68 protein-coding genes (1 of these 68 only partly in view) are annotated in these 55,140 nt (G+C 47.9%); 22 read left to right on the top strand and 46 right to left on the bottom strand.

Annotation, left to right across the window (positions count from 1 at the left end):
- From resB to DRW41_RS20560, 9 genes are all read right to left on the bottom strand, one after another.
- Nucleotides 1-585, bottom strand: the 5' portion of a protein-coding gene (gene resB / locus DRW41_RS20600; RefSeq protein ID WP_115453917.1) for a cytochrome c biogenesis protein ResB. 1,071 nt of this gene lie to the left of the window's left edge; only the first 585 of its 1,656 coding nucleotides appear in the window; it begins with the start codon at nt 583-585; its stop codon lies off the left edge, out of view.
- Nucleotides 586-605: 20 nt separating this feature from the next.
- Nucleotides 606-1,130, bottom strand: a complete 525-nt coding sequence (gene resA / locus DRW41_RS20595; RefSeq protein ID WP_115453916.1) for a thiol-disulfide oxidoreductase ResA — start codon at nt 1,128-1,130, stop codon at nt 606-608.
- Between the two features lie 89 nt (nt 1,131-1,219).
- Entirely contained in the window at nt 1,220-1,957 is a 738-nt protein-coding gene (gene rluB, locus DRW41_RS20590; protein WP_115453915.1) for a 23S rRNA pseudouridine(2605) synthase RluB, read from the bottom strand.
- A 336-nt stretch (nt 1,958-2,293) separates the two neighbouring features.
- On the bottom strand, nt 2,294-2,821 hold the full coding sequence (locus tag DRW41_RS20585; protein ID WP_115453914.1) for a spore maturation protein: 528 nt from the start codon (nt 2,819-2,821) through the stop codon (nt 2,294-2,296).
- 4 nt (nt 2,822-2,825) lie between these two features.
- A complete protein-coding gene (locus DRW41_RS20580) occupies nt 2,826-3,413 on the bottom strand; it encodes a nucleoside recognition domain-containing protein (RefSeq protein ID WP_115453913.1) in 588 nt (195 codons plus the stop codon).
- Entirely contained in the window at nt 3,406-4,557 is a 1,152-nt protein-coding gene (locus tag DRW41_RS20575) for a D-alanyl-D-alanine carboxypeptidase family protein (protein WP_115453912.1), read from the bottom strand. The genes DRW41_RS20580 and DRW41_RS20575 overlap by 8 nt, the downstream gene beginning before the upstream one ends.
- A gap of 163 nt (nt 4,558-4,720) precedes the next feature.
- Nucleotides 4,721-5,140, bottom strand: coding sequence for a hypothetical protein (locus DRW41_RS20570; RefSeq protein ID WP_115453934.1), 420 nt, complete (start codon nt 5,138-5,140; stop codon nt 4,721-4,723).
- Nucleotides 5,141-5,253: 113 nt separating this feature from the next.
- Entirely contained in the window at nt 5,254-5,835 is a 582-nt protein-coding gene (scpB, locus tag DRW41_RS20565; RefSeq protein WP_115453911.1) for an SMC-Scp complex subunit ScpB, read from the bottom strand.
- Nucleotides 5,822-6,595, bottom strand: a complete 774-nt coding sequence (locus tag DRW41_RS20560; RefSeq protein WP_115453910.1) for a segregation/condensation protein A — start codon at nt 6,593-6,595, stop codon at nt 5,822-5,824. Before DRW41_RS20560 ends, scpB begins: the two co-directional genes overlap by 14 nt.
- Nucleotides 6,596-6,918: 323 nt before the next feature.
- Between DRW41_RS20560 and DRW41_RS20555 the strand changes: the two genes are divergently transcribed.
- Nucleotides 6,919-7,014 (top strand): YjcZ family sporulation protein, encoded by a 96-nt coding sequence (locus DRW41_RS20555; RefSeq protein ID WP_082306903.1) that lies wholly within the window; start codon nt 6,919-6,921, stop codon nt 7,012-7,014.
- Nucleotides 7,015-7,122: 108 nt separating this feature from the next.
- The gene (locus DRW41_RS20550) at nt 7,123-7,653 is read left to right on the top strand and encodes a DUF309 domain-containing protein (protein ID WP_115453909.1); all 531 of its coding nucleotides are present in this window, start codon (nt 7,123-7,125) and stop codon (nt 7,651-7,653) included.
- Here the strand turns inward: DRW41_RS20550 and DRW41_RS20545 are convergent.
- Nucleotides 7,650-8,018: a GNAT family N-acetyltransferase gene (locus DRW41_RS20545; protein WP_115453908.1), complete on the bottom strand. Its 369-nt coding sequence runs from the start codon at nt 8,016-8,018 to the stop codon at nt 7,650-7,652. The genes DRW41_RS20550 and DRW41_RS20545 overlap by 4 nt on opposite strands.
- Before the next feature lie 427 nt (nt 8,019-8,445).
- On the opposite strand from DRW41_RS20545, the gene DRW41_RS20540 reads away from it, so the two are divergent.
- Nucleotides 8,446-9,309 (top strand): DUF1002 domain-containing protein, encoded by an 864-nt coding sequence (locus DRW41_RS20540; RefSeq protein WP_115453907.1) that lies wholly within the window; start codon nt 8,446-8,448, stop codon nt 9,307-9,309.
- A 77-nt stretch (nt 9,310-9,386) separates the two neighbouring features.
- On the opposite strand, the gene lysA is transcribed toward DRW41_RS20540, so the two are convergent.
- The 17 genes from lysA to DRW41_RS20450 form a co-directional block, all read right to left on the bottom strand.
- Nucleotides 9,387-10,721: a diaminopimelate decarboxylase gene (gene lysA / locus DRW41_RS20535; RefSeq protein ID WP_115453906.1), complete on the bottom strand. Its 1,335-nt coding sequence runs from the start codon at nt 10,719-10,721 to the stop codon at nt 9,387-9,389.
- Between the two features lie 166 nt (nt 10,722-10,887).
- Nucleotides 10,888-12,366 carry a spore germination protein gene (locus DRW41_RS20530; RefSeq protein ID WP_115453905.1) on the bottom strand — a complete coding sequence of 493 codons (1,479 nt, stop codon included), beginning with the start codon at nt 12,364-12,366 and terminating at the stop codon, nt 10,888-10,890.
- Nucleotides 12,350-12,922 carry a stage V sporulation protein SpoVABEA gene (gene spoVAEA / locus DRW41_RS20525; protein ID WP_115453904.1) on the bottom strand — a complete coding sequence of 191 codons (573 nt, stop codon included), beginning with the start codon at nt 12,920-12,922 and terminating at the stop codon, nt 12,350-12,352. The genes DRW41_RS20530 and spoVAEA overlap by 17 nt, the downstream gene beginning before the upstream one ends.
- Nucleotides 12,923-12,948: 26 nt before the next feature.
- The gene (locus tag DRW41_RS20520; RefSeq protein WP_115453903.1) at nt 12,949-13,374 is read right to left on the bottom strand and encodes a stage V sporulation protein AB; all 426 of its coding nucleotides are present in this window, start codon (nt 13,372-13,374) and stop codon (nt 12,949-12,951) included.
- Nucleotides 13,361-13,993 carry a stage V sporulation protein AA gene (locus tag DRW41_RS20515; RefSeq protein ID WP_342772008.1) on the bottom strand — a complete coding sequence of 211 codons (633 nt, stop codon included), beginning with the start codon at nt 13,991-13,993 and terminating at the stop codon, nt 13,361-13,363. Before DRW41_RS20515 ends, DRW41_RS20520 begins: the two co-directional genes overlap by 14 nt.
- Nucleotides 13,994-14,499: 506 nt before the next feature.
- Nucleotides 14,500-15,258, bottom strand: a complete 759-nt coding sequence (sigF, locus tag DRW41_RS20505; protein WP_115453900.1) for an RNA polymerase sporulation sigma factor SigF — start codon at nt 15,256-15,258, stop codon at nt 14,500-14,502.
- A gap of 11 nt (nt 15,259-15,269) precedes the next feature.
- Entirely contained in the window at nt 15,270-15,710 is a 441-nt protein-coding gene (gene spoIIAB, locus DRW41_RS20500; RefSeq protein WP_115453899.1) for an anti-sigma F factor, read from the bottom strand.
- The gene (gene spoIIAA, locus DRW41_RS20495) at nt 15,710-16,060 is read right to left on the bottom strand and encodes an anti-sigma F factor antagonist (RefSeq protein WP_115453898.1); all 351 of its coding nucleotides are present in this window, start codon (nt 16,058-16,060) and stop codon (nt 15,710-15,712) included. The genes spoIIAB and spoIIAA overlap by 1 nt, the downstream gene beginning before the upstream one ends.
- A 190-nt stretch (nt 16,061-16,250) precedes the next feature.
- Nucleotides 16,251-17,420, bottom strand: a complete 1,170-nt coding sequence (locus DRW41_RS20490; protein WP_115453897.1) for a D-alanyl-D-alanine carboxypeptidase family protein — start codon at nt 17,418-17,420, stop codon at nt 16,251-16,253.
- Between the two features lie 110 nt (nt 17,421-17,530).
- Nucleotides 17,531-18,835: a pyrimidine-nucleoside phosphorylase gene (locus DRW41_RS20485; protein ID WP_115453896.1), complete on the bottom strand. Its 1,305-nt coding sequence runs from the start codon at nt 18,833-18,835 to the stop codon at nt 17,531-17,533.
- 101 nt (nt 18,836-18,936) lie between these two features.
- Nucleotides 18,937-20,124 carry a phosphopentomutase gene (deoB, locus tag DRW41_RS20480; RefSeq protein WP_115453895.1) on the bottom strand — a complete coding sequence of 396 codons (1,188 nt, stop codon included), beginning with the start codon at nt 20,122-20,124 and terminating at the stop codon, nt 18,937-18,939.
- A gap of 207 nt (nt 20,125-20,331) precedes the next feature.
- A complete protein-coding gene (xerD, locus tag DRW41_RS20475) occupies nt 20,332-21,225 on the bottom strand; it encodes a site-specific tyrosine recombinase XerD (protein ID WP_115453933.1) in 894 nt (297 codons plus the stop codon).
- Between the two features lie 9 nt (nt 21,226-21,234).
- The gene (locus DRW41_RS20470; protein ID WP_115453894.1) at nt 21,235-21,462 is read right to left on the bottom strand and encodes a YqzK family protein; all 228 of its coding nucleotides are present in this window, start codon (nt 21,460-21,462) and stop codon (nt 21,235-21,237) included.
- 458 nt (nt 21,463-21,920) lie between these two features.
- Nucleotides 21,921-22,379, bottom strand: coding sequence for a ferric iron uptake transcriptional regulator (gene fur, locus DRW41_RS20465; RefSeq protein ID WP_053367020.1), 459 nt, complete (start codon nt 22,377-22,379; stop codon nt 21,921-21,923).
- A 113-nt stretch (nt 22,380-22,492) separates the two neighbouring features.
- Nucleotides 22,493-23,134 carry a stage II sporulation protein M gene (gene spoIIM / locus DRW41_RS20460; protein WP_115453893.1) on the bottom strand — a complete coding sequence of 214 codons (642 nt, stop codon included), beginning with the start codon at nt 23,132-23,134 and terminating at the stop codon, nt 22,493-22,495.
- A gap of 85 nt (nt 23,135-23,219) precedes the next feature.
- A complete protein-coding gene (locus DRW41_RS20455) occupies nt 23,220-24,383 on the bottom strand; it encodes an endonuclease Q family protein (RefSeq protein ID WP_115453892.1) in 1,164 nt (387 codons plus the stop codon).
- Entirely contained in the window at nt 24,383-24,934 is a 552-nt protein-coding gene (locus DRW41_RS20450; protein ID WP_115453891.1) for an NUDIX hydrolase, read from the bottom strand. Before DRW41_RS20450 ends, DRW41_RS20455 begins: the two co-directional genes overlap by 1 nt.
- Nucleotides 24,935-25,007: 73 nt before the next feature.
- Between DRW41_RS20450 and mciZ the strand changes: the two genes are divergently transcribed.
- Together mciZ and DRW41_RS20440 are read left to right on the top strand one after the other, a co-directional pair.
- Nucleotides 25,008-25,154 carry a Z-ring formation inhibitor MciZ gene (gene mciZ, locus DRW41_RS20445; RefSeq protein WP_115453890.1) on the top strand — a complete coding sequence of 49 codons (147 nt, stop codon included), beginning with the start codon at nt 25,008-25,010 and terminating at the stop codon, nt 25,152-25,154.
- 84 nt (nt 25,155-25,238) lie between these two features.
- Nucleotides 25,239-26,147 (top strand): aldo/keto reductase, encoded by a 909-nt coding sequence (locus DRW41_RS20440; RefSeq protein ID WP_115453889.1) that lies wholly within the window; start codon nt 25,239-25,241, stop codon nt 26,145-26,147.
- Between the two features lie 18 nt (nt 26,148-26,165).
- Here DRW41_RS20440 and DRW41_RS20435 read toward each other — a convergent pair whose 3' ends face one another.
- The 5 genes from DRW41_RS20435 to DRW41_RS20415 form a co-directional block, all read right to left on the bottom strand.
- Nucleotides 26,166-26,699 carry a GrpB family protein gene (locus DRW41_RS20435; protein ID WP_115453888.1) on the bottom strand — a complete coding sequence of 178 codons (534 nt, stop codon included), beginning with the start codon at nt 26,697-26,699 and terminating at the stop codon, nt 26,166-26,168.
- On the bottom strand, nt 26,699-26,950 hold the full coding sequence (locus DRW41_RS20430) for a YqkE family protein (RefSeq protein ID WP_115453887.1): 252 nt from the start codon (nt 26,948-26,950) through the stop codon (nt 26,699-26,701). Before DRW41_RS20430 ends, DRW41_RS20435 begins: the two co-directional genes overlap by 1 nt.
- Before the next feature lie 137 nt (nt 26,951-27,087).
- Nucleotides 27,088-27,756, bottom strand: coding sequence for a CoA transferase subunit B (locus DRW41_RS20425; RefSeq protein WP_115453886.1), 669 nt, complete (start codon nt 27,754-27,756; stop codon nt 27,088-27,090).
- An 18-nt stretch (nt 27,757-27,774) separates the two neighbouring features.
- On the bottom strand, nt 27,775-28,464 hold the full coding sequence (locus DRW41_RS20420; protein ID WP_115453885.1) for a CoA transferase subunit A: 690 nt from the start codon (nt 28,462-28,464) through the stop codon (nt 27,775-27,777).
- A 26-nt stretch (nt 28,465-28,490) separates the two neighbouring features.
- On the bottom strand, nt 28,491-29,678 hold the full coding sequence (locus DRW41_RS20415; protein WP_115453884.1) for an acetyl-CoA C-acetyltransferase: 1,188 nt from the start codon (nt 29,676-29,678) through the stop codon (nt 28,491-28,493).
- Between the two features lie 143 nt (nt 29,679-29,821).
- Between DRW41_RS20415 and DRW41_RS20410 the strand changes: the two genes are divergently transcribed.
- The 5 genes from DRW41_RS20410 to DRW41_RS20395 all read left to right on the top strand — a co-directional run bounded on the left by DRW41_RS20410 (nt 29,822) and on the right by DRW41_RS20395 (nt 32,872).
- Entirely contained in the window at nt 29,822-30,730 is a 909-nt protein-coding gene (locus DRW41_RS20410) for a hydroxymethylglutaryl-CoA lyase (protein ID WP_115453883.1), read from the top strand.
- 54 nt (nt 30,731-30,784) lie between these two features.
- Nucleotides 30,785-30,916: a hypothetical protein gene (locus tag DRW41_RS23685; RefSeq protein ID WP_281272342.1), complete on the top strand. Its 132-nt coding sequence runs from the start codon at nt 30,785-30,787 to the stop codon at nt 30,914-30,916.
- A gap of 106 nt (nt 30,917-31,022) precedes the next feature.
- The gene (locus DRW41_RS20405) at nt 31,023-31,961 is read left to right on the top strand and encodes an alpha/beta hydrolase (RefSeq protein ID WP_115453882.1); all 939 of its coding nucleotides are present in this window, start codon (nt 31,023-31,025) and stop codon (nt 31,959-31,961) included.
- Nucleotides 31,962-32,038: 77 nt separating this feature from the next.
- Nucleotides 32,039-32,254, top strand: coding sequence for a CDGSH iron-sulfur domain-containing protein (locus DRW41_RS20400; protein ID WP_115453881.1), 216 nt, complete (start codon nt 32,039-32,041; stop codon nt 32,252-32,254).
- 138 nt (nt 32,255-32,392) lie between these two features.
- The gene (locus tag DRW41_RS20395; protein ID WP_115453880.1) at nt 32,393-32,872 is read left to right on the top strand and encodes a hypothetical protein; all 480 of its coding nucleotides are present in this window, start codon (nt 32,393-32,395) and stop codon (nt 32,870-32,872) included.
- 117 nt (nt 32,873-32,989) lie between these two features.
- Here the strand turns inward: DRW41_RS20395 and DRW41_RS20390 are convergent, their stop codons facing one another.
- The 5 genes from DRW41_RS20390 to DRW41_RS20370 form a co-directional block, all read right to left on the bottom strand.
- The gene (locus DRW41_RS20390) at nt 32,990-33,244 is read right to left on the bottom strand and encodes a hypothetical protein (protein ID WP_115453879.1); all 255 of its coding nucleotides are present in this window, start codon (nt 33,242-33,244) and stop codon (nt 32,990-32,992) included.
- Nucleotides 33,225-33,716, bottom strand: a complete 492-nt coding sequence (locus DRW41_RS20385; protein WP_115453878.1) for a GNAT family N-acetyltransferase — start codon at nt 33,714-33,716, stop codon at nt 33,225-33,227. Before DRW41_RS20385 ends, DRW41_RS20390 begins: the two co-directional genes overlap by 20 nt.
- A 14-nt stretch (nt 33,717-33,730) precedes the next feature.
- Nucleotides 33,731-34,324 carry a GNAT family N-acetyltransferase gene (locus tag DRW41_RS20380; RefSeq protein ID WP_115453877.1) on the bottom strand — a complete coding sequence of 198 codons (594 nt, stop codon included), beginning with the start codon at nt 34,322-34,324 and terminating at the stop codon, nt 33,731-33,733.
- Nucleotides 34,325-34,721: 397 nt separating this feature from the next.
- Nucleotides 34,722-35,057 carry a YolD-like family protein gene (locus DRW41_RS20375; protein WP_115453876.1) on the bottom strand — a complete coding sequence of 112 codons (336 nt, stop codon included), beginning with the start codon at nt 35,055-35,057 and terminating at the stop codon, nt 34,722-34,724.
- A 21-nt stretch (nt 35,058-35,078) separates the two neighbouring features.
- Nucleotides 35,079-36,338 carry a Y-family DNA polymerase gene (locus tag DRW41_RS20370; RefSeq protein ID WP_115453875.1) on the bottom strand — a complete coding sequence of 420 codons (1,260 nt, stop codon included), beginning with the start codon at nt 36,336-36,338 and terminating at the stop codon, nt 35,079-35,081.
- Between the two features lie 181 nt (nt 36,339-36,519).
- Here DRW41_RS20370 and DRW41_RS20365 point away from each other — a divergent pair, with 181 nt between their 5' ends.
- The 3 genes from DRW41_RS20365 to DRW41_RS20355 are packed head-to-tail and all read left to right on the top strand — an operon-like array spanning nt 36,520 to nt 38,090.
- Complete coding sequence (locus DRW41_RS20365) at nt 36,520-36,711, top strand: YqzH family protein (RefSeq protein WP_115453874.1); 192 nt, start codon at nt 36,520-36,522, stop codon at nt 36,709-36,711.
- Between the two features lie 22 nt (nt 36,712-36,733).
- Nucleotides 36,734-37,180, top strand: coding sequence for an SgcJ/EcaC family oxidoreductase (locus DRW41_RS20360; protein ID WP_245959513.1), 447 nt, complete (start codon nt 36,734-36,736; stop codon nt 37,178-37,180).
- A 22-nt stretch (nt 37,181-37,202) separates the two neighbouring features.
- Entirely contained in the window at nt 37,203-38,090 is an 888-nt protein-coding gene (locus tag DRW41_RS20355) for a proline iminopeptidase-family hydrolase (protein WP_115453872.1), read from the top strand.
- A gap of 88 nt (nt 38,091-38,178) precedes the next feature.
- On the opposite strand, the gene DRW41_RS20350 is transcribed toward DRW41_RS20355, so the two are convergent.
- Nucleotides 38,179-38,880: a VanW family protein gene (locus DRW41_RS20350; RefSeq protein ID WP_245959512.1), complete on the bottom strand. Its 702-nt coding sequence runs from the start codon at nt 38,878-38,880 to the stop codon at nt 38,179-38,181.
- A 190-nt stretch (nt 38,881-39,070) separates the two neighbouring features.
- Between DRW41_RS20350 and DRW41_RS23175 the strand changes: the two genes are divergently transcribed.
- Entirely contained in the window at nt 39,071-39,235 is a 165-nt protein-coding gene (locus DRW41_RS23175) for a hypothetical protein (RefSeq protein ID WP_181884658.1), read from the top strand.
- Nucleotides 39,236-39,363: 128 nt separating this feature from the next.
- Entirely contained in the window at nt 39,364-40,419 is a 1,056-nt protein-coding gene (locus DRW41_RS20345; protein ID WP_115453871.1) for a DUF2332 domain-containing protein, read from the top strand.
- 81 nt (nt 40,420-40,500) lie between these two features.
- On the opposite strand, the gene DRW41_RS20340 is transcribed toward DRW41_RS20345, so the two are convergent.
- Together DRW41_RS20340 and DRW41_RS20335 are read right to left on the bottom strand one after the other, a co-directional pair.
- Nucleotides 40,501-41,292 carry an SDR family NAD(P)-dependent oxidoreductase gene (locus DRW41_RS20340; protein WP_115453870.1) on the bottom strand — a complete coding sequence of 264 codons (792 nt, stop codon included), beginning with the start codon at nt 41,290-41,292 and terminating at the stop codon, nt 40,501-40,503.
- Nucleotides 41,293-41,303: 11 nt separating this feature from the next.
- Nucleotides 41,304-42,266 carry an MBL fold metallo-hydrolase gene (locus DRW41_RS20335; protein WP_115453869.1) on the bottom strand — a complete coding sequence of 321 codons (963 nt, stop codon included), beginning with the start codon at nt 42,264-42,266 and terminating at the stop codon, nt 41,304-41,306.
- A 256-nt stretch (nt 42,267-42,522) separates the two neighbouring features.
- On the opposite strand from DRW41_RS20335, the gene DRW41_RS20330 reads away from it, so the two are divergent.
- Both DRW41_RS20330 and namA read left to right on the top strand, forming a co-directional pair.
- Nucleotides 42,523-43,659 (top strand): glycosyltransferase family 2 protein, encoded by a 1,137-nt coding sequence (locus DRW41_RS20330; protein ID WP_115453868.1) that lies wholly within the window; start codon nt 42,523-42,525, stop codon nt 43,657-43,659.
- 119 nt (nt 43,660-43,778) lie between these two features.
- On the top strand, nt 43,779-44,798 hold the full coding sequence (namA, locus tag DRW41_RS20325) for an NADPH dehydrogenase NamA (RefSeq protein ID WP_115453867.1): 1,020 nt from the start codon (nt 43,779-43,781) through the stop codon (nt 44,796-44,798).
- A gap of 50 nt (nt 44,799-44,848) precedes the next feature.
- Here the strand turns inward: namA and DRW41_RS20320 are convergent, their stop codons facing one another.
- A complete protein-coding gene (locus DRW41_RS20320; protein WP_115453866.1) occupies nt 44,849-45,136 on the bottom strand; it encodes a hypothetical protein in 288 nt (95 codons plus the stop codon).
- 189 nt (nt 45,137-45,325) lie between these two features.
- Here DRW41_RS20320 and DRW41_RS20315 point away from each other — a divergent pair, with 189 nt between their 5' ends.
- On the top strand, nt 45,326-45,598 hold the full coding sequence (locus DRW41_RS20315) for a hypothetical protein (RefSeq protein ID WP_115453865.1): 273 nt from the start codon (nt 45,326-45,328) through the stop codon (nt 45,596-45,598).
- A gap of 129 nt (nt 45,599-45,727) precedes the next feature.
- Here DRW41_RS20315 and rnz read toward each other — a convergent pair whose 3' ends face one another.
- A complete protein-coding gene (gene rnz / locus DRW41_RS20310) occupies nt 45,728-46,657 on the bottom strand; it encodes a ribonuclease Z (RefSeq protein WP_115453931.1) in 930 nt (309 codons plus the stop codon).
- 254 nt (nt 46,658-46,911) lie between these two features.
- Between rnz and zwf the strand changes: the two genes are divergently transcribed.
- Together zwf and DRW41_RS20300 are read left to right on the top strand one after the other, a co-directional pair.
- Nucleotides 46,912-48,414, top strand: a complete 1,503-nt coding sequence (gene zwf / locus DRW41_RS20305; RefSeq protein WP_115453864.1) for a glucose-6-phosphate dehydrogenase — start codon at nt 46,912-46,914, stop codon at nt 48,412-48,414.
- 16 nt (nt 48,415-48,430) lie between these two features.
- Nucleotides 48,431-48,991, top strand: a complete 561-nt coding sequence (locus DRW41_RS20300; protein WP_115453863.1) for a cyclase family protein — start codon at nt 48,431-48,433, stop codon at nt 48,989-48,991.
- A gap of 219 nt (nt 48,992-49,210) precedes the next feature.
- On the opposite strand, the gene DRW41_RS20295 is transcribed toward DRW41_RS20300, so the two are convergent.
- Entirely contained in the window at nt 49,211-50,491 is a 1,281-nt protein-coding gene (locus tag DRW41_RS20295; protein ID WP_115453930.1) for a DNA polymerase IV, read from the bottom strand.
- Nucleotides 50,492-50,673: 182 nt separating this feature from the next.
- Here DRW41_RS20295 and DRW41_RS20290 point away from each other — a divergent pair, with 182 nt between their 5' ends.
- Nucleotides 50,674-51,429, top strand: coding sequence for a hypothetical protein (locus DRW41_RS20290; protein WP_115453862.1), 756 nt, complete (start codon nt 50,674-50,676; stop codon nt 51,427-51,429).
- Between the two features lie 150 nt (nt 51,430-51,579).
- On the opposite strand, the gene DRW41_RS20285 is transcribed toward DRW41_RS20290, so the two are convergent.
- From DRW41_RS20285 to mce, 3 genes are all read right to left on the bottom strand, one after another.
- Nucleotides 51,580-52,701 (bottom strand): M20/M25/M40 family metallo-hydrolase, encoded by a 1,122-nt coding sequence (locus DRW41_RS20285; RefSeq protein ID WP_115453861.1) that lies wholly within the window; start codon nt 52,699-52,701, stop codon nt 51,580-51,582.
- A 79-nt stretch (nt 52,702-52,780) separates the two neighbouring features.
- Nucleotides 52,781-54,334, bottom strand: coding sequence for an acyl-CoA carboxylase subunit beta (locus tag DRW41_RS20280; RefSeq protein WP_115453860.1), 1,554 nt, complete (start codon nt 54,332-54,334; stop codon nt 52,781-52,783).
- Nucleotides 54,335-54,748: a methylmalonyl-CoA epimerase gene (gene mce / locus DRW41_RS20275; RefSeq protein WP_115453859.1), complete on the bottom strand. Its 414-nt coding sequence runs from the start codon at nt 54,746-54,748 to the stop codon at nt 54,335-54,337.
- Between the two features lie 189 nt (nt 54,749-54,937).
- Between mce and prli42 the strand changes: the two genes are divergently transcribed.
- Entirely contained in the window at nt 54,938-55,033 is a 96-nt protein-coding gene (prli42, locus tag DRW41_RS23170; RefSeq protein ID WP_156129718.1) for a stressosome-associated protein Prli42, read from the top strand.
- Nucleotides 55,034-55,140: the final 107 nt, after the last annotated feature.

The following is a 55,140-nucleotide window of genomic DNA, read 5'->3' as shown; positions in this document are numbered from 1 at the left end:
CTTATAATTTTTTGATTCCAGGTTCTTTTTCACTTTCCCAACAGTCGAATCGCTGGCTGCGTTTTCAGTAATCCCGAATACCCGCTGCTTTTTTAAAAATCCGTCATTCCGGATTACCCGCTGCGCCTTTAGCGCCCTGTACAGTGGGATGACCCGGTCAAGGCTGCAAATGACAAGCGAGATGCCGATCATCGCAATTAGGATTAGGTACCACCAGGAACTGTACATATTATGGAAGCCAAGTGCATAATAGACTTTCCCCAGCCACCCATACTGGTCCGCATAATACTCATCCGGCGGCATGATTGGCGGTATGTACATTTCCTGGGGCAGAATCGTTCCGATAGCAGATGCGACTAAGGTGATGACGATGAGCCATACCCCTACCTTTACGGAAGAAAAAAAGTTCCAGATCTTATCAATTATGGTTTTGTTATAAGTCTGCGAACGCCGGGAGCTTCCTTCGTAGCGCATGTCATGCAGCTTTTCAGCAGCGGCCGTTTCGTCGAGCCCCTTTCCGCAAGCCTCGCACAGCACCGTGCCATGTGGATTCACATGGCCGCACTCACACTTAACATCCATCATTTTAAAAACTCCCTATTTCTTTAAGGTTCGATGCTTTCCATGAATTGCTTAATCGTTTGCTCCGTCAGCTGGCCAGTATGGTATTTAATTATTTTCCCGTCCTTGTCCACAAGGAAGGTCGCTGGAAGCTGGCCGACGCCGTATGCGTTCATAACCTGGCTTTCCTTATCCAGCAAAATTGGGAACTTAAGCCCATACTTCTCCGAAAAACTGCTTACGGCCACATTCGATTCGTTTATATTGACAGCAAGCACCTGTACCCCTCTGTCTTTAAACTGCAAATATTGATTATTGATAAATGGCATTTCCTTTTCACATGGTTTGCACCACGTACCCCAAAAATTAAGGAACACTCCCTGGCCTCTATAATCCGATAGCCTATGTTTGTTTCCCTCAAGATCTGTAAGGACAAAATCAGGCGCCATATCGCCGGCTGCGGCCCTCGTGCGTTCTTCTTTAGTGAAATTCGCGTAAAGGGTATAGACTACGGCTGCGACCAAAAGCACCAGAATGGCTGTCCTCATTGCCAACCGCCGTTTTTTCATTGCTGTTCCCCCAAATATATTGATGTCTGATAAATTATAACACTTTTCAACATGGCCACTGTGCAAACGTTTTGGAAATTGTGACAGATTTATGAATTCTTCTTCTCCGTTTTCATTGCGAGGGCCCTTAGCTGCTTTACCTCATGGGGCGTCAGTTCCCGCATTTCGCCGGCTTTCAATCCGCCAAGAGTCAAGAAACCATAACGTTCACGCTTCAGCTTGGATACGGGGTGTCCAATTGCCTCGAACATGCGCCTTACCTGCCTGTTCCTGCCTTCATGAATGGCAATCTCGATGATGGCGGTTTGCTTCTTTTTATCACCAGAAAGCATTTTCACCTTGGCTGGCGCCGTTTTCCCATCCTCCAGTTTAATCCCCTTTTCCAGCTTCCTTAGGGCTTCCCTTTGAGGAATCCCTTCTGTCTTTGCCACGTACACCTTGTCAATTTCACTCCTCGGATGCATAAGCAAATTCGCGAAATCCCCATCGTTCGTCAGAAGCAGAAGGCCAGAAGTATCATAATCCAGCCGCCCTATCGGAAAAATCCTTTCCTTAATATCCGGGAAGAAATCCGTGACAGCTTTCCTGCCCTTTTCATCCTTGACCGTCGAGATGACTCCACGAGGTTTATAAAATAGGAAATAAACCGGTTCCTCCCGTTCAATCTGGACTTCTTCCACTTCCACGCGGTCCGAAGGAGACACCTTTACCCCCAGCTCCGTAATGACCTTGCCATTCACCTTGACTTTTCCTTCCTTTATCAGGTCTTCAGCTTTCCTTCTTGATGCGATCCCCGCCCGGGCGATCACCTTTTGCAACCGTTCCATCTATGCCACCTCAATAATTTCCTGTTTGTTATAGTGAAATTGTTTTCTAATGAATTATGACACAATTCCGCCTGATTTCAAAGTTTCAGAACCTATTTCCAAAAGCCCTGACCCTAAAGGCGAACTACAAAAACCCGCCATTCGTATGAAAGGCGGGTTCTGTAAACTTTTTTGGTAAAGTGAACCTTCCATCAGAGGTGGTTTTTCCTCTGATGGTTAGGTGAACTTATCGGACCTTTAGGGACAGTTGCCCTTTTGGGCTTACTGTCCCTTAAGTGTGGGGCAAAGTGAACCTTCCATCAGCGATGGTTTTCCGAAAGGCGTGCAGCCATAAAATCAAAAGACAAGGAGGGCGACAAAAATTGCGATGAAGATTCCAACTATATCCGCAAGAAGGCCGACTTTCAACGCATCGCCCATTTTTCGGATTCCGACGGAACCGAAATAAACAGTAAGGACATAGAAGGTGGTATCAGTGCTTCCCTGGAGGATTGATGCGAGGCGTCCCGGGAATGAATCCGGCCCGTACGTGGCAATGAGGTCGCTCGTCATGCCGAGTGCCGCGGTACCTGAAATTGGCCGGATTAAGGCGAGCGGGACAATTTCAGGTGGCAGCCCCAAATTCGTTAACCCTGGCCTTATCCAGCCTGTCAATGCATCGAGTGCCCCTGAAGCCCTGAAAATGGAGACGGCAACCAGCATGCCGACCAGGAAAGGAATAATTGATACAGCGATTTTTATGCCTTCCTTCCCACCCTCTACAAAGCTTTCATACGTTGGAACGCGCTTCAGTGTTCCAACTATTAGGATGGAGGCAATTATTAAAGGGATAAACCAAAGTGAAATTGCTGCGATTGTTCCCATCTCATCATCCTTTACGGCTTCTTCGCCAATAAAAATACCGGTCTATCATGATAGCGGCGATCGCCGATAGTGCTGTAGTAATCAAGGTAGGAACAACGATTTCCGCTGGCGAAGCAGAATTGTAATTTAAACGGATTGCGATTACGGTCGTTGGCAATATGGTCACACTCGCTGTATTGATCGCTAGGAAGGTAACCATAGAGCGGCTCGCCATATCTTTTTTATTGTTCAGTGACTGCAATTGTTCCATCGCTTTTAAACCTAAAGGAGTGGCCGCATTGCCGAGGCCGAACATATTGGCGATAATATTGGACATGATGTATCCCATGGCGGGATGGTTGGCTGGTACTTCTGGAAAAAGGGGCCTGATAATCGGTTTGAAAAGTTTGGCCAGCATTTTCAAAATGCCGGATTCTTCGGCGATTTTCATCATTCCGAGCCAAAAAACCAGGATGCTCACCAATCCTATGCAAAGTGTTACGGCGTCTTTCGCACCTTGAAATATGGCCTGGTTCACCTCATGCATCGTACCGTTGAACATGGCAAAAACAATCCCAATAAGGGTGAGGATGACCCATATATAATTAACCATTGCTTTTTAAACCAATCGCTTTTGATATTAACCGTTTGAAGCTGCCAAGATATCCGGTCTTCTTTTTTTCGTGCGGCTTAAAAAGGATTGGAACAGATTTGACAGCCCTGCCATCAAGATAAATGACGGCTTTCCCGGCTGCAGCCCGCCCGTTGACAACCTCTCCCGAAAACTTGCCTCCCTTCGGATTTTTCAGCTTGTAATCAACAGAAAACTTGCCGATTTCACTCTCGGTCGCGGGGAATAAAACGGGATTTGTAATATAGAGGCTGCCATTCCGGTAAGGCTCTCTATCAAGCTTGATTGTTCCTTTTGGGATTATTTCCGCCATATCAAAAGTCCCAAAACCTGATTCGAACATGCCGATATGGTCCTTCCAGTCACTCGGAGCGTTAAGGGTAACGGCAATCAGTTCCATATCCCCCTTTTTCGCTGTGGTCACGAGTGTCCTTTTCGCGCGCTTAGTATAGCCAGTCTTGCCCCCGGTACAAAAAGGGTACATCGAAAGGAGGCGGTTTTTATTCCTCCATTCCCTGTCCCAAACTTCCTCCGGGTTCGGCGCACGATGGATTTTTGTCCCGGAAATCTTTCTAAATACCTCATTGTTCATGGCATACCTGGTCAGCAGCGCCATATCATATGCCGTTGAAAAATGGTTTTCTTTGTTATCAAGCCCGTGCGGATTGGAAAACACAGTATTGTACATACCAATTTCCGATGCTTTCTGATTCATCAAGAAAGCGAAACCCTCTTCACTTCCCCCAACAAATTCGGCAATCGCGGCGGCCGCGTCATTTCCTGAGCGCAGCATAAGGCCATAAACAAGATCCTTAAGGGTGATTCGTTCCCCGGGCTTCAAATAAATCGACGACCCCTCTGTCCGGACCGCGCGCTCGCTTACCTTGACATAACGGTCCATCTTTCCGGATTCAATGGCGAGAATCGCGGTCATGATTTTCGTTATGCTTGCGATCCGCATCTTGGTATGAGGGCTTTTTTCAAATAAAACACGCCCTGTTTTTTGCTCCATTAATACCGCCGCTTGCCCGCTTACCGAGAATGCTGCAGCGGGACGTGCCGGGACAACGCCAAACATTAGGAAAATAATAAGAATGGTGGTGGCTGGTCGTCTGAATATTTTCATTGCGGGTTCGCTCTCCTACTTGTATTTGTACAAGTTTATGCCGGGACCCGTCCAATATGACCTAAACAACAAAGGGGGATTTCAAAAACCCAGCGGCGGGGAAAGTAAAAAATAAAACAGGGTTGCCCCTGTTTCAGTTTGATAGATATTGAATTTTTTATGCTTAATTGTTCTGGAGTACAAATTCGAGCGGGGAATTCAGTTCAAAGCTCCCCTTTGATTCAAGCGATTCATAGATTCCCTGAACCTTCGAATAATCGATATCTTTGAAATAGGAGGCGAACTCCTTTTGTGTGTGAAGGTAAAGCCTTTTTCGGCTGCGCAATCCGGGGTTTTTTATCATGCAGGCAAGTGCCACCAAATCCTTAAAGTAGACGTCTTTGCCACCAGCGCTGAATAACGGATCATTATCGAATGGAACAAATTCAGAGAATATTTCATCAAAAAAACGGAGATACAGCACATGGAGCGTTTTTTCCTGGCCCCCGTCAATATATGTAAGTTCACTCCTGTTAAAAAAGTCTTCGGATGTATTCGACTTTTCCTTTTCAAGTTCGTATCCAATGCTCTTTTTAATGATCATGCCGGCTTCCCTCTCCTTATCATCATTCATATTTCCATTTTAACACATTACTGGGGCTTACGGACTTTCCTGCTTCATGGAATGCAAGTGGGAATAATAGGACTACGCCCGCTTCACTCCTGTCCCTGGAATTTTCCAAAAAACAGGTCGGCTTCTTCCTGGATGAATTCTTCTTCGTTCTTTTCAGGAAGCGGCGGCAGCTCTTCCAGGCTTTTTAGCCCAAAGTAATCAAGAAATTCTTTTGTAGTCCCATACAGGTATGCCCTCCCCGATCCTTCTGCCCGGCCAGCTTCTTTGATAAGTGCTTTTGACATTAATGTCTGCAGTGGCCTCTCCGTTTTTACGCCCCTTATCTCCTCAATTTCCGCTCTGGTGATGGGCTGTTTGTAGGCGATTATAGCTAGTGTTTCCAGCGCCGCCTGTGAAAGGCTGGCGGTGCCTGGCGATTCAAGTAGTTTTTGCAGATATGGCGCATTGTCTTTCTTTGTGCCCAGCTGTACCGTTCCCGCCAATAGTATGACGATCAGGCCGCGTGAAGGGTCGTTCTCGAGCTTGTCTTTTAATTCCCCGACCAATTCCGATGCCCTTGGCTCGTCCACCTCCATGGCTTCGGCGATTTGCTTGATGGTTAGACCTTCATCCCCCGCGGCGAATAATAGGCTTTCAAGAATGCTATGGTAATTAATAATATCCAACTGCGGCCGCTCCTTTCCTTGCGGGAATGATTTGAATCCCGCCGAAATTCTCCATTTGTTCCGCGATAATCTCATTCCGTTTCATTAGCTCGAGGACCGCCAGGAACGTAACGACTATATATTCTTTTTCCGGAACAGGGAACAAATCAAAGAAATCGGTCGGAACTGCCTTATCTCTCAATAGGACAAGGATTTCATCCATCCTTTTTTCAATCGAGATTTCCTGGCGGGCAATTTTTGTGGCAAGTGGTTTTTGCAGGCGCTTTCTCCTCATTAGCTTTTGGAGCGCGCCTAGCATATCATAAAGCGATACTGAGGGAGCGAGCGCTCTCTGCGTGATTGCTTCTTTCTGGAACTCGGATAGGTCGCTTGGCGCTTTCGTATAAATCAAGCTCCGTTCTTCCTCGAATCCCTTTAAATCCAGCGCCGCTTCCTTAAACTTTTTATACTCGATTAGCCTTTCGACGAGTTCGTTGCGCGGATCCTCTTCAAAGCCGGTTTCAAAACCCTCTTCAAACAACTCCTCTTCCTGCTTGGGCAGGAGCATCTTGCTTTTAATTGCTAAAAGGGTCGCAGCCATAACAAGGTATTCACTAGCCAGGTCGAGTTCCAGTTCTTTCATGGTATGGATATATAGAAGGTATTGCTCTGTTATCTGAGCGACCGGAATGTCATAAATATCAATCTCGAGAGAATTGATTAAGTGGAGCAGCAGATCAAGCGGCCCCTCGAATGTATCGAGCTTCACATTATAATGCATAAATTTTTCACCAAAATTTCTTTTGTATTTTCATATGACTGAACGGGTACAAACAGCCGCACATGGCCATCAGGACGAACCGGGTCTCTTTTTCATCCAAAACCTCTAATCCGGACCCATTCCTCCCCGTTTAGCGTTGATAAACTATTACTAGTATAGAGGATTGAAAAAGGTTATTCCAACAAGAATTTTTCAAACGGATCCCGATAGGATGATTTTGGCAGAACAAGAAAAACAGATAAAAAGGATATTCGCCCAGACATAATGCACGGCTCCTTCATAGCATGTATGGAAAAGATACCTAACCAATAGGAGGTTATAGTATGGGAGATGGAGTACGCTGCGGTTTTGGAGCAGGTTTTGCTTTAATCGTTGTCCTATTCATTCTGCTGGTCATTGTTGGTGCCGCCTGGTACTAATCAAAGGCCTGAAACAAGCGCGAAGGAGCCCGCAATTGCCTTGCGGGCTCTTTGGCGTCCCTTTGTGGTAAACTGTGTTTAGACCAACCAAACTGCGGGAGGATTGGCATGTATCCTGATGCATTTATCAACTATCTGGCTCATTTCCATGGCGACAGGGATTACTTTGAATGCCATGAAATACTGGAGGAATATTGGAAAGAAATTGACAAAGGAAATAGGGATTCCATATGGGTTGGTTTCATCCAACTGGCGGTTGGCTGTTACCATTATCGGAGACAAAATATAGCCGGTGCGACTAAAACCCTTGCAAAAGCCAGGTCCATTTTTTCCGGCGGGGAGAAGGCCCTTATTTCTCTTGGAATTGATGAAAAAAAATTATTATCACGATTAGATGGGCTCATTTCGAGGGTAAAGGAAGAAAAAGAATATACAGGATTCACTATTCCAATCAAGGATAGCAAACTTGAAGAGCTTTGCATCCAGGCATGCCGCGTAAAAGGGGCTGTATGGTGCGATGACTCTTGCCATCCGCCAGCCAGCATTATCGACCGCCACAAAATCCGTGATCGGTCCATGGTTATTTCTGAAAGGGTAGAGGCCCTTGAGCGGAAAAAACAAAACGCGGGAAGTGATTAAACCTCACTTCCCGCGCTTTCATCATGTGAACACTTTTCCAAAAACGGAGCGGTCAATTCATTCGCTTCGATCTTTTTTTCCGGAAACAACTCCCGGATGCCGGCAATCATCGCCCGCCCAATTCCTTGGGAACGATGGGATGGATTTACGGAAATATGCTGGATTTCTGCTGTTTCGTCGCTTGTATGGACAATGCCTATCAAACCGGTAATGTCTTCTTCCTTCCAAAGGAAAAGCTGCCACCCTTCAGCAGTTTCGTATTGTTTCATCGATTGCTGCAATTTCTTAATATCTTTTTCGCCGGGCATAAAAGACAAAAGCCCCATAGCGATTTTTTCAAATTGTTTTTTATAGCGAATTAACATTTTGATCCCTCATTATAGTTATAGGCCCATTCCTGCACCATATTATTTGGATTGAATGGTTTTGATTAGTATATGTATATTGTCCCCCGAAGTTACGCTATCGTTAATCATACATAATTTTGCTCACCGGGGCAACCGCAACAGGGAAGGATGGCGGCAGGCAATGTTTTATTCCAACAGTCACGCGATAAACGCCCAGTAAATGATGCCCCAAATCATCGCGAAGGCCAATAGCCCCAACAGGAGCACAAGGTTGTTTTTATTCGGCATTTGGTCCCACCTCCACTAAAATGGATGCCAATGCCAACAATTCTACACTATTATCTAACTTTTATCCATACCCCCTGCCCACCGGGATTTCAAGGGTTGGCAAATTAGACCCAAAGGGTTGCCTATTGGAAAATTAAACGATACTACGGAGGATACTATGAAAAAGTTTCTTTGTTGTTTTGCTGCTGCTTTCGTTTTTACAATGCCTTTTGCTGTTTCCGCGGATTTGGCCGAGGGTGACATGATTGTGACATTGGGCGAAAACCTGTCCGAAGCGCAAAAAGAGGCACTATTAAAAGAAATGGGCGCTCCCTCTGGCGTAGAGGTAATAACTGTGTCAAATGAGGAAGAGCATCAATATTTGGGGAAATACGTACCAAAAACGATGATCGGCACGAGGGCGATTTCTTCTTCCGCCACAACGGTTAATAAGAAGGATACTGGCCTTACAGTCAAAACAAAAAACATTACCTGGGTAACGGATGAAATGTATCTGAATGCCCTCATGACAGCCGGGGTGAAAGATGCCAGCATTTACATCACCGCGCCGGTTGCCGTTTCGGGGACTGCTGCACTTACAGGGATTATTAAAGCCTATGAAATTTCAGCCAATGAAACGATACCCGAGAATATAAAACAGGCTGCGAACGAGGAAATGGTCGAAACCGCGAAACTTGGCGATTCAATTGGCAAGGAAAACGCGTCAGCCTTAATTGCGAAGGTAAAGGAAGAAATCGCAAAGGATAAACCGAAGGACGAAGCGGAACTTAAAGCTCTGATTGAAGAGCAGGCCAAGGAGCTCAAGGTTGAGTTAAGCAGTGAAGAACTCAATTCACTGACAGCCCTCTTTAAAAAACTCCAGGATTTGAATATCGACTGGGGCCAGGTCGGGGACCAGCTCGACAAGGCGAAGGACCAATTTACAAAATTCCTTGATTCAGAAGAAGGACATGGAATATTGGCGAGCCTGAAAAAGTTCTTCAAAAGCATCGCCGATGTCATCCGCTCATTTTTCGAATAGGATAATAGAGTACGATAATGATTGAATCAAAGACATACTTGAACTTGTTTTTTAAAAATTCCAACAAAAAAACTGCCCTATTTGCGGGCAGTTTCTTTCTTAACGGAAGATAGATATGGGAGATCATGCTGAAGGAGGTCTTCATAGGTCTCCCTTTTGACAACGAGCGCGGCCTCGCCATTTTCGGCAAACACTACCGCTGGGCGAGGCAGCCTGTTATAATTGTTCGCCATTGAGTATCCGTATGCACCTGTGCAAAATACCGCTAGAATTTCTTGTTTCCCGGAATCCGGCAGCGGCAGATCCCAAATGAGCATATCTCCGGACTCGCAGCATTTACCGGCGATCGAGACTGTTTCTTTAGCCTCAGCGAGCGGCCTTGATGCGAGAACGGCCTCATATTTTGCCTGGTAGAGGGCAGGCCTGATGTTATCGCTCATGCCCCCGTCGACAGCAAGGTACTTCCTGACCCCGGGAACTTCCTTGGTCGAACCTGTTTTGTACAAGGTTATTCCCGCATCGCCCACAAGCGAGCGGCCAGGCTCGATCCATATTTCAGGCATTTCCATTGAATGTGAAGCTGCCAGGCTTTTTACCTCGGTTATGATTTCACTCACGTAGGCCGATGGCGGAAGGGGCCTGTCTTCGTCTGTGTACCTGATTCCAAAGCCTCCGCCAAGATTTAGGACCTTTGTTTTAAAAGAATAGGAATTTTTCCAATACGCCAGTTTTTCGACAATTTTCTTGGCAGCCAGGATAAAGCCTGTTGTTTCAAATATTTGAGAACCAATGTGGCAATGCACGCCAAGAACTTCAAAATGTGAATCATCCAGCGCGGTTTTCAAAGCAAGTTCCGCCTGCCCATTCTGCAAATCAAAGCCGAATTTTGAATCTTCCTGCCCGGTAAGGATGTAGTCATGGGTGTGGGCTTCAATTCCGGGAGTAACCCGGAGAAGGATAGAAGCCTTTGCCTGCTTTTCGGCGCAAATGTCCTTCAGGAGGGCGAGTTCATGGAAATTATCGACTACAACGCAGCCAATTCCAACATCAATAGCCATTTCCAGTTCTTCCCTGCTCTTGTTGTTCCCATGAAAATGAATCTTCTCAACGGGGAATCCGGCTGCCCGGGCGGTATAAAGCTCCCCACCTGAAACAACATCAAGAGACAGCCCTTCCTCTGCGGCCAGCTGGGTCATTGCAATTGTTGAAAACGCCTTGCTTGCATAAGCAACCTGCGCCTTTACTCCATGCTTTTCGAATTCCCGCTTAAATCCCCTTGCCCGTTCCCTTATCAGTGCGACATCATATACATAAAGCGGGGTGCCATAACGGTTCGCCAATTCAATGGCGTCCACCCCCCCAATTTCCAGGTTCCCCGCTTGATTTACTCCAATAGTCCCATGAAAATGCATGAAATCCCTCTCTCTGTAAAAAATGGCGTCAAATCATGTCTGTTTTGGGCATTCGGGTAAAGAAAAGGACAGGCCCTTGGCTGGTACTGTCCAAAAACGAATAAGCCCGTCCTTTTTATTAAAAATTACTTTAGCATATCCATCTCCTTTCCGCAATGCATTTCCACTACTTCGATGATTGGCGGGAACGATTGTCTGCATGCATGATTTTAGGGCGTAGAATGGCGCCCGGAACGGCCCTTCGAATCAATATTTGTATGCACGCTTTCGGATCGAAAGGGATAAATGGCCACATATACGGAATGCCGAATGATTTAATCCGGATTAAGAGCAGCAGGTAAACCGTTATTCCAATGATAAAACCAGGTGTATGGAAAAGAGCGACGATAATCAGCAACATGAACCTGGCAATTTTATTCGCGACGCTCAGCTCGTAACTTGGCGTGGCAAAAGTGCCAATTCCCGAGACTGCTACATATAGGATAACCTCCGGCAAAAATAGGCCGACATCAACCGCAATCTGTCCGATGAGCACAGCCGCGATTAAGCCCATTGCCGTGGATAACGGAGTAGGAGTATGGATGGCGGCGATGCGGAGGAATTCGATGCCAAGGTCCGCAAGAAGCAGCTGGATGAAAACCGGAATGCTGCTTTTTTCGTTCGGCCCTATATAAGCTAATTTTTCCGGGAGCAGCCCTGGCTCCAAAACAAATAAATACCAGAGCGGAAGAAGCAAGATGGAAGAAAGGATTCCTAAAAACCTTGTCCAGCGAACGAAAGTTCCCACCGCCGGTGATTGCCGGTATTCCTCGGCATGCTGGACATGATGGAAATAGGTTGCAGGGGCAATGATGACGCTTGGTGAAGTGTCGACATAAATAAGGACATGCCCCTCCAGCAAGTGGACGGAAGCAACATCCGCCCTTTCCGTATATCGAACAAGCGGATACGGATTAAACCCTTGTTTCACGATGAACTCCTCGACTGTCTTATCCGCCATTGGAAGGCCGTCAACTTCGATTGCCTTAAGCTCTTTCCTAACCTTGTCCACAAGCCCCGGATTAGCCACATTTTCGATATAGCCAATCGCGACATCGGTTTTTGACCTTAAGCCGATGTGCATAAGTTCAAAGCGGAGCCGCTCATCACGTATTCTCCTTCTCGTCAGTGCGGTGTTCAGGACGATATTTTCGACAAAGCCATCCCTTGAACCCCTGACAACTTTTTCAGTATCCGGCTCTTGCGGCTGCCTGCCGGGGTAACCTCTCGTATCGACGGACAAGCCGACCCCTTCACCTTCCATTACGAATACAATCAGGCCGGAAAGGACCGCGGTTACAAAATCCTCGATCGAATAAACCCTTGAAACCGATTGATGGACGATATTTTGCTCCAGGTATTGGACAATGCCAGACACCATTTTTTTACTATCATTGAGTTCATCAAGTGTTTCAATAATCTCGATGATAAAAGCTGTATCACACAGGCCGTTTACATAATAAAAATGAACGCCCTTCCTGAGCACCTTGAGTTTCCGGACGCCAAGGTCAAAGCTTTTGCCCAATCCTGCATGTTCCTTCATATAGGTTTCGATTTCCTCAAGGGATTTTGGCAGCAGCGTTTTCTCCTCATTCTTGCTGATCATAGCAACCGCTCCTTTCGAGAATAATCTCAACCGCTTTTTTCGTAATCGGTGCGCCCAAAGCATAATGATCCCTGCGCGCCATTTTTCCGATGTCCCCTATTCCAACAACGATTGGCGCATTCAGGCTATCAAGGCAATAAACCGTGTCCCCGTATATTCTCCCGAATTCCATTTCCTGAACGCCGAATTTATCAACCCCTTTGGGCGTTAATTCCCCAAAACGGTCTATGCAGACGTCAACACGCGTCCATTCGGCCATATGCGTGTTGGAGGCAACCGCCACAATGCCCAACACCTCTATTTCAGGGTGGGTCGCGACATATTTCAAAGCCGCCTCGCCCGGGCCTTCCCCTATTAATCCGCTATCGTCAAACATGACTAAAACCGGATCCTTTTCAGCTTTCTTGATAAGGCTGACAATATCCGGCCCTCCAAGCGAGGAAGGGTTCCCCGAAGACAGGGAAATGCATCGGCCTCCAATTTCCGCCGCTACGTGTTCGACAGCCTTTCTAGCATACTCATCGCCATCGGTAATCAAAATTACCTTCCTTGGCATTCAGCCCCCCCTCCTTTCCTGCACGATTAGCGTTTAACAAAATATAGCCATTGAAAGAGTGAACCAAAAATCTTCCCAAAAACAACAGCCATAAGCAATGTAATGATTTTCCCATCAATGTTGAGTCTTTTGGCTAGGATTGGAATTACATTAAGGACCTCAGCCAGGGCGCCGGCGATCATGCCTACAAAAAGCCCCCCTGCAAGGCCCATTGGAATAAGGAATAACGGGGAAATTCCCACCACCGGGTCCCGAAGGCCGCCGTAGATTCCAGCCATAGTGCCAATGATAATGGCCGCTTCATACAAGACTGCCTTGTCTGTGGTTTTTGATATTTGGGCAAGGCGCGGTATGATGCCAAGTACAGTCAAAAATGCCACGAATCCGGAACCCACCGCTAGCCCGCCGCTAACGGCAATAAATATTGTTATAATGACCTCAATCGTCGTCAAGGCGCTTCATACTCTCCTGGTTTTCGTGAATCATAACGTAATTATCCATTGACTGCTGGTAATTGAACATTTCGACCTCCAGTGGGCTGGGTTCCTCATTGATCCGCTTCTTAAATATGTGATTGAAAAACAAGACCATTCCCATCCCCAACCCAAGGGAATAAGGGATTTGGAATAACAGGGGGGATTCGTCAACTTCCCCTGTAATAATAGTGTACAGCTTGGCCTGAACGTCCTTCATGCTGACATCATCATGGAAATTCATGATGGCCATCGCCGACCCGAAAAACAGCAATAACCATATTAGGATGAAAAAAGGCAATGAAAGCACACGCCTTTTTTCAATATTTACTTCAATCAGGGTCTGGGCCGGCCCGATGGCCTGGATATCGGCTCCTTGAAACAAACCAGTTATTTTTTTTATTACCTTCATGGCATCGATGACAACGAAATTACTATCCCTTTTCGTAATTTGGTGGATGGACAATTCCTTAATCGCCCGCTCCATGCCTTCGGGGGCGAGAACCTGCGCGATATCCCCAATTCTGATTTCCTGTCCCTGGCTTGCAAATATCCTGTTCCTCATGCGGATATAGACTGTTTTTTCCAAAACACTCACTTCCAGACATAGATTTCCTTGTATTGCTAGTATGGTTGAATCCCGCTCCCTTAATGAAAGGCAATAATTGCCTCGGCATGGGAAAAACATGTACTTTTGGGAATAAAAATGGTTCTTCACCATAAGTGCTTGTTTAGGATAAAATGCCAGATGTAAATGTTGATTGGAGCGAAAGGCGCGCAGACTCCTGCGGGAAAAGCTGGCCAGGGGAGACCCCGCAGGCATGGGTTTCGCCGAGGAGGCTCCATTGTGCTCCTGCGCCAAAGATTATTCAAGGATGCTTAACTTCAGCTCGTCGCAAAGCTACACGAAGCTTATCCAAGATGCTTTTCTTGGAGTTACTTTCGTAGCTGCTTGACTGCCCGCGGAAAGCGAAGCGCCTCGCGACAGACAAAAACCGCCTGTCCCTGCGATGATTATTCTTGGAAGCTTTCCTTTGTGTAGCTTAAATCAACATTTGCGAAACCACTTTTTGTGGTGAAGAACCATAAAAAAAACCACACGGATTAAATATCCATATGGTTTTTCATTTGCTGCAATATTTTCTTTTCCAGGCGGGATACCTGCACTTGGGATATCCCTAGGCGCTGGGCTACTTCTGATTGCGTCTGGTCTTTGTAATACCGTAAATAAACAATCAGTTTCTCCCTTTCATCCAGTTCCTCAATCGCCTCTTTCAATGCGATTTTATCAAACCATTTTCCGTCGTTTCCATCATCGATTTGGTCCAGGAGAGTAATCGGGTCACCGTCGTTTTCATACACTGTTTCATGAATTGAAGCCGGTGCGCGTGAAGCCTCCTGGGCAAGGATGATTTCTTCCGGCATAATCCCCAGGTGGGCGGATAATTCATTGACAGTCGGAACCCGGCCGAGCGTTTTGGATAGCTCATCTTTCGCCCTGCGTATTTTATTTCCGGTCTCCTTTAGGGAGCGGCTTACTTTTACTGTTCCATCGTCCCGGATGAACCTTTGTATCTCCCCGATAATCATCGGAACCGCATAAGTGGAGAATTTAACATCATAGGACAAATCGAATTTGTCCACAGATTTTAAAAGGCCGATACAGCCGATCTGGAAAAGATCGTCTGGGTCATAGCCCCGGTTCAAAAACCGCTGGACAACCGACCATACAAGCCTCATGTTCTTTTCAACGATCGTATCGCGTGCCTGTTCATCGCCATCATGGCTTCTCTTAATTAATTCCTTTACCTCATGGTCTTTTAGAAACGGCTGGGTGCTTTCTTTTTTGACCTCTACGTCCATAGGCGGTCTCCTTAATTGCAAAGCATCTTGCTTCGGGATAAATTCTTCCGTAACCTGATTTCCGTGCCTTTTCCCTGCTCGGAATGAATGTCAACCTCGTCCATGAAGTTTTCCATAATCGTAAAGCCCATACCCGATCTCTCGAGCTCCGGCTTTGTTGTAAATAGCGGCTGGCGCGCCTCTTCGATATCCGCGATCCCATTCCCTTTATCTTTAATGGTGATTTCCACCGATTCAGCTTCAATCGCTACATCAATATAAACGATACCATTCGGATCATTGTCATAACCATGGATAATCGCGTTCGTAACAGCTTCAGAAACAACCGTTTTAATTTCTGTCAACTGATCCATCGTCGGATCAAGCTGGGCGATGAACGCGGCAACAGTTACCCTTGCGAAAGATTCATTTTGGCTAAGCGCCATGAATTTAAGGTTCATTTCGTTCCTCATCAGGCAACCCCCAATCTCTGAAGCGCGTTGGCTTCCGTTGGTTCCATCCTGATAATTTTGAATAAACCCGACATGTCCAGCAATCTTTCCACCGCCGCGGTGGCGGAGCAAACGACCAGTTCCCCGTGAAGCTGCTTGAGCTGTTTATATCTTCCCAAAATGACACCCAGACCGGAACTATCCATGAATGTCAGCCCTTCGAGGTTCATGACAATATGGCGGATGCCTTGCCTTTCAATAGCCTCCGTTGCCTGGGATCGCAGCCCGTCAGCGGTATGGTGGTCAAGTTCACCGCTTAACCGGATGCATAATACTTCGCTTATAACTTCCATTTCGATGTTCAGACTCACTGTCTCCGGCCTCCTAATTTGTTTCTCCGGCAATTGTCCGGAATACCGGCCAATTTAGCCCGCCATGAATTGAGCGAGCCGCCTTACAGTGAGTTCAATTCGATATTCACACTGGCAAATCCTTCAACATAGACAAAACTAGTGGCAATTCGCTAAAGGTAGTGGAAAACATTTTGGATTCGACAGAGCTTCACTTCCCTGCTTTTGTGAACATTCCCATCGATCTTTTGTAAAGCGTCCACCAGCCAGCTTCGCCAACATTCCTGCTTGCGACCAAATCCCTTTCCTGCAGAACCCTGCCATCTTTCATCAACCTGATTGTGCCTACTTTCTCCCCTTTTTGGAGTGGGGCTTTCAGGTTTTTACTGATTTTGATGACCTTTTTGATGTCATCTATTTTTTCTCCCTTTTTGGTCAGGACTGAAATAGGCTCGCTCGTTACCGCTTCGATTTTTTTAATGCTGCCCTTGCTTACCTTCGCTTCCCCAACAGCGATATTCCTTTGGTATAGCGGATGGGTCTCATAATGTCCGAAGGCATAATCAAACATTTTTGAAACCTGGGCGTTTCTCGCCTTTGAGGTCGGAGCACCAAAGACAACGGCGATGACCCTCATTCCGTTCTTTTGGGCAGTTGCAGTCAAGCAATATTTTGCTTCCGATGTAAAACCTGTTTTCAGGCCATCTACTCCCGGATAGAAACGGACCAATTTATTCGTATTGACCAGCCAGAATTTTTTGTCCGTATTCTCACGCAGATACGCTTCATACATGCCCGTATACTTTGTTATATCCTCGTATTTTAGTAGTTCTTTCGCCATGACTGCCATATCGGCGGCCGTGCTTATATGGCCTTCTGCCGGCAGCCCGGTCGTATTTTTGAAAAGCGTATTCTTCAGGCCAAGTTCCTTCGCCTTCTTATTCATCCTGTCCACAAATGCTTCTTCGGAACCCGCGATCCTTTCCGCCATGGCGACGGATGCATCATTGCCCGAACCAATGGCTATCCCCTTCAGCAATTCACGCGTCGTCATTTCTTCGCCCGCTTCAAGGAAAATTTGGGAACCACCCATCGAAGCGGCATACTCGCTTGCACGTATTTTTTCATTAATGCCAAGCTTTCCCTCATCCAGGGCTTCCATAATCAGCAGCATGGTCATAACCTTTGTCATGCTGGCAGGCGGAAGGGGTTCGCGGCTGTTTTTTTCATATAGGACCGTCCCTGTGTCCCTCTCGATCAGAATGGCCGATTTAACCTCCTGGGCGAGATCGGCGGTCTTAGTTTCTTGTGCGGATGCCTCCGGTGAAACCAGTGTTATGGCTAACAGTCCAGCAAGAAGCAGTGAACTCAATCGTTTCATATGCATAACCCTCCATTCTTTATAGCCTCCATCATTTCCATAAATGGTCGTTTTATACAAAAATGCACAAAAAAAGAGGCGCCCATCTGGAGCGCCTCTTGAATGTTTTCTTATTCTGTTATTTCACCGTATATCAGAGTCGGCTTCTCTTTCGCAGTGTCTGAAAGCTTAATGCTGCGGTAAAGCATTTCCTTCACTTCCTCGACATTTTCGAAGTTGCTGTGGATTGCTGCGAGTGATTCTCCTTTTTGAACCTTATCGCCAATTTTTTTCTTTAAAATGATTCCGACAGCCAAATCGATCTCGGATTCTTTTGTCGCGCGGCCGGCTCCAAGGACCATTGCGGCAGTCCCCACCTCATCGGCGACAATTTCCGATACGAAGCCGTCTTCTTTCGCCTCAAGTTCATGAATATAGCTGGCCTTTGGAAGGCGGTCAGGATTATCCACGATAGAGGCATCTCCACCCTGCGCGCTTAGGAATACTTTCATTTTTTCTAGCGCGCTTCCATCCTTAATTGCTCTTTCAAGCTTCTCGCGTGCTTCTGAAAGGGATTCAGCCTTACCGGCAAGGTAAACCATATGGCTTCCCAGGGTTAGGCTTAATTCGGTCAAATCCTTTGGCCCTTCCCCTTTTAATGTATCGATTGCTTCCCTGACTTCAAGAGCATTGCCGATTGCGTATCCAAGCGGCTGGCTCATATCGGAAATGACGGCCATCGTTTTCCGGCCGACATTGTTTCCGATGCGGACCATTGCCTTAGCGAGTTCTTTCGAGTCTTCAAGTGTCTTCATAAAAGCCCCGGCGCCGGTTTTTACGTCAAGGACTATGGCATCGGCCCCAGCAGCGATTTTTTTGCTCATGATCGAGCTTGCAATTAAAGGAATGCTATCGACAGTAGCGGTTACATCCCGAAGCGCGTAAAGCTTTTTGTCTGCTGGAGTCAAATTGCCGCTTTGGCCGATGACAGCTATTTTGTTCCTGTTTACAAGGTCGATAAATTCTAAATTTTCAATCTCAACATGAAAGCCTTCGACCGATTCCAGCTTATCGACTGTTCCGCCGGTATGTCCAAGCCCCCGCCCAGACATTTTTGCGACCGGAACTCCCACAGCGGCGACAAGTGGGCCAACCACAAGTGTGGTTGTATCGCCGACACCGCCGGTCGAATGCTTATCGACTTTAATCCCTTCAATTTCTGATAGGTCAATTTGGTCACCTGACTCAGCCATCGCCATCGTCAAATCGGCTCGTTCTTTTTCAGTCATACCTTTATAAAAAATCGCCATTGTTAGCGCACTCATTTGATAATCAGGTATGGAGCCGTTTGTATAGCCTTCAATAATATAGTTTATTTCCTCCGTTGACAGTTCCAGACCGTCACGCTTTTTCTCGATTAAATCTACCATTCTCATTGAAATCACCACTGGTAAGTTATTTTGCCAAGCCCTTAACTACAATAGGGCTAGCTTTCGGAATCCGGAAGCTTTCCCTCAATTTTTCATCCACAGCGCGGTTATTTTAAATCCCCGAGGAAGCTTTCCCCATGTTCAGGCATCTTGACGCCAAAGTTTTCCGCTACAGTTGCTCCGATATCCGCAAAAGTTTTCCTCACCGCAAGCTCATTTCCCCCGTCCATTCTCTTCGAATAGACGAGAAGCGGCACGTATTCGCGGGTATGGTCCGTTCCCGGATGGACCGGATCGTTCCCATGGTCCGCCGTGATGATCAATAAATCATCATCATTCAGTTTTTCAAACACTTCCGGCAAACGGGCATCGTATTCCTCAAGCGCCTTGCCATAGCCTTCCGGATCGCGCCGGTGCCCATAAAGCGCATCAAAATCGACCAAATTCAAAAAGCTCAAGCCTGTAAAGTCCATTCCCAGAGTGTCTGCCAGCTTATCCATACCATCCATATTCGATACGGTCCGAAGGGATTTTGTTACGCCTTCCCCATCATAAATATCGGATATCTTCCCAATTGCAAGGACATCAAAACCTGAATCCTTCAATTCGTTCATGACTGTCCGGCCAAAAGGCTTCAAGGCATAATCATGCCTGTTCGCAGTCCTCTTGAAATTGCCGGGTTCCCCGATAAACGGCCGAGCGATGATTCGTCCAACCATATATTTTTCATCAAGGGTCAATTCCCTTGCGATCTCACAAATATTATATAACTCATCGAGCGATACAATCTCTTCGTGCGCGGCGATTTGCAAAACAGAATCGGCCGATGTATAAACGATCAGCGCGCCGGTTTCCATATGTTCCTTGCCCAATTCATCGAGGATGGCGGTTCCGCTCGCCGGCTTGTTCCCTATAATTTTTCTTCCGGTTTTTGCTTCAAGGTCGGAAAGCAATTCATCAGGGAATCCTTCTGGAAATACACGGAATGGAGTCTGAATATTGAGGCCCATGATTTCCCAATGGCCTGTCATCGTATCCTTCCCGTTCGACGCTTCCTGCATTTTTGTAAAATAGGCAAGCGGCTGTTGCTGTTTCTCTATTCCTTTAATTTCCCGGATATTGCTTAGGCCAAGCTTTTCCATATTCGGCATATTCAAGCCATTCATAGCTTCAGCTATATGGCCGAAAGTATCCGCACCTTTATCGCCGAATTTTTCGGCGTCAGGTGCTTCGCCTATCCCGACTGAGTCCATCACAATTAGAAAAATCCTTTTAAATTGAGGTGTCTTGCCCATTCAAAATCCCTCCTTCTTTATGGAGACCACAATAGCAAAGCTAGTTTACCCCTTAGGTAAATCCTTTAATCATAGAAAAAACGTCAGAAGTCTGACATCTTTATTTTACTAAATGGCTGTAAAAATACAAGAAAAACAATAGGAATTTTTTATAGGCGGAGCGAGCGAAGCCGGACAAAAATTGCCCGGCTCCGTTCTCGTATTCTATCAAGCTCTTGGATGAAATTTACTGTATACATCCCTTAGCCTGACTTTGGTTACATGAGTATAAATCTGGGTCGTCGAAATATCCGAATGGCCCAGCATTTCCTGGACCGCCCTTAAGTCCGCCCCATTTTCAAGAAGATGGGTCGCAAATGAATGGCGGAGCGTGTGAGGGGTAAGGTCCTTTTCTATTCCTGCATCGGAAGCAAGCTTTTTAAGTATTTTCCAAAATCCCTGGCGTGTAAGCCTCTTTCCCTGGTGATTAAGGAAAAGAGCGTCTTCCCTTGGCTTTTGGCGCGGAAATTTCGGGCGGCCTGTTTCCAGGTAGCGCTCCAAAGCTTCCGTTGCGGTTCTGCCGACCGGAATAATCCGCTCTTTATTTCCTTTTCCTATGCACCTCAGGAACCCCATATTCAAATGAAGGTCGTCCAAATTGAGTCCGATCAGTTCGCTCACCCGTATTCCTGTCGCATATAAAATTTCGAGCATTGCTTTATCCCTAAGCCCGAAATGGCCTGTTCCTTTTGGCGCTTCAAGAAGCGTTTCCACATCTTCCATGCTAAGCACCTTTGGCAGGTTCCTTTCAAGCTTTGGGGTTTCGATGTGGACGGTTGGGTCATGGCTTGCGGCTCTGTCCCTCAGCAAAAACTGATGGAAGGACCGAATTGAGGCAATATGCCTCGCTATTGTTTTAGACGACTTCCCCTCATTCTTTAATTCCCCAATAAACTGAAGAATATGGGCTCGCTGAACATCTTCAATCTCAGTGATAGACTGGATAGTTTTCAAATGGCGTAAATAATGTTTCAGATCCCGCTCGTAGGATATCATCGTATTCTCCGATAGTCCTTTTTCTACAAGTAAAAAGTGGATAAAATCTTTCAAATGGTCTTCCAACATGTTGCATTACTCCCCGCTCATATAGAACAACAACAGTCGGTCAAGCCAATCTGGATTGCCGGAATCCGATTGGTTGGACACCTTTACCGCTGCCCCTTTCGGTTTATCGTACCGGTGGTAATTCTGATATTCTTCATGTACCCACATCATACCATAATAGAAGAGGAACGTGCAGGCTATGAACAGGATCATGACTTTAAGGGCGCTAAATAGGGCCCGGCAAAATACTAACATGGCTGCTCCCCCGAATCTTCAGGTTTTTAGTACAGGGTATGCCCAAATTGGTCATAATTATACCTGGAAAAATCAGGGGGAACGCTATCCTTTTAGTATTGATTATGCTTACGACTGGTTTGAGTTGTTGGAAAAGGGTTTCCTCAGGCATCAAATCAAGCGTTTGGAAAGTTGAATTCACTAGTAATTTGTAAAATTCACTAGTAAGCGTCTGACACCTACTACTTTTCCAAAATTTCATGGGTAATTAATCACTAGTCTCCCTCCGCCACCTCGATGAAAGTATCACTCGTCCTCTTCGTCTCTTTCCGCTGCACTCCGCGGGAGGCGGCGTCTTCCGTCGCAATCGATCTTTTTTAAAATGAACATTTAACATAGTCAAAAAACAAAAAACCCTTCACGGGAGAAGGGTGGGCATCGTGTATATTTTCATTTTTTAATTGCATCCCGGAAACTGCTTATTCTTCCGCCGGCTCTTCCTTGTCCTGGCAGCGATGGCAAATGCCATGGAATGTAAGCCTATGGTCTTTTATTTTAAAATTCCAGCGCCTCTCAACAATTTCCTCAACGTCTTCAAGAAGGTCTTCCTGGATTTCATCAACCGCGCCGCACTCGATGCAGACAAGGTGGTGATGGAAATGGGCGGCCCCTTCCTGGCGAAGGTCATATCTGGAAACGCCGTCCCCAAAGTTTATTTTATCGACGATTTTCAATTCAGTAAGCAATTCCAATGTCCGGTAAACAGTTGCCAATCCAATTTCCGGAGACTTTTCCTTTACAAGAAGATAGACATCCTCAGCACTCAAATGGTCTTCCTCATTTTCCAGTAAAACCCGAACGGTAGCTTCTCGCTGCGGAGTAAGCTTGTAGCTCGATGAATGCAGCTGTTTTTTTATTCTTTCGATCCTGGTTTCCATCCGTTCGTCCTCCCTCGCAACTGTCCTTTCTCATTATATCAGATAGGATGCGAGAAAAAAACTAAAATAATTATAAACAGCAGATTGTAATTATTATTAGCTGGGAGTGATTATCAATTCACTTTACCGGCAAGAGCTTTCATAAATCCCGGTGACAAATAGGCCTCAATGCCCGAGGCCAGCGCAAGGAGGACAATTGCCGCTCCCAGCAGGAGAATGTACCGCCAAAAAACAGGCAGGATTGGCTGGCTTAACTTTTTTGTGAATTGCCTGCCGACCATCTTGAATGAAAATACAATTGATATAGCCGCCATTCCGATAAATACTGGGATGATAATCACATTTTGCGGAAGGACGGAAACAAACGCGAAGACGAACCCTTTCCAGCCCATTTGGCTAACAAGAAAGCCTACCGTGAATCCGACAACCATACCTTTTATGAAGAGAAGAATGAGGATGACCGGCAATCCGATAATCGAGATGCCGAGCACCCACATCAGTGCGATAAATTTGCTGTTATGAAGGAGGCTCTGCAGGAATAGCTCTCCGGACGCCTCCGTCTTGCCAGTGGCAATTTGGCTGAAAAACTGCGATAAATAATAAAAAAGATCTTCTTTTTGGTCATAGCTCATGCTGTTCACTATTATGGCCCCGAAAATGACCCCCATCATAAAAAGGATGGATACGAACAGGAAAACTGAGGAGTGCTCGCCCAAATATGCTGCTGCGACGGACTGGTTCATACGTTTTTTCATGGCATTTCCCCCTAGGACGGTTTATACCATTGTATGCCAGTCCATTATCGATATGACTTGTAAAAAAGGATGCCCATGACAGTCTTTAGTACTCTACTTTTCCGTATTTTCCTCCACCGCCTGCTGAGAGTGAAAGCTGTCCTTCCCTTGCCAGGATAATCAACCGCGCGAGCTTTTCAGGAATGACTTTTTCCATCGCCCCGAGTGGAACTTCATGAAGGATGGCCATCTCCGTTCCGAAATGCCATAACAATTTTTGAAGCATCTTCGGGCCGAGGCCGGGAATAAATTCAAGGGGAACCTGGTGGATATAAGGCGGACGGCCTTTAGGTTGACTTTTCGCGTCAGAAAGCTCGGAAATGCGATCGGCTACTCCTTTGACGGTTTTCAGCGAACCGCATTCCCCGCATGGCTTCCCTTCGGCCCCTGCTGGCGCCAGGCACTCGGCGCATACAGTTCTATGGTATTTTCCGAGGAGCGGGTCGAGCCCATAATTTGCAATTATTCCCCTACCGTTTTCACCTTTAAGTGCTAGAGAAAGTTCAGAAAATGACGGTTCAACCATTTCAATTGCCTGGTATTCCCGTGCTATTTTGGCAAGCGAGTGGGCATCGGAATTCGTTAAGAACGGGTAGCGGTGCAATTCTGCCATACCGTCCGCCATCACTGTATCCGAACTTAAACCAAGCTCAACACCATCAATCATATCGGGGTTGAACACTTCCTCCAATGATTTTTCGACTCCTTTTCCATAAAGGCTCTTGAATGGCGTAAATACATGGGCCGGAATGAAAAGTCCGCCCAGCTGTTTCACTATTTCCTGCAACTCTCGGCCCGTTGTGTAAATTCGCTGTGAGCTTAGGTTGACGTTTTTCATCCGCGATGACAGCCAGGCGGAGAATTCCTTCATGGATGCCAGGCTTGGCATAAAACAAAGAACATGGATTGGGCCTTTGCACTGTTCATCGTAAATTTCGAGTTCGGACCCGTGGATGACCGCCATTCCTCCATACAGAAGGCCCCCTCCTGCCTGTTCGGCCATTTCACCGGATTCAATCAGGCCTTCTATCTCCTCGATGACCTCCGGCGAGTGGCAGTCGATAATGCCAATCATATCAAGCCCTTTTTCATTCCGCGCATGGCTGATGATGTTTGAAAATGTCAGCGATTTTGCACCCGTTATCTTAACAGGCCGTCCACTCTTTGTCCGGCCTATATGTATATGAAGATCCGCGAAGTAACGGGCCATTACCTTTTCAAAGCCTCCTGCAGCTGAAGGTATTGAATGGCGTAGGCTGTCTTGGCATCATAAATCTTCTTTTCCCTTACGTAAGCAATTGCTTCCTCGAGTGCCACTTCTTCAACGTTTACGAATTCATCTTCGTCAAGCCCGGCCGCATCCTCCTTTTGGGACAAGCCTTTCGCGACATAGAGATGCACGATTTCGTCTGCGAAGCCAGGTGACGTATAGAAGGAAACGAGCCATTCCATTTCCTTGCATTCGTATCCTGTTTCTTCTTCAAGCTCGCGGCGCGCGCATTCGGCTGGGTCCTCACCCTTCTCAAGCTTTCCGGCTGGTATTTCGACCAGCGTCCTTTCCATCGCTTTCCGGTACTGCTCCACAAGCACGATTTTTTTATCATCGGTCACCGCAATGACTGCTACGGCGCCTGGGTGCTTGACGATTTCCCGCTTGGACGTTTTCCCGTTTGGCAGTTCAACATCTTCGACCTGTAAAGAAATGATTTTCCCTTTGAAAATTTCTTTGGTGCTGATTGTTTTTTCTTCAAGCCTTCCCATCTAAGCCACTCCTGTTCTATTCCAATTTTAGTGTTCATACATTTTATCATACTTTAATTGGGGGAGTTCACTCATGAAAGCTTACATACATGCGAAAGGGTTTGTTCTTACAGGAAAGGCGTCGGAAATCCGTTATATCCTCAAGGAGTGCAGCACCTTGTACATGACTGTCGCGGAACTAGTCAAATCGGAAGCTGAGAGGCGTTCCGGATTACGCTGAACCTCACTGTGTATTGGGACAGGCATCCAGTTTGCCGCCCGCCAAACACTTTGGGTAGAATAGGACCCAAAGGAGTTGATCGAAGTGAACAAAAACAGGCTCGGCAATTCGGATTTGAATGTGAGCATGCTCGGACTCGGCTGCATGTCGCTTGGCACGGATTTGGACAAGGCTCGCTCGATTATTGATGCCGCTTTGGACGAAGGCATTAATTATTTTGACACGGCGGATTTGTATGATTTTGGCGAAAATGAAAAAATTGTCGGCGAATGCCTGAAGGGGCGCCGCGATAAAGTTATCCTCGCCACTAAAGCGGGCAATCGCTGGAACGAAGATAAATCCGGCTGGAGCTGGGATCCGTCCAAAAAACATATAAAAGAAGCTGTCAAAGGAAGCCTGAAACGGCTCGGGACCGATTATATTGATTTGTATCAGTTACACGGGGGAACGATTGACGATCCAATCGATGAAACAATCGAAGCATTTGAGGATTTGAAAGCTGATGGCCTGATCCGTTACTACGGCATCTCATCCATCCGGCCAAACGTGGTCAGGGAGTATGCGGCAAAGTCGGGAATTGCCTCCGTCATGGTGCAATACAGCATGCTCGACAGGCGGCCGGAAGAGGAAATTCTGACAGTCCTCCAAAGGGAAGGAATTAGCGCAGTCACTCGCGGGCCTGTCGCCAAGGGGCTTTTATCCGAGAAAATGCTCGAAAAGGCTTCCGGAAAAGGATATCTGGATTACAGCCTTGCTGACCTTGAAAGGCTGCTGCCTTTGTTAAAAGAAAAACTTGCTTCCCGCCCGCTCGAGGAAGCCGCGCTGCTCTATAACCTTTCGCATCCCGCAGTGGCGGCTGTCGTCGCTGGGGCAAGCAGCCTCGAGCAGGTCAGGAAAAACGCCAGCGCCGTCCGGGGGGAGCCGCTCTCAAAGGAAGAAATCATCCTAATCAGGGAACTGACAAAAGCGAATGTTTATGCTGAGCATAGGTAATGAACTGAAAGCCGGCATCTATTCACGGATGCCGGCCCATTCCAATGCTTCCTTTTCGATTTCGAGCACTGTCTTTTCTTTATAATCGATGTATGAACTGATATCATTCGGGAACATCGCGGCCGCGGTTTCCTTCACTTTGCCATATTGGGCGGCCCGCAAAGGATGTACCCGTAAATAATCACGGAACGCAAGATGCCGTATGATTTGCTGGCTGCCTTTTTCAAAGGCATGGAGATGGACAACCCTTTCACCATTTGAATCATATTTAATGAAATAGCGGCGGCCGGGAATTCCGTTTTCACCCCTCGGCTCATAGCCGGCCAAACGAAGCTTATCAACGGCCTCGTCGAAAAAACCGAGTGAATCGGCCTCCGCCAAAATATCAATGATTGGCTTGGCGTTCAACCCAGGCACCGAGGTACTGCCGATATGATGGAAAACGGCACGATCGGAGGCCAATGCTTCTATTAAAATAGCCGCTTCTTCGGTGAACCTTTCCGGCCACCCTTCCTTATATGGCTCAACTTCGACTTTTCGCGGCGGCTTCACTACTTGAATTCCTTCCAGTTCATGCCGCTTTCGTTCAAAAGATCCTCGAAGCTTTTATTTTTCTCCCTCAGCCTGCGCTCCTCGCGTTTGCGTACTTCTTCCTCTTCCGCCTTGCGCGCTTCTTCCGCTTTCAGTTCCTGCTGGCGGTTCTTCAGCTTATTGACTAAATCCTGATTGAGCATATCCCCAAGTGTAAGCGGTTTGTCTTCTTTTTTCGGCTGCGCCTTTTGCGGCTGCCTTTTCTTTGCCATTGGTCATCTCTCCTCTAAGCAGCTGACTTGCCCCACGGGGCGAGCCCAGTAGTTTTACGGGCAAGTTCTATAGTCTCATTATACAACACTTTTTCCATACAAAAAGGCGGAGGCGCAAAGGCCCCCGCCAGTTTCAATTAAAATGCGTTAAGCGCGACGTCCCCGCTTGTATCAAGGCTCGCTTCAGTAGAGTTAACCACATCCTCAATGCTATAACCCTCAGCCACTTCAACAAGCTTCAATCCCGATTCGGTTACATCCATAACCGCCCGTTCTGTTATTATCCGGGTAACGACCCCTTTACCGGTCAGAGGCAGGGTGCATTCCTTCAGGACCTTGGACTCTCCTTTTTTGTTCGTGTGCTCCATGATAACGATGATTTTCCTTGCGCCGTGGACAAGATCCATCGCGCCGCCCATACCCTTGATCATTTTGCCGGGAATCATCCAGTTTGCAAGGTCGCCATTCTCTGAAACTTCCATTCCGCCGAGGATGGCGATGTCGACATGGCCTCCGCGGATCATCGCGAATGACTCGGCGCTGTCAAAATAAGCCGCTCCTGGAATCGCTGTTACCGTTTCTTTCCCCGCATTGATCAGGTCTGCGTCCGCTTCCTCTTCATGCGGATAAGGCCCAATGCCCAGCAGCCCGTTTTCCGATTGGAGGACAACCTGCTTATTGTCGGAAATATAGTTTGCCACAAGCGTGGGCATCCCGATTCCAAGATTCACATAGTAGCCGTCCTGAATCTCGCGCTCTGCCCTTATTGCAATCTTTTCGCGTACATTTGCTTTATCGTTGGACATTCCTGTCTCTCCTTTCCCCTATTTCCTGACTGTCAGCCGCTCAATCCGCTTTTCCTGGTCACCCTGGATAATCGCCTGGACATAAATGCTCGGCGTATGGATGCCATTGGCGTCGAGTTCCCCGATTCCAACAAGGTTTTCCACTTCCGCAATCGTCACCTTTCCAGCCGCGGCAATCATCGGATTGAAGTTCCTCGCTGTTTTCCGGTACACAAGGTTTCCCATTTTATCGCCTTTCCACGCCCTGACAAGGCTGAAATCCGCTACCAATGCTTCTTCAAGCAAATATTCCTTTCCATTGAACACCCGTACTTCCTTACCGTCCGCAATCGGGGTTCCAACTCCCGCAGGTGTATAAAATGCGGGAATCCCTGCTCCCCCTGCCCGGATTTTCTCCGCAAGCGACCCTTGCGGCAGCAATTCAACTTCCAGTTCGCCTGCAAGCACCTGGCGTTCAAATTCCTTGTTCTCGCCGACATACGAACCGACCATCTTTTTGATTTGCCTGTTTTGTAAAAGAAGGCCTAGTCCCCACTCGTCAATTCCACAGTTGTTGGAGATAACCGTTAAATCTTTTACACCCTTGTCTACTAGTGCGAGAATCAGGTTTTCCGGTATTCCGCAAAGGCCGAAACCGCCAACCATCAGCGTAGCTCCGTCCTGGATATCCGCTACAGCCTCCTGAAACGAATTACAAATCCTTTTCATAAAAATTCTCCTTTCATCCGCAAATATTAAACGAGTTCAACAACGGTCGCAACGCCTTGGCCGCCGCCAATGCAAAGCGTCGCAAGGCCTTGTTTCGCGCCACGGCGTTTCATTTCGTGGATCAGTGTTACCAGAATCCGTGCCCCGCTCGCTCCGATCGGATGGCCAAGCGCAATCGCCCCGCCGTTCACATTGACCTTTGCGGAATCTAATTCCAAATCGCGGCTGACGGCGAGCGACTGGGCCGCGAACGCTTCATTTGCTTCAATCAGGTCGATTTCTTCCATGGAGGTTCCCGCTTTTCTAAGCGCCTTCCTGACCGCCTCGACCGGCCCGATTCCCATGACGCTTGGATCGACGCCGGCGTTGCCGTTTCCTTTGATCGCAACGAGAGGCTTTACGCCAAGCTCTTCCGCCTTCGCCCTGCTCATCACGATCACAACCGCGGCGCCGTCATTAATTCCCGATGCATTTCCGGCTGTCACGCTGCCGTCCTTTTTAAATGCCGCCCTGAGTCCGGCCAACTTTTCTGCGGTTGTTCCCTTTTTCGGATATTCATCCGTATCAAAAACGATTGGTTCACCTTTCCGCTGCGGAATATGTACCGGAACAATTTCATCCTTGAATTTTCCTTCCTCGATGGCACGCGCCGCTTTTTCCTGGCTCGCCGCCGCGAAAGCATCCTGTTCCTCCCTGGTCAATCCGTACCTGTCGCACAGATTTTCGGCTGTGATGCCCATATGGTAATCATTGAATGCGCACCAGAGCCCGTCGCTGACCATGCTGTCGACAAGCTTTTGGTCGCCCATTTTAAAGCCGTCCCTGGCATTTTTCAAAATGTATGGCGCCTGGCTCATATTTTCCATGCCGCCCGCCACAACGATATCGGCATCGCCCGCGATGATTGCCTGAGCGGCAAGGTGGACCGCCTTCAACCCCGATCCGCATACTTTGTTAATGGTCATAGAGGAAGCGCTTTCAGGAATACCGGCCTTAATCGCCGCCTGGCGCGCCGGGTTTTGGCCAAGTCCCGCCTGCAGGACATTTCCGAGGATGACTTCATCCACTTGCTCCGGTTTCAAGCCCGCCTGCTCGAGCGCGCCTTTAATGGCTGTCGCCCCAAGTTCGGGAGCCGATATGCCCTTAAGGGTGCCATTAAAGCTTCCGATTGCGGTCCTCGCTGCCGCGACGATGACTACTTCTGTCCGTTCCATTTTTCTTGCCCCTTTCCACTTTGGTTTCCTTACCTATTTCTCGTTGGATGTGCGAAAATCCTTTAAATTTGTCAAAATTAATCCATTACTTGCATTTTTTAAAAAATTTCACTTAAAATTAGTATGAATGGAGGGGGAGTTTTATGGCAATTAAATTGCCTGAAAACGTAACAATTATTGAAGTTGGCCCGAGGGACGGTCTGCAGAATGAAAAAGGCTTTGTACCGACGGAAGTCAAAGGCCAATTCATCCACGCGCTTCGGGATTCAGGGATTCGGGAAATGGAACTAACCTCGTTTGTTTCACCAAAATGGGTCCCGCAAATGGCGGATGCGGCGGAAATTGTAAGCGCTTGCTACGATGCACCCGGGCGTTCCATCGTCCTCGCGCCGAATAAAAAAGGAATTGAACGGCTCGAAGAAACCAATTGCAGGGCCGTTGCCGTTTTCGTCGGCGTCAGCAATACATTCAACAAAAAGAATATAAATAAGACAACGGCAGAAAGCATGGAGGAACTTCGCCCGCTTATCGCCGATTTAAAGGAAAAGGGCTATTTTGTAAGGGCGTGCATTTCGACAGCTTGGCATTGCCCGTATGAAGGAAAAATTCCGGAAGCTGATACACTGAGGCTTTGCGCCGATTTTGCGGAGGCGGGCGTGGACGAACTGAGTGTTGCTGATACAATCGGCATGGCCGTGCCAACGGAAGCCCATTCGCTTTTTGCACAATTAAAAGCGATTATTCCCGGAATCCTTCTGACCGCCCATTTCCACGATACAAGGAAACTCGCGCTCGCCAACATCCTTGCATCCATGCAGGCAGGCATCGACCGATTCGATACGTCTGCCGGCGGCCTGGGCGGATGTCCGTTCGCACCGGGCGCAACCGGGAATGTCGCAACAGAAGACGTCGTTTACATGCTTGAACGGATGGGAATCAAGACCGGCATTGCGCTTGACCGCCTGATGGATGCGGTTGAAATCGTCCGCCCCCATGTCAGCAGGCCTATCGAAAGCACTTATTTCAACATGCATGCCTCCGCCGGTGCATAAGCCCTCCTTCCCGGGTCCATCTTATAAGTAATGAGATGAAGGGAGCCATGGACGATGAGCAAGAAACGCGATAAAGGATACAGCCAGAAAGGCCAGCCCTCCGCTAAGGATGGAAGGCAAATGATCGCCCGCGAGGATTTGGAAAAAGAAACGCATCCTACAAACAGGCAAAATTCCAAACAATGAGTGGAAGCCGTTCCCAACGGGCGGCTTTTTTCTATGCATCGGTGTTTTAAACTGGAGTGAGTGGTAAAATAATGAAAGAAAGCAAATTTACACCGGAGGGATCCTTTTGCGCAAAGCATTACGCTTTTTAGCATCGCTGCTTACAATTGTTGCCGCTGTGGGCGTTTATTTTACAAATCGGCTTATGTACATGAAGAAAAAAGAGGACGAGTTCATCCTGAACCGCGAACGTGTAGCTGGCAGGATTATTGACACAGATTATGAGGCTCTGAAAAAAAGGGATGTGCTCATCCCCTCCCCCTTTGGATACGAACTTAAGGGCGTACTCGCCGAACCGCATGAGACAAACCGCTATGTAATCATCAGCCACGGGGTGACCGAAAATAAATTCAACTCGATTAAATATATGAATTTATTTTTGTCCCGTGGTTTCAATGTACTGATTTTCGACCACCGCCGCCACGGGGAATCCGGCGGCAAGACTACGAGCTACGGCCATTATGAAAAGTTCGACCTGAAGGCGGTCGTCGATTGGCTGAAAAATGAAATCGGGCCTGGGCTCCTTCTTGGAATCCACGGCGAATCGATGGGTGCCGCGACGATGCTCCTTTATGCCGGAATGCTTGAGGACGGGGCGGATTTTTATATTGCCGATTGCCCTTTTTCCGATTTCAAGGAACAGCTCGCCTACCGCCTGAAAGAGGAGATGAATTTGCCAGCCGGTATGCTTCTGCCGCTTGCGGATGTTTTCCTTCGCTTCCGTGACAACTATTCAATCCGAGAGGTTTCCCCAATTTCAGTGATTGATAATATCAGGCACCCAATTCTGTTCATCCATAGCGCCAAAGACGATTTCATTCTCCCATATATGACTGAAGCGCTGTATGAAAAGAAAAAGGGACCCAAAATGCTGTTTATGGCTGAAAGCGGGCTCCACGCCCAGTCATTCAATGAAAATCGGAAAGAATATGAAAAAGCAGTCGATGAATTCCTTGAATCTTTTGTGAGGCAACCGCAATTAGGAATGCCGGGACCATCATTTTAAAGGGATTTTTGAAAAAATTTGCATTTTTCACTCTTACCATCTACCATCAAAGAGAATAATTTCAAGGGGGAATAACAATGTCAAAAGTACAAATCAAAGTAAACGACAATGGATCGCTGAGGATTACCGGGGATGTCGAACTGCTTGATGGCCAGGGAAATGCCTATCCATCAAAGCCTGCCTTTTCGCTCTGCCGCTGCGGCCTCTCCTCAAACAAGCCGTACTGCGACGGCACGCATAAGGGGCAATTTGAATCCCAGGTCCGCGCACCGGAAGAAACAGCCGGCCAATAATTTATGACAACTAACTTCTAGGCACCCGCCATTATGGCCGGTGCCTTCTATTTTGCTTGCCGGTAGAAGATATTGGCACGTTTGAGCTGTTCCCCTTGAGGTAAAAGCCTTGTGAAGCTTTTATATTGAGGTGAGAGCATGTTTTCCTGGAATGATATGATTACGTTTGTTTGGGCGTTCTTTATCGTTTTGCCTTTAACATCCTTCGTTCATGCCTCCGGACATACTTTCTTTGTCGTCCTTTTTGGGGGCAAGCCAGTATTAACAATGGGCAGGGGGCGGAAACTCTTTTCAGTTGGCACTTTTCACGTTCATAGCCTGTACTTTGTCGATGCTTCCTGCCAATATACCGAAATAAAAAATGAATCCCGTTGGAAATACGCTGTTATTTATGCGGGAGGCATCATCTTTAATGCCATCTCCATTTTAATTGTAAACTCGCTCATCCATCTCGATATATGGCCGAAACACTTATTTTTCTACCAGTTTGTGTATTTTTCGGTCTATTTTATTTTTTTTGCCTTGCTGCCGATCGAATATGGGAAAGACAACCCGAGTGATGGCAAGGCGGTTTACACTGTCCTGAAATACGGGAAAACAATAAAGGAAATTGACTGACCGTTCCACATGGGACTTAATTGATTCAATTAAAACAAAAAGCCGGCAGCACCGCCTAGTCAAGCGGGGCTCCGGCTATTTTGCATGAAGGTTATCTTTTCCGCTTTCCCATCGAGGTCAACTGTCAGCGGTCCTACTCCTTTTTTTCCTTAAAAAAATAATCGCCACAATGATTGCAATAGGAGCGAGCGCAACCAATTTCAATAAGTTATTCGCTCCGAAAAAGTAATAGGCAATCGGAAGGGATGTGACAAAGCTTACCGACAGGGAAATTCTTGATTTTGCCAAAAGGCCGTAGAAAAGAGTCAAAATTGCTACCGCCATTGACAGCTGCCACAGGAAAACAATCCAGTTAATCGTTCCGATCCTCATCCCCCTCTTCCATCCTATCGGTTCCTTGCTTTTCAAAACGCGCTATCGCAAGAGTTCCAGCAATTATGTCTTCCGCTGTTTTCTGGAATCCACTTTGCTCGTAAAAACGAACAGCGGGTGTGTTATTGGCTCCAGTTGATACAATCAATCGTTTTTCCTCCCGATTGTTTTGTACTAGCGAGTGCAATAGCTGCCGGGCGATTCCTTTCCGGAAATGATCTGGATGGACCATCAGCCGATGGATATCAATCGTCCCATTTTCTTTTTTAAACGAAATAGCCCCGCACAGACTGCCATTTTCATAATAGCCGTAAAATGTTTCACCAGACTTCATTAGCGTCTCAGCTGTGTCGTTCAAAGCAGGAATGCCGTAAAAATCTATCAACTCCGCCTCCACTTGATAGGACGGAAGCTGGATACGCAGCACGTCGAGCGCTTCGTTTTCATTCGTAATGTCAATCGGCCTGATCATGTTTTTTCTCCTTACTAGACAGCTTCTTCCATATGCTTCTTTTGCAAATACGCAAAGTCTTCCTTGAGGATCGCATATATTTTCAAATCGCGGTGCTTTCCTTTGATGAACGCGGCTTTCCTGTTAACCCCTTCAAACGACATGCCCACTTTTTCCATAACCCTTGCCGAGCCGATGTTTTCGATGAAACATCTTGCCTGGATACGGACAAGCTCCATATGTTCAAAACCAAATTTAATGAGCTCCGAGGCGGCCTCCGTCGTGATTCCTTTTCCCCATTGGTCCCGGGCAATGACATAACCGATTTCCGCGCTGTTGTGCCTTGGCTGCCAAGATACAAAGTCGATTGTTCCAATCATCCTTCCCGTTTCCTTGGACTCAATCGCCCATGGAGCAAGCTGTTTGTTTTCATATTTACCAAGCACGAAATCGATGAAGGATCGGGTGTCTTCAATCGTGTTATGCTTATCCCATGTCACGTACCTTGCGACCTCTTCATCGGAACCGTAGGCGAACATGTCCTCTGCATCATTCATCGTCACTTTGCGCAAAATCAGCCTTTCCGTTTCCAGTTTTGGCAAGTCCGCGTAAACCGTTTCGATTTCCATCAAGCACCCCACCTTTGGCTTTTGTTAAAATTATCCTATCAGAGTTTTGGAGGAATTCAAGATGATTTTTAAGGTGAATTCAAATAAATTAAAGTAAAATTCATTTTATAAGATCAATTGCCAATTAGGAGGATTCATTTTGAAGTTGCCTGAGTTTAAATATAATCCAGATCCGAGTTTCCAGGGGTATCTATTTAAGTGTATTCATTGTGGCAAGCATCGTTTATACCTTGATGCTGACTAAAACTCAAGACCACTCAATTCACAGACTATTTTCTATGTGATTTTATTTAGAGGGGAACACCCAAACCCATTTATTTATAGATGATTGCAGCTGATTCCCAACAGCCAGGCAGGCTCTCGTTGGGAACCTGCTTGTCTTTGCCTGCGGCGGCGGCTATTTGTCAGCGAGCCGGATGTCGGCGATGTTTTCGACGGGGATGATGCGGGCTGTGCCCGAGGAGTCAATGAGGTGGAGCTTGTGGGCGAGTTCGTCCCAATAGTGGATGTTTCCGATACAAATTTCATAGTTGTGGCGGCGGTAGTGGGTAATCGCCACCGCCTGGTTAAATTCCATCGCTTCGGCAAGCGTTTCATTCATCAATTCGAGCTGCTGCTCGTCGAGTTCCGTTTTTTGTTCGTACGAATCCTCCTTCACCCAGTCTCTGAGCATTTTCACATGCTCGGGAAGCATCATGGATGTCCATTTTATTCTGCCGCGGTCGCGAATCATCTTCTTCCCCCTCTTTCCTGGTTACTTCTTATGCCCGCCGAGGAGCGATGCGCGGTGCTTGGCGGTTCCCGCTGCTGTATACGAAACGGCCCGGAGCAGCGCCCCTGACCCGAAGCGGCTGCGGATGCGGTCAACCACATAGCCGAGGTCCCTTCTTTTGCCCGCGCCCATGTCAAAAAGGCTCATCTGCAGCTCAACATCATCGACGATATTCCCAAGCGAAATGGAAATCTGACGGACGGTTTTGCCGGAATAATGCCGGTGGAACAGCTCCAGGCAGACCCGGTAAATATCCATCGTCACGTTTGTCGGCTCGGCAACCGTCTTTGCGCGGTGGAACCCGCCCCCGAATTCATCCTGGCTGTAGCCGATGCCGAGCGTGATCGTCCTGCCCGCCTTCCGATGCGTCCGTGCCCGGCGAGCCACCTCCTCGCACATTTCGAGGATGACGTGTTTAATTTCTTCCTCGTCCTTATAATCCCTAAGGAGAATTTGGCTTTTGCCGAAACTGATCTGCCCTTCGATGATTGGCGCGCCCATTTCCGATAAATCGACACCCCAGGCATGGTAGTAGAGCTGATTGCCCATGATGCCGAATTTTTTCTCAAGCGTCTCAAGGTCATAACGGGCAAGCTGGCCGACCGTGAAAATCCCCATTCCATTGAGCGTCCTTTCAACCCGCCGGCCGATTCCCCACATTTCCCTAAGCGGCGAGACGTGCCAAAGCTTTGTTTGGACATCTTCATACGTCCATTCGGCGATTCCGTGCTTCTTGGCTTCAAGGTCAAGGCAAAGCTTTGACAGGAGCATATTCGGCCCAATGCCAATCGCGCATGGAAGCTGGAATTCCCGTTCGATGTCATCTTTTATTTTTTGCGCGATTGTTATCGCGTCCCCCCAAAGATTTTCGGCTCCGTCCACTTTGATGAAGCTTTCATCGACACTGTATGTATGGATGGCTTCCTTCGGGACGTAGCGGTGGAAGACGCGGCTGATTTCGGTCGAAATCCTCAGAAACATGCCCATCTTCGGTTCGACGACTTTGATTTTCGGATCTTTTGGGATTTCAAATTTGCGCGATCCGGTTTTGATGCCAAATTCTTTTTTTAAAAGCGGCGAAGCGGCGAGAACGACGCTTCCTTCCCGTCCTTTATCGCCGACTACAGCAAGATAGCAGCCAAGCGGATCAAGCCCTTCCATAACCGCCGCGCAGCTGGCGTAAAAGCTCTTCATATCGACGCAAAGAACTTTGTGGTGCGGCAATGTGCTGTAATCGACCACGAAATTTCCCTCCTTCCTTCCTCAAAATAAGAACATCTGTTCCGTATCATTATACCCATATATTAAGCGAATATGCGTTCGTATTCAATGGAAATTTTACGACAGGTTTTATAAAAAAAGGGTCCGTTACCATTTCAGGATGCTTTGGAAAAGAGCTATAATAAGCCTTGAGGTGCTTTTCATGGACGAAAAACTGGTGAAAAAAATGATAAAAAACTGCCTGAAGCAATATTACGGCGATGAAAGCCAGCCGCTCGGCGAACGTGATGTGAATGACATTGGCGAACGGTTGTATAGGCTGAAAGAAGCAGAACCGGAGGCACATATGCACGACATCGTAAATGACATCGTCTATGAATTTTTAACAGGTTGAAAAAGAAATGGAGGCCAAAAAGATGGAACAGTCGGCGGTACAATTACTTTACGAAGCATTGATTGAAGCATGGAACAAACGGGATGCGAAGGGAATGGCATGCCTGTTCGCCGGGAATGGCGTAATGATCGGCTTTGATGGAAGCGTGGCGACAGGACCGCAGGAAGTCCTGGCCCATACAGCTCCTATATTCGCCAGCCACCCAACCCCGCCTTTTATAAAAAAGGTAAAGGAAATCCGGATGTTTGGCGCGGATGCGGCCATGTTGCGGGCAATAGCCGGCATGGTCCCTCCCGGAAAAAAAGAGCTCGCGCCTGAACTGAACGCCCACCAGACATTGGTGGCGGCAAAACAGGACGGCGAATGGAAAATCGAACTGTTCCAAAATACGCCCGCCCAGTTCCACGGGCGCCCGGAGCTTGTCGAGGAAATGACGGAAGAACTGATTCGCATTATGAATAAAGCCTAAAAGTTTAAGGGGGAGAAAAATTGTGAAGATTGAAGAAGGTTTTGTGGACGTAACAGGCGGGAAGGTATGGTACCGACGGGTAAAAGGGGAGGCCACCGCGGCCCCATTATTGGTTTTGCACGGAGGGCCGGGTTCTTCCTGCTATGCCTTGCAGCGGCTGGACAAGCTTGCCGAATATACAGGCCGGACTGTTGTGTACTATGACCAGCTTGGCGCCGGGCGTTCAAAAGGCCCGACGGACAAAGCGCTGTGGAACCTCAATCGCTATGTCGAAGAGCTTGGACAGGTGCGCGAACAATTGGGGTTGAATGAAGTACACATCCTCGGGCACTCGTGGGGAACGACATTACTCGCGGCTTATTTGCTGACAAAGCCGGACGGCGTGAAAAGCGCCATTTTCTCAAGCCCTTGCCTTGACGCACCCCGTTGGGCAAAAGACCAGGAGCGCCTTTTAAAAGAGCTGCCGGAAGAAACCCAGGCGGTCATCGCCCGGTGCGAGGCGGACGGCACGACCGATTCAGAAGAATACCAACAGGCAATGCGGGTATTTGCCAAAAACTTCGTCTGCCGGATTGAAATCAGCCCGGAGGAACGGGAAATAACATCACAACTCGCCAACCTGGAAGTTTACAACACCATGTGGGGCCCTTCCGAATTTTGCGTAACCGGAAACCTGAAGGAATTCGACTGCACGCCGAGGCTCAATGAACTGCGGGTTCCATCGCTTTTTCTATGCGGGCGTTTTGACGAAGCGACACCGGAGTCGACCAGCTATTTCAGCAGCCTTGTGCCAGGCGCGAAGCTGCATATTTTTGAAAATAGCGCGCATTCGCCTTATCGGGAACAGCCCAAGGAGTATAGGAAAACAGTTGCGGAGTTCCTTGATGAGGTTGAGCTTCCTTCCAACTAAACAAAAAGAGTATCGGGTCGCCGATACTCTTTTGATTTTTCCGCTTTGTTCCCAGACAATCCGAAATCAGCTCGCCTGGACGGGCCTTCTAAGCCATCTCAATCAGCGCGGAATCCACCTCGTATTTTACTTCGGAAAAATTTCTAATGAGCAATTCCTCTCCAACATAACTGCCTGTCGCCTTGTCCACTTTCTTTCTCCAAATTTCATTTTGCCGGTAATTCCTTCCGTCCTTTTGCAAAAATTTATGGTCCCGCTCCTCAATGTGATAAGCTAATGGCCACTGGCGGTCAGTATGGATGGAACCTTTCAGATGTTTGTCAGTCAGCCGGACTTTGATTTGAAAAGGCTGGCTTGTTGGATTGTGAAACCGCAAATCAACATAGTTATAAAAAACCCCCGCCCCACTCCCGAAAGGCAGGACCCTTCCTTCATCGGGAAACGGGTCAAAGCTGTGGTGATGCCTTTCCACAACCTGCAGCGGGGTATGGAGCGCCATCCAGTAAAGGAGGTTGGCGAGCTGGCACACTCCACCGCCAATCCCCGTCTTTACTTCTCCCATCGACAGAAGCATTCCCTCAATATACCCCCTTTCAGCTGAAGGTTGGCCTACTAGCTTCCAGAAGGAAAACGTCTCTCCGGGGCCGATAACAATCCCGTCGATTGCTTTTGAGGCAATTGAAATGTTGACGATTTTGTTTTCCTGAAGCCTCGGGTCGCTGTCGCCGAGTTTCCTTTTCAGGAGGGATTGATGTTTTTTACAGGGAAAGGGCAAGGTTTCATTCGACATGCGCACGGCAAACTTTTTCCTTGAGCCTATATCCTCAAGATTGCGGAAAATTTGCTTCTGCTTAATTCTCAAATTGTATAGAATTGGATGAAATTCGGAAATGCGAATATAAATCCCCCCTGTCAAAATTCCCCTGCACAAATCCTCTAAAGGCGCTATACTTATATTCAAAAAGGCAAGGGGTATGTATATGGTTTGGTTCGTCCTGATTGGGCTTTGGATGGTTTACGTAGCATTCAGCCTATCAACTATCAAACACAAATTAAATCTCATTATGAAGCATTTAAAGATTGAGCCTGAGAAACGGCCAAAGGTTTCAAATGAGGAAATCGAAAAAGAGTTGGAACAGCGTTGAGCAATTGCAGCTCAACATCTAGCTCAAAAAATCCTTTTCCAGCTATAACCTTGATTCGCTAACAGTAAAGGAAAACCCTTTCTCTCTTATAAGGAGATTTTTCCAAAACGACAAAGTGAGGAGAAAAGATGGACCTTAAGTTTCTATCAAACCGTTTTAAGGCGTTTGCCGAGAAGGAATGCAAGGGATCAAGCCCGCTGTACGAACAGCTTTCGAAGGAAATTGCCGGAGATCCCGAACTCCTTGAACTAAGTTCGCATGCCCGAAAAGGACAGCCGGTGCCAAATCTTTTATTTGGCGCTGTCCATTATCTGCTGCTGAAAGGAGCGAATCATCAGTTAGGAGGCTTTTATGCAAGTATTGAACAGGCACCGCGGCCGGTCGAAGCGGCATTCACCCATTTTAAACACTTTTGTCTTCAGAACCGGACTCAAATAATCGAGCTTCTCGAAACAAGGCTGGTCCAGACAAATGAAGTAAGGCGCTGCGCCTACCTCTTTCCCCTATTCAATTACATACATGAACTGGCTGCCCGGCCGCTGGCTCTTATTGAAATTGGCACAAGCGCCGGATTCCAGCTGCTTTGGGACCATTACAGCTATACGTACGGGGATGGCATTGTGTATGGCAGCAAAGGCGCCGAAGTGAAAATACACGCTGGGGTTAAAGGGGATGTGCAACCGGTTTTCAATAAGCCGATAGCCCCGGTAACCGACCGCTACGGACTGGATTTGCAAATCAATGATGTAACAAAGGACGAGGATTCTCAATGGATGAAGGCTCTCATCTGGCCGGAGCACCGTGACAGGAGGGAATTATTCGAGGAAGCCGTGCAATGCATGAAAGCCAATCGGGGAAAAATTAGTTTTATTGAAGGCGATGGCGTGGAGATTCTTCCCGAATTAATAGGAAGGATTCCCAGAGGATCCGCTATCGTTATGTTCCATACGCATGTGGCCAATCAAATGCCGCCTGAAGCTAAGCTGAAACTCCTTGAAAATATTGAACGCATCGCAAAAAGCCGTGATGTTTTCCATCTCTATAACAATATGGATGATGGGAATCTTCATTTGGATTCCTTCATCGGAGGGCAAAAACGCCATCAGCTCGCCGCCATAACCGACGGCCACGGCAGATGGTTTGAGTGGAAGCTCGAATCGGCGGCTGAGGCCGGGAAAAATTAAGCCTCACCTGTTATTTTGCCTGTGCACATATTGTAAAAACGCCCATTCAGGAAAGCGAATGGGCGTTTTTTATGAGATGGATTATTTTTGGTTAAAAGCCTTTTTTCCAAGCAGTTCGAACAGCCTTGGGAACAGCGCGTAGAAGACGCTGCCAGCATTCATCCAGCCGGGCAGGTTGATTTCACGGACCGGCTTCACCATGCTGCCGACAACTTTTTTGGCAACATATTCCGGTTTTAGCATCCAGCGCTTTACGTTTTTCACATACGACCCGCTCTCATCGGCGATAGTAAAGAAATTCGTTTCAATCGGCCCTGGGTTGACCGAAGTGACATGGACATTGAAATCGGACATCTCCATCCTCAGGCTGTTCGTATAGCCAAGGACCGCATGTTTTGTTGCCGAATACACGCTCGATTTTGGCGTGGCGATTTTTCCTGCCTGCGAAGCGATATTAATGATATGCCCCGACCGGCGGGCCCTCATTTTTGGCAGAACGGCGCTGGTGCAAGCCATCAGGCCAATGACATTCACATCGAACATCGACTTGATTTCGTCGATATCCGCTTCATAAGCCAGGCGGAAAATGCCAAACCCTGCATTGTTGACAAGAATGTCGATGTCGCCCATTTCCTCATAGATACGGGCGAATGCCGCTTCGACCTGGTCAGTGTCAGATACATCAAGCTTATGGATGAAAACCTTGCTGTTGTAGGCAGACTCAAGCTCCCCCTTCAGCCTCTCGAGCTTATCGGCACTTCTCGCAAGCAGTGCGAGATTTGCTCCATTCGCGGCGGCCTGTCTGGCAATTTCGGCGCCGATTCCTCCCGAAGCCCCGGTAATAACAATATTTTTTCCAGTCAAACGCCCCACAGCAGTTCACCTCACCTGATTTTAAAATACTTTATTTTCCCATCTTGAACCGGCTCGATTTCACCAAGGGATAGCAAATAATCGACCTGGCCGGCCGTTTCAGACAAAGTCAGGCCGAGTTCGCGCTCAAATGCGGCGGGGAACAGCTGCCGGCATAAATCGAACACCGTTTTCGGTCCATCCTCAAGCATTTTTTTCACACTCATTGCCCGTTCGTGCTGGCGGGTTAGCCTTCTTTCAATCAGTTCAGGCAGCCTCGAAACATTCGCCCCATGCCCGGTATACACAAGCCCGGCCGGGTAGTCGCGCAGTTTTGCGAGTGACCGGTTGTATTGAAGCTGGGGGCGCGGGCGCTCAATTCCTTTGGCAATCGGCGGCTCAAGCAAAGGATTCGGTGAGATATGGGCAAGTATATGGTCACCGGCAATAAGCACCCCATCCTGCTCCCTGTACAGGGTGATATGGCTTTGCGCATGGCCCGGCGTCTCGATAACCTGCCAGTCCGGCAATCCAGGAACCCGGTCCCCCTCCATTATTTCTCCTGTGAGCGAACGGCTGCAGGAGTATTTAAGCGACTTTTTCAGCTGGCCGGCAAGCTTTTGATATGTTTCCGGAATTCCGAATTCCGTGAACAGACCAAGGTAAAAACGGTCATGTGCGGCCATGAATTCATCTGTCCGGTTGATCCATCTTTCATTTAAAGGATGCCCATAAACCTCGAGCGATTTTGGAAAATAATCAAGAAGCCCGGCGTGGTCAGGGTGGTCGTGGGTCAAGACAACCATCTCAATATCCTCCGGGACGAGGCCAAGCTCGGAAAGCTGGTATTTCAATAAATCCCAAGCCTCATCTGTTTTCGGCCCCACGTCGAAAAGGGCGAGCCTGTCGCCTTTTACTGCGTATACATTAACATCCCCAACCGCAAACGGGGTTGGAAGCGTGATTTTCGCGATCGTTCCATTCCATTCAGCCATGTCTATTCCCTCGCAACATTATTTTCAAATAGAGACCCGCAAATTCGGCAGACGCCTTTCCTTTTAGTTTATCGATTCAGGCACATATTGTCATTATTTCCGCATAATTACACGGCTAAAAACCAAAATAGGCAAGCACGAGGAATTAGTTGGCCTGCGCAATATAGCATGGGGGCACGTCCCCTGCTCCACTCTTCCCCTGCTGGCGCGCCACAAAATGGTACAATGGAGAAAAAGTTCAGGCGGAGATTATACGATGCTGATATTTTTATTATCCCTTAGTTTGATTATTTGGATTGTCTTCCTTATCGATGCGATTATAGGTTTTAAAACGCTTGACCGGCTTGAGGATGAACCTCCACTTAGGGATGGCCCCCTTCTTTCAGTCGTTGTAGCGGCGAAAAATGAAGAAGCGCATATAAGGAAGAGCGTCCTCAGCCAATTGCGGCAGACTTACAGGAATGCCGAGTGGATCCTGGTCAATGACCGGTCAACCGACGGGACCGGCGGAGCTATGGAAGAGTTAAAAGCGGTTGACCCCAGGGTACGTGTCCTTCATATTACCGATTTGCCCGAAGGCTGGCTTGGAAAAAACCATGCGCTTTACAAAGGATATCGTGCCGCTAATGGAGAAAGGATTTTATTCACTGACGCGGACGTTGAGTACCATGAAGAGGCTTTCGCCAAAGCACTCGGTTATTTCAAAAGGAACAGCCTTGACCATATGACTGCCGCGCCGAACATGAAAGCAAACGGCTTCTGGCTAAAATCGTTCGTCGCCTTTTTCCTGTTCGGCTTCTCCTATTACAAGCGGCCTTGGTCGGCAAACAATCCAAAATCAAAAAACGGGATTGGGATTGGCGCCTTTAACCTCGTTTCGAAAGAAGGTTACGAATCGTTCGGAACCCATGAAGCGATTAAAATGAGGCCCGACGATGACCTTCAGCTTGGCATGAAAATGAAGCGGGCCGGGAGGAAACAGCGGATCGTAAGCGCTCTGGATTTACTTGAGGTGGAATGGTACGGAACACTTGGGGAGGCGCTGGGCGGCCTTGAGAAAAACACATTCGCGGGCCTTCATTACCGCCTGTCGATGGTCGCCTTCGCGGTATTCGGAACATTTGCCTCACAGGTGCTGCCGTTTTTTACCCTGTTCATTCCGGATAAAGTTGTTTTCTTGTTAAGCATGGGAAATATCATCGGAATTACGGCGCTTTATTTCCTTGTTTTGAAAAAAATGACCCGGTTTTCTCCTGTCTTGTTCATAGCGTTCCCGCTGACGGCATCCATCTTCATTTACAGCATCATCCGGGCAAGCTACTTGACCTTCAGGCGCGGCGGAATTATTTGGCGGGGGACGAAGTACAGCCTGAAGGAATTGCGCAAGCCGTAAATTTTAAAAAGAGGGAAACGCTTTGCTATACTAAATGTGGCAAATAAAGATACTCTATTTCAAGTGAAGTACCGGATGCATCCACTGCTTCACTCGTCTTACTAAGGAGGCTGGATTTGATGGGAGCAAAGTTGTTTACTCCGTTTACGGTTAAGGGAGTTACGTTGAAGAACAGGATTGTGATGTCGCCGATGTGCATGTATTCATGCCCCAATGAGGATGGCATGGTCGAGAACTGGCACCGGACTCATTATACGAGCAGGGCGGTCGGACAGGCAGGCCTAATCATCCTCGAGGCAACGGCAGTGACGGCGCAGGGCAGGATTTCACCGAATGATCTTGGCATTTGGAACGATGATCATATCGAAGGCCTGAAGGAGCTCGCCGGCCTTATGAAGGAACACGGCTCAGCAATTGGGATTCAGCTTGCCCATGCCGGGAGGAAAGCAGTCCTTGAAGGCGAAATCCTCGCACCATCGGCAATCGCGTTTAATGAGAAATCAAAAACCCCAAAAGAAATGACAAAACGGGAAATAGACGAAACGATTGAGGCCTTCAGGAAAGGGGCTGAGCGTTCCAGAAAAGCCGGCTTGGATGTAATTGAACTCCATGGGGCCCATGGCTACCTGATCAATGAGTTCCTTTCCCCACTTTCGAACACGCGCACGGATGAGTACGGTGGATCGGCTGAAAACCGCTACCGCTTCCTCCGAGAGACCATCGAAGCCGTCAAAACCGTATGGAACGGCCCGCTGTTCGTTAGGGTATCTGCCCACGATTATCATGAGGATGGCTTAACTCCAGAGGATTATGTACAGTTTGCAAAATGGATGAAGGAGCAGGGCGTCGACTTGATTGATGTAAGTTCAGGCGCGGTGGTCCCTGCGAGGATTAACGTGTATCCTGGATATCAGGTGAAATATTCCGAAACAATACGTGATGGAGCCGAAATCGCCACCGGCGCGGTCGGCCTCATTACATCGGGCGTACAGGCTGAAGAAATTCTGCAAAATGAACGCGCGGACCTCATCCTGATTGGCCGTGAATTCCTTCGGGATCCATACTGGCCTCGAGCCGCGGCAAAAGAGCTCGGGGTCGAAATCGAACCGCCTAAGCAATACGAACGCGGATGGAAATAACGATATAAAAGAAACAGGGCGCCTTTCCAAAACGGAAGGCGCCCATTCATTTAATTAAACAGTCTCTCAGCCTCAAAGTCGGTTTTCGATTTTAAATAAAGGCCGTATTTCGCCAGCCCGATGGCAATCCCTGACAAAAAAACATTGAAGACCGCTGCGAAAAACGCCAGCCCACCCAATTCAAGGAAAATTCCAAAAACAAGCCCTGCCAGTCCGCTTATGCCTAATATGTATAAAAAATGGACTCTTGGAAAAAAGAAACTGATAATGCCGCTCAACAGCAGGACTAGCGATCCCATAATAAACATAAACGTGCCGATGAGGATGAACGCTTCCATGATGATCCCTCCCAGAAGTAGTTTTCCATTCCCTATACCCCTTCCTCCCAAAAGTTAAGCGGAAACTTCCGAGTTTTTACCCTTCCTTCCCAAAAATATCCTCGAATGCCCAGCTACCAAGAGATATTGGTTGATTCCCTGCCGATAGCGCAAACTAAAAAGAAGCCCATTGCCGGGAGGAGGATCGAAGTGGACTTCCCTGTAATCTATACAAACGTTTGGGACACCCTGATTGCGGTCCCAGCTATCATGATAATCACCCAAATCCTTAAACTCTATTTCAGGATGCCAAAACAATTCGTCCCCGCCGTGGCGGTCATTTCCGGCTTCCTGTTTTCCGTCCTGGTCAGCCACCCTTCCAGCCTGCTCGCAGGATTGTTCATGGGCTGGTTTTACGGATACGCCGCGATTGGCAACTATGCAGCCATGAAATCTGCCTGGAAGGCGTTCAGGAAAAAATAGCGGTTTAAATGATAGTATAATTGCGGCTAAAATGGGGTGGGGTTCGACTGGCATGTAAAATACGCTAAGCCCCTTGTTGTCGCGGCTTTTCTTAAAAAGAACCCGGCCCGCAAAATCGGGCCAGGCACTTTACGGCTGAGGCATAGGGATAGCAATTTCTTTAAAGTCTTCAGCAAGTTCCGTATTTGCGAAAAACCTCCGCGCCTCCTCGAGAAGCGCCTTAGAGGCAAGACGGTCATAGCGGGAGCTGATGTGGGTTAGGCAAAGCCTTTTCGCCCCTCCATTTATCGCGACGTCGGCAGCCTGGGAGGTTGTCGAATGGAAATACTCATGCGCCATTTCTTCCTCGCCGGCGGCGAACGTCGCTTCATGGACGACAAGATCTGCATCCCTTGCAAGTTCAATCGCGTTTTCACAGTAACGGGTATCGCCAAGGATGGAAACAATCCGCCCTTTTTGGCGCGGGCCAAGGAAGGCGGCGGGATCAAGTACGGAGCCATCCGCAAGCGTAACCTTTTCACCGCTTTTAATTTTTTTATAAATCGGGCCAGGGGGAATCCCCGCCTCTTCCAGCTTGCCGGCGAGCAATGTGCCTGGCCTGTCCGCTTCGGTTATCCGATAGCCGTAGGAAGGAATTCCGTGGTCAAGCAGAAGGGCTTCGACCCTGAATTGCCCATCATCGAAAACTATCCCTTCTTCAACCTCAGTAATCTTTATTGGATATTTTAAGTACGAACCGCTGATTGACAGGCTTGTTTTAAGATATAGCCCGATTCCCTTTGGCCCGAACACTTCAACCTCGGATTCGCCCCCCTGGAAAGAGCGGCTCGATAAAAGCCCGGGAAGGCCATAAATATGGTCGCCATGCAAATGAGTGATGAATATTTTCTCAATCCGGCGCGGCTTTAGGGAGGTATGGAGGATTTGATGCTGTGTCGCTTCCCCGCAGTCAAACAGCCAGACGCTTCCACGCTCTTCAAGGAGTTTCAGCGCCATGGATGTCACATTCCGAAGCTTCGCGGGAATGCCCGCCCCTGTTCCAAGGAATAATAATTCCAACGTAAAAACCTCTTTCTTTTCCAAAAAACCTTTATCCTGGCGTAAATCGGTTGGGGTCAGGATAAAGGACTGTTTTTTTATTACTATACCATACTTCACGCATCCTGCCCCCTTTATACCGCATGGCTTCCGGCTCCCAGGAAAAAGACGTGTGAATTGCGAATCATTTGCGAAATATGGAAGAAAAGGCTACAGTTTGTATTTGAACAGATATTCTGAATTCGGAAAATTTTTTCGTAAAGGGGTTTTCATCCTTGTCACAAAATGGAGAACAAAAATCATTGATCATGATATTCGGTGCCACGGGGGACCTCGCGAACCGGAAGCTGTTTCCGTCCTTATACAGGCTGTTCCGAAAAGGGCTTTTATCCGATCGGTTCGCTGTAATCGGCGTCGCAAGGAGGCCGCTTACAAATGAGCAATTTCAGGAGAATGTTAAAAAATCCGTCGTTGAAGCCGGCGAAAATGCTGGAGGCATCGCCGAATTCGCTTCACACTTTTATTACCATTCGCACGATGTCACAGACTCGGCTTCATACGCGGCATTAAAAGGGATGGCTAAGGAACTGGACAACCATTACGGGCTTGGGGGCAACAGAATTTTTTATCTCGCGATGGCACCCGAATTTTTCGGCCCTATCGCCCTTCATCTTAAATCGGATGGCCTGACCGACGTTCAGGGCTTCAAACGCCTTGTCATTGAAAAGCCATTTGGCCATGACCTTGAGTCGGCCATCGAACTGAATGAACAGATCCGTACCGCCTTCAGTGAGGATGAGGTTTACCGGATTGACCATTACCTCGGCAAGCAGATGGTCCAGAACATAGAAGTCATCCGGTTCGCGAACGCGCTTTTTGAGCCTCTCTGGAACAACCGGTATATCTCCAACATCCAGGTTACATCAAGCGAAACGCTTGGGGTTGAGGAGCGCGGGCGCTATTATGAAACGAGCGGGGCGCTAAGGGATATGGTCCAAAATCACATGCTCCAAATGGTCGCGCTGCTGGCAATGGAACCGCCAATCAAACTGACCACCGATGAAATCCGCTCGGAAAAAATCAGGGTATTCCGTTCCCTCCGTACAATCGAAGGCGAAGAAGTATCCAACTATTTCGTCCGCGGCCAATACGGCGCTGGGACGCTGGACGGCAAAGAAGTTCCCTCTTATAGGGATGAACCGAATGTCGATAAAAACTCCAATACGGAAACGTATGTTGCAGGAAAGCTTATGATTGACAACCAACGCTGGGCGGGCGTCCCTTTTTATATAAGGACTGGAAAGCGCCTTGGAGCGAAATCGACGAAAATCATCGTCCAATTCAAGGATGTACCGATGAACCTGTATTACCAGCCTAATAAACCGTTGAATCCCAATCTACTCGTCATCCATATTCAGCCGGAGGAAGGGATTACCCTCCACCTGAACGCCAAAAAGGCGGGCCAGGGGATGGATGCAACGGAAGTGAAATTAAGTTTTGCAAATAACGCGATCAATGAAATGAACACACCGGAAGCCTATGAATTGCTTCTTTATGATTGCATGCGCGGCGACGCCACTAACTTCGCGCACTGGGATGAAGTTGCCCTTTCATGGAGTTTTGTCGATAAGATTTCCGATGCGTGGGAGAGTACGAAAGACGAGAGCTTCCCGAACTACGAGCCAGGTTCAAGGGGCCCGGCCGCCGCAGATGAACTCTTGTCGAAAGACGGGTTCTTCTGGTGGCGCGTACGCGACCTTAAAGTAGAAAGATGCTAGGACCGGAGGGGAAAAGATGAAGATCCATGATATTACCGCGCCGATATTCGAAGGAATGCCGGTTTATAAAAACAAGCCTGAAAAACAGCCGAAGCTTGAAACCGTAACAAATGCACATGTAACTGAATCAAGGCTCAGCCTTGATGTTCACACAGGTACGCATATTGACGCCCCGCTCCACATGATGAATGAAGGAAAAACCTTTGAAACGATTTCGATCGAGGAGCTTGTCAGGAACTGCAAGGTTTTCGACCTTACCCATGNTGTCCTGTTTAAAACTAAAAACTCCTTTGACAAGGAATTCAATTTTGACTTTATCTTTGTCGCAAGCGACGCAGCCGAACGGCTTGCCGAAATCGGAATAGCAGGCGTGGGAATTGATGCGCTTGGGATTGAACGCGCCCAGGAAGGCCATCCAACCCACAAAGCCCTGATGGGGCGGGACATCATCATCATTGAAGGGCTCCGCCTGAAGGACGTTGCGCAAGGAGAGTATTTCATGGTTGCCGCGCCGATAAAGCTACAGGGAACCGATGCGGCGCCGGCGAGGATATTGCTTTTGGAAGGGATCAACTGAGCAGGCCGGGCCCTGTCCGAATCCATTAAGAAGCCTGACTAAAGGAAGATTTAGAGCCTGAACAGCAACCGACCGCGGGGCCTTCCGGCATTTAAGGTGGTTTATTTCGTTCGAAATAACGTTATATTCTTTTGATGTACAATTGTATGAAAACGACAAATAAAATGCCGTCCACAAACCGGGCGGCATTTTTACATTTAGTAGCTTATATCCTCTTTCTTATTCAGCTTCATTCCCCTTCATCCCGGGCCTGAACCCGCGCAGGAAATCCTTGTTAAAGCTTGTTTGCGTTCCTTTATTAGCATCGGTTTCCGTTTTCGACCCTGCATTGGCAATGATGTTTTTCCCGTATTTTTCCTTCAGTACAGACAAGGTTTTATAAAGCGGTTCCTTTTTCGCTTCCTTTTCATAGGAAAACAAATCGAGTTGTTTGACGGCCTCTTCGGCTCCGGCGAGATCCGCTCCGGTTATACCGAGCAGCCTGACAGGATCGCCGTTCCAGTTTGTTACAAGCAGCTGTTTGGCCAATTGCAGTATTTCTTCCTTTCCCGCTACAGGATTCGCTAGCTTCCTGCCGCGGTTAACCGTTTTCCTGTCCTTATACCGGATTGTGATGGAAAGCGAATTGGCGACAACCTGTTTCCTTTTCAATCTTGCCGCCACTTTATCCGCAAGGCTACCAAGCACCTCAAAAAGCTCATGCTGGTTCGCGATATCCCTTGGCAGCGTCGTGGAATTGCCAATGCTCTTAAAATCGGAAACAGCTTCAGGATCCACATGCCTCGGGTCAATTCCATTTGCGCGGTCTTTCAGCCTGAGCCCGTTGATCCCGAGGAGCATCTTCAGCTGAATTTCATTGGCGGAGGCGAGCGACCCGATTGTTTCAATCCCGATACCTTTTAGCTTCTCGGCTGTTTTCGCCCCCACCCCGTGCATATCACTGACGGGCCTCGGCCAGAGAACAGTCGGAATATCCCGTTTCCGGAGGACGGTGATTCCCATCGGCTTTTTCATATCCGAAGCAGTTTTGGCGAGAAATTTATTCGGGGCGATCCCGATGCTGCATGGCAAGTCGAGCTGCGCCATAATCCGCTTTTGAATAGTCTCCGCGATTTCAAGCGGGCTCCCAAGTTCATAGCTATCCGTAATATCCATATACCCTTCGTCAATCGACACCGGTTCGACGAGCTGGGTAAATTGGGCAAGTATCTCAAACATCGCCGTTGAAGCAGCCCGGTAACGGTCGAAGTTCGGCCGCATGACAATCAGCTGCGGGCAAAGTTTTCTTGCCTCCCACAGGGGCATAGTCGTCCGGACTCCCATTTTCCTCGCCTCATAGCTGCATGTTACGATGATTCCGCGCCGTTCCTCAGGATTGCCGGCGATGGCCAGGGGTTTCCCCTTTAGGGATGAGTCATGTGCCGCTTCCACCGAAGCATAAAAACTATTCATATCCACATGCAAAATGACCCTTCCTTTTTTCGGATACATTTCCTTCATGGCCATCAACCCGTCCCTTCTTCCTTTAGTTTAGCAAAAACCAGGTTTTGCCGCATCCCCATTACCCGTTTTTCCCCGTCGATTTGTGGTTTGGCCGCCTATTTAGTACTATTAACGAAACGTACTAGCATAAAATACGTCAAATAAATGTAGCTGTATATTCCGGCAAGGAAGTGATGGTTATGGGAAGGTGGATGGCTATAATTGCCGCGCTTTTACTTTTAGCCGGCTGCGGATTTTTTGAAAATCCAAATCAGGCCGAAAATACGAATGAATCCAATCATGGCATTAATGGCAAGGATCGGCCAAGCGAAGGAAAAACCACTGATCAAGATGGAGCGGGAACCGGAAAGGAAGGCGGAGCGGGAACTGGTACAGGCAAAGACGGAACTGAGAATGGTACGGGAAATCCAATCCAAACAGCCGCCTATCTGCCCTCGCCCAATCAAATAAAAATGTTTAAAGGAACAGGAAATGAATATGCGGCCGAGGTTGAAAGGATATTTTCCAGGGAAGGGGAATTCTTCGCATCGGTGACCGAAAACGGCGGAACAAGCGTCCTTAGGATTTACGGGCTGGGAAAAGAGGGAGTTTCAATAGTGTACGAAGAGCCTGAATACTATTCCGAAAATCCGCCTGATATCAAGAAGTTCAAACCGGCTTTTAAACCAAGGCTCGTGTTGCCGAGTCAACTAAGGTTAAATCAACAGTTCGAAGGATGGACCGTAAAAGATTTGAATGCCATCATAACAGTCCCATACGGAACAATATCCAAGGCGATCATCCTCGAAAAAATCGGCGAGGATGGAAGCATCGTGCAAAACTGTTGGGCCCCCGGGCTCGGGATCGTTAAGAAATCGTATTATATCAAAGACACCTCGGGCAGTGAAACGAGTGTAACAACTGAACTCGAAAGCGTTGAGCCGAGGAACTGGTAAGGAATGAATACCCACAGCGGCATGCGCGCCTTTGGAACAGGCAACAGGCAGCTGGATATTCTGGAGGCTTATCTTGTGAAGAGCTAATCAAAATAAAATGAAAGGGGACCACGGCGTTTTTATGCCGGGTCCCCTTTTTGCACGAAAAGATTATTGATTAGCTACTTCCTTGACAATCGCGACCGTCATTTCAGCAAGCTTGCCGAGCTCTTCAATCGGCATGCGCTCATTTGTTGTATGGATATCCTCATAGCCAACGGCCAGGTTGACAGTCGGGATTCCAAATCCGGCAATTACGTTCGCATCACTGCCTCCCCCGCTTTGCTGGAGCTCGCAGCTTCGGCCTATCTTTGCGGCAGCTTTCCTGGCTACCTCGACAACATGATCGCCCTCGGCAAACTTAAAGCCGGGATACATGACTTGTACCTCTACTTCAGCCTTGCCCCCCATTTGTTCGGCAACCGTTTCAAATGCTTCCTTCATTTTTGCAGCCTGCGCTTCCATTTTTTCTGAAACAAGCGATCTTGCCTCGGCAAGAATATCGACACGGTCACAGACGATATTTGTCGCCTGCCCGCCCGCGAACCGGCCAATATTCGCCGTCGTTTCGCTGTCGATTCGGCCAAGCGGCATCTTCGCAATTGCCTTGGCAGCAATCGTAATCGCGGAAACGCCCTTTTCCGGGGCGACTCCTGCATGCGCCGTCTTCCCGTAAATGACCGCGTTGATTCGGGCCTGGGTAGGCGCGGCAACGATCACATTTCCCACTTTGCCGTCGCTGTCAAGCGCATAGCCGTATTTAGCGGTTATTTTCGATGGGTCAAGCGCCTTTGCGCCCATTAACCCGGACTCTTCCCCAACGGTGATAATAAATTGGATTTCGCCATGCGGAATTGATTGTTCCTTCAGGACGCGGATCAATTCGAACATGGCGGCAAGGCCCGCTTTATCGTCAGCGCCAAGGATTGTCGTCCCGTCCGTCACCACATAGCCATCCTTAATCGAAGGCTTTACACCGTTCCCGGGAGTGACTGTGTCCATATGGCTCGTAAAATAAATCGGGTCCACCCCATCCTTGGTGGCCCGCAGGGTGCAAATCAAGTTCCCCGCTCCGTGCCCGGTAATGGAAGTTGTGTCATCCTCAAAAACATCCAGCCCAAGCGTTGAAAATTTTTCTTTCAGTATCTTTGCGATGTTCGCCTCGAATTTTGTTTCGGAATCAATTTGGACAAGCTCCAAAAATTCATTCAACAACCGTTCGTTGTTAATCATCCTTCAAACCTCCGTCAACTAAATATGTACTCGCTATTTTAGTATACCTTTCCATGTGCTCCATCATCAACATCCCGGTTTAAAGTGGAATGTTTCCGTGCTTTTTCGAAGGGCGTGTTTCGTTTTTGTTTTTGAGCATTTCAAGGGCTTGTATCAGCTTGATTCTTGTTTCCCGCGGGTCGATGACATCGTCAACCATCCCCCTCGCGGCAGCTACATAAGGATTCGCGAATTTTTGGCGGTACTCCTCTATTTTCTGCTGGCGGACTTTTTCGGGATCCGGACTGTTTTCGATTTCTTTCGCGAAAATAATGTTCGCCGCTCCCTGTGGCCCCATTACGGCGATTTCCGCATTCGGCCATGCGAAAACGAGGTCGGCGCCAATCGATTTGCTGTTGAGGGCAACGTACGCGCCGCCGTATGCTTTCCTTAAAATAACCGTCAGCTTCGGCACTGTCGCTTCAGAATAAGCATACAGTATTTTCGCTCCGTGCCGGATGATGCCGCCGTGCTCCTGCTTAACACCAGGGAAAAACCCGGTGACGTCCTCAAAGGTGATAATCGGGATATTGAAGGAATCACAGAACCTTATGAATCGGGAAGCCTTATCGGAAGAATTGATATCCAGCCCGCCGGCCATTACCTTTGGCTGATTGCAAACAAGCCCGACCGTATCCCCTTTGATTCTGGCAAGCCCAACGACAATGTTTTTCGCGAAATCACTGTGGATTTCCATAAAACTTCCTTCATCAACTACGTGATCGATGACAATCCGCACATCATACGGCCTAATTGGATCAAATGGAATGCAGTCAACCAGGTCCGCGCGATAATCATCCCCTGTATCTTCTGTTTCGGCGTGCGGGGGCTTCTCCCTAGAGTTTTGGGGCAGATAGCTTAATAGCTTCCGCACGGATTCAAGAACCTCTTCTTCAGTTTTACCCATAAAATGGGCATTGCCGGAAATGGAATTGTGCACTTTCGCACCGCCAAGGTCTTCCGGCGAAATCTTTTCGCCTGTCACCGTTTCGATGACTTTTGGTCCCGTAATAAACATCTGGCTTGTGCCTTCAACCATAAAGACAAAATCCGTGATGGCAGGAGAATAGACCGCTCCGCCCGCGCAAGGGCCCATTATGACGGAGATTTGGGGCACTACCCCCGAGTAAATCGCGTTCCGGTAAAAAATTTGTCCATACCCGTCAAGCGAGACGACGCCTTCCTGGATCCTCGCACCACCCGAATCGTTCAATCCGATCACCGGCGCCCCGTTATTTGCGGCCAGGTCCATCAGGTGGGCGATTTTCTTCGCGTGCATCTCGCCGAGCGCCCCGCCGAACACAGTGAAATCCTGTGAAAATACATAAACTGGCCGGCCGTTGATTTTACCATAGCCTGTCACAACACCGTCGCCCGGCCCTTTCTGCCTGTCCATTCCAAAATCAGTGGTCCTGTGCTCGATGAACGGATTCAATTCCACAAACGATCCTTCATCAATAAGCAGCGCAATCCTCTCCCGCGCTGTCAGCTTCCCCTTTCCATGCTGCCGGGCAATTTTTTCGTCCCCGCCTCCCATCTCGATTTCGCGTCGTTTATCGTAAAGTTCGTTGATTTTTTCAAAAATGTCAGCCATTTAGTTCTCCATCCCTTTCTTCTCGCAAAACTCATATAAAACCCCGCCGGTCGATTTTGGGTGCATGAAAGCAACCTGCGCCCCGCCCGCGCCCGGCTTCGGTTCATCCTGGAGCATGCGGATCCCGCTCTCCTTCATTTCGTTAATCCTGTCCTTGATCGACGTAACTCCGAAAGCGACATGATGGATGCCTTCCCCCCTTTTTTCAATATGCTTCGCAATCGGGCTATCGGATGACGAAGGTTCAAGGAGTTCAAGCTTTGTTCCCCCTGCGTCAAGGAAAGCGACAACGACTTTCTCGCTCTCCACCTCTTCGATTCCCAAAAGCGGGAGCTTCAGGACATCTGTATAAAAAGGAAGCGCTTCCTTTAAAGATTTGACCGCAATCCCAATATGGTCCACTTTCTTGATCATCGTTTCATCCCCTTTTAAAATGGCGGCTATCCGTTTACCGGAACTCGCACCGGTTTCCCCTAAAATTTCGACAATTATTGTATTCTCCTAAAAGTGTCATAAATCCTTCCCAGTTTGGAAGGTTGTCCATAGCCCTTTTTCCCGGTACAATAATAGTATCCCATAACTCATCTAGGGAGGAGAATTTATATGAATAACCGGAAATCCAGAAAGATCATCGTCTACCTGATGCTGTTCGCCATGCTCGCCTCAACACTCCTGCTCGGATTATCTTCATTTTTATAAGCGGCAGGAGAAAGGCAAATTTTATACATCAAATTTTTTTAGAAAATTGAAAGGGACCATCCATTTTGAACTATAACCCGAATAATGGACACTTTTAAAAAAGGTCC

The sequence above is a fragment of the Neobacillus piezotolerans genome (assembly GCF_003362805.1).
Lineage (GTDB): Bacteria > Bacillota > Bacilli > Bacillales > Cytobacillaceae > Bacillus_D > Bacillus_D piezotolerans.
The sequence above is the reverse complement of the archived record's forward strand: the minus strand, read 5'-3'. Positions and strand labels throughout refer to the sequence as shown.

Bases quoted from the DNA above. Each gene is read 5' to 3' on its own strand.
- DRW41_RS20450 (WP_115453891.1), bottom strand. From the start codon at position 24,934: ATGGGAAGGCTTGAAGAAAAAACAATCAGCACCAAAGAAATTTTCAAA.
- DRW41_RS20545 (WP_115453908.1), bottom strand. From the start codon at position 8,018: ATGTTAATTCGCTATAAAAAACAATTTGAAAAAATCGCTATGGGGCTT.
- DRW41_RS20375 (WP_115453876.1), bottom strand. From the start codon at position 35,057: ATGATTCGCGACCGCGGCAGAATAAAATGGACATCCATGATGCTTCCC.
- fur (WP_053367020.1), bottom strand. From the start codon at position 22,379: ATGGAAACCAGGATCGAAAGAATAAAAAAACAGCTGCATTCATCGAGC.
- DRW41_RS20395 (WP_115453880.1), top strand. From the start codon at position 32,393: ATGTTTTCCTGGAATGATATGATTACGTTTGTTTGGGCGTTCTTTATC.
- DRW41_RS20400 (WP_115453881.1), top strand. From the start codon at position 32,039: ATGTCAAAAGTACAAATCAAAGTAAACGACAATGGATCGCTGAGGATT.
- DRW41_RS20455 (WP_115453892.1), bottom strand. From the start codon at position 24,383: ATGGCCCGTTACTTCGCGGATCTTCATATACATATAGGCCGGACAAAG.
- DRW41_RS20280 (WP_115453860.1), bottom strand. From the start codon at position 54,334: ATGGCTGACATTTTTGAAAAAATCAACGAACTTTACGATAAACGACGC.
- DRW41_RS20585 (WP_115453914.1), bottom strand. From the start codon at position 2,821: ATGGGAACAATCGCAGCAATTTCACTTTGGTTTATCCCTTTAATAATT.
- DRW41_RS20410 (WP_115453883.1), top strand. From the start codon at position 29,822: ATGGCAATTAAATTGCCTGAAAACGTAACAATTATTGAAGTTGGCCCG.
- DRW41_RS20335 (WP_115453869.1), bottom strand. From the start codon at position 42,266: ATGGCTGAATGGAATGGAACGATCGCGAAAATCACGCTTCCAACCCCG.
- DRW41_RS20330 (WP_115453868.1), top strand. From the start codon at position 42,523: ATGCTGATATTTTTATTATCCCTTAGTTTGATTATTTGGATTGTCTTC.
- spoVAEA (WP_115453904.1), bottom strand. From the start codon at position 12,922: ATGCCAAGGAAGGTAATTTTGATTACCGATGGCGATGAGTATGCTAGA.
- DRW41_RS20490 (WP_115453897.1), bottom strand. From the start codon at position 17,420: ATGAAACGATTGAGTTCACTGCTTCTTGCTGGACTGTTAGCCATAACA.
- DRW41_RS20290 (WP_115453862.1), top strand. From the start codon at position 50,674: ATGGGAAGGTGGATGGCTATAATTGCCGCGCTTTTACTTTTAGCCGGC.
- DRW41_RS20550 (WP_115453909.1), top strand. From the start codon at position 7,123: ATGTATCCTGATGCATTTATCAACTATCTGGCTCATTTCCATGGCGAC.
- rluB (WP_115453915.1), bottom strand. From the start codon at position 1,957: ATGGAACGGTTGCAAAAGGTGATCGCCCGGGCGGGGATCGCATCAAGA.
- DRW41_RS20485 (WP_115453896.1), bottom strand. From the start codon at position 18,835: ATGAGAATGGTAGATTTAATCGAGAAAAAGCGTGACGGTCTGGAACTG.
- mciZ (WP_115453890.1), top strand. From the start codon at position 25,008: ATGAAAGCTTACATACATGCGAAAGGGTTTGTTCTTACAGGAAAGGCG.
- DRW41_RS20425 (WP_115453886.1), bottom strand. From the start codon at position 27,756: ATGTCCAACGATAAAGCAAATGTACGCGAAAAGATTGCAATAAGGGCA.
- DRW41_RS20420 (WP_115453885.1), bottom strand. From the start codon at position 28,464: ATGAAAAGGATTTGTAATTCGTTTCAGGAGGCTGTAGCGGATATCCAG.
- DRW41_RS20320 (WP_115453866.1), bottom strand. From the start codon at position 45,136: ATGGAAGCGTTCATCCTCATCGGCACGTTTATGTTTATTATGGGATCG.
- DRW41_RS20285 (WP_115453861.1), bottom strand. From the start codon at position 52,701: ATGATTAACAACGAACGGTTGTTGAATGAATTTTTGGAGCTTGTCCAA.
- prli42 (WP_156129718.1), top strand. From the start codon at position 54,938: ATGAATAACCGGAAATCCAGAAAGATCATCGTCTACCTGATGCTGTTC.
- DRW41_RS20560 (WP_115453910.1), bottom strand. From the start codon at position 6,595: ATGCATTATAATGTGAAGCTCGATACATTCGAGGGGCCGCTTGATCTG.
- DRW41_RS20555 (WP_082306903.1), top strand. From the start codon at position 6,919: ATGGGAGATGGAGTACGCTGCGGTTTTGGAGCAGGTTTTGCTTTAATC.
- DRW41_RS20365 (WP_115453874.1), top strand. From the start codon at position 36,520: ATGGACGAAAAACTGGTGAAAAAAATGATAAAAAACTGCCTGAAGCAA.
- DRW41_RS23175 (WP_181884658.1), top strand. From the start codon at position 39,071: ATGGTTTGGTTCGTCCTGATTGGGCTTTGGATGGTTTACGTAGCATTC.
- DRW41_RS20380 (WP_115453877.1), bottom strand. From the start codon at position 34,324: ATGGAAATCGAAACGGTTTACGCGGACTTGCCAAAACTGGAAACGGAA.
- namA (WP_115453867.1), top strand. From the start codon at position 43,779: ATGGGAGCAAAGTTGTTTACTCCGTTTACGGTTAAGGGAGTTACGTTG.
- spoIIM (WP_115453893.1), bottom strand. From the start codon at position 23,134: ATGAAAAAACGTATGAACCAGTCCGTCGCAGCAGCATATTTGGGCGAG.
- DRW41_RS20390 (WP_115453879.1), bottom strand. From the start codon at position 33,244: ATGAGGATCGGAACGATTAACTGGATTGTTTTCCTGTGGCAGCTGTCA.
- mce (WP_115453859.1), bottom strand. From the start codon at position 54,748: ATGATCAAGAAAGTGGACCATATTGGGATTGCGGTCAAATCTTTAAAG.
- DRW41_RS20350 (WP_245959512.1), bottom strand. From the start codon at position 38,880: ATGTCGAATGAAACCTTGCCCTTTCCCTGTAAAAAACATCAATCCCTC.
- DRW41_RS20540 (WP_115453907.1), top strand. From the start codon at position 8,446: ATGAAAAAGTTTCTTTGTTGTTTTGCTGCTGCTTTCGTTTTTACAATG.
- DRW41_RS20430 (WP_115453887.1), bottom strand. From the start codon at position 26,950: ATGGCAAAGAAAAGGCAGCCGCAAAAGGCGCAGCCGAAAAAAGAAGAC.
- resA (WP_115453916.1), bottom strand. From the start codon at position 1,130: ATGAAAAAACGGCGGTTGGCAATGAGGACAGCCATTCTGGTGCTTTTG.
- DRW41_RS23685 (WP_281272342.1), top strand. From the start codon at position 30,785: ATGAGCAAGAAACGCGATAAAGGATACAGCCAGAAAGGCCAGCCCTCC.
- DRW41_RS20385 (WP_115453878.1), bottom strand. From the start codon at position 33,716: ATGATCAGGCCGATTGACATTACGAATGAAAACGAAGCGCTCGACGTG.
- deoB (WP_115453895.1), bottom strand. From the start codon at position 20,124: ATGGGCAAGACACCTCAATTTAAAAGGATTTTTCTAATTGTGATGGAC.
- spoIIAB (WP_115453899.1), bottom strand. From the start codon at position 15,710: ATGAGGAACGAAATGAACCTTAAATTCATGGCGCTTAGCCAAAATGAA.
- DRW41_RS20530 (WP_115453905.1), bottom strand. From the start codon at position 12,366: ATGATCAGCAAGAATGAGGAGAAAACGCTGCTGCCAAAATCCCTTGAG.
- DRW41_RS20415 (WP_115453884.1), bottom strand. From the start codon at position 29,678: ATGGAACGGACAGAAGTAGTCATCGTCGCGGCAGCGAGGACCGCAATC.
- DRW41_RS20575 (WP_115453912.1), bottom strand. From the start codon at position 4,557: ATGAAAATATTCAGACGACCAGCCACCACCATTCTTATTATTTTCCTA.
- DRW41_RS20470 (WP_115453894.1), bottom strand. From the start codon at position 21,462: ATGTTAGTATTTTGCCGGGCCCTATTTAGCGCCCTTAAAGTCATGATC.
- DRW41_RS20295 (WP_115453930.1), bottom strand. From the start codon at position 50,491: ATGAAGGAAATGTATCCGAAAAAAGGAAGGGTCATTTTGCATGTGGAT.
- DRW41_RS20345 (WP_115453871.1), top strand. From the start codon at position 39,364: ATGGACCTTAAGTTTCTATCAAACCGTTTTAAGGCGTTTGCCGAGAAG.
- DRW41_RS20570 (WP_115453934.1), bottom strand. From the start codon at position 5,140: ATGATCATTAAAAAGAGCATTGGATACGAACTTGAAAAGGAAAAGTCG.
- sigF (WP_115453900.1), bottom strand. From the start codon at position 15,258: ATGGACGTAGAGGTCAAAAAAGAAAGCACCCAGCCGTTTCTAAAAGAC.
- DRW41_RS20580 (WP_115453913.1), bottom strand. From the start codon at position 3,413: ATGGTTAATTATATATGGGTCATCCTCACCCTTATTGGGATTGTTTTT.
- DRW41_RS20360 (WP_245959513.1), top strand. From the start codon at position 36,734: ATGGAACAGTCGGCGGTACAATTACTTTACGAAGCATTGATTGAAGCA.
- lysA (WP_115453906.1), bottom strand. From the start codon at position 10,721: ATGCATTTTCATGGGACTATTGGAGTAAATCAAGCGGGGAACCTGGAA.